54 protein-coding genes (2 of these 54 running past the window's edge) are annotated in these 55977 nt (G+C 66.2%); 16 read left to right on the forward strand and 38 right to left on the reverse strand.

Features of this window, described 5'->3' with window-relative positions:
* Positions 1-1104, reverse strand: partial view of an acyl-CoA carboxylase subunit beta gene (locus tag AC3FKH_RS19125; RefSeq protein ID WP_488677515.1) — the 5' portion only. It extends 516 nt beyond the left edge of the window; 1104 of the gene's 1620 nt are visible here — the first part of the coding sequence; it begins with the start codon at positions 1102-1104; the stop codon falls past the left edge of the window.
* Positions 1105-1239: 135 nt separating this feature from the next.
* Here AC3FKH_RS19125 and AC3FKH_RS19130 point away from each other — a divergent pair, with 135 nt between their 5' ends.
* The gene (locus tag AC3FKH_RS19130) at positions 1240-1995 is read left to right on the forward strand and encodes an IclR family transcriptional regulator (RefSeq protein ID WP_488677405.1); all 756 of its coding nucleotides are present in this window, start codon (positions 1240-1242) and stop codon (positions 1993-1995) included.
* A gap of 251 nt (positions 1996-2246) precedes the next feature.
* On the opposite strand, the gene AC3FKH_RS19135 is transcribed toward AC3FKH_RS19130, so the two are convergent.
* The 7 genes from AC3FKH_RS19135 to AC3FKH_RS19165 all read right to left on the reverse strand — a co-directional run bounded on the left by AC3FKH_RS19135 (position 2247) and on the right by AC3FKH_RS19165 (position 9867).
* Complete coding sequence (locus tag AC3FKH_RS19135) at positions 2247-3287, reverse strand: porin (RefSeq protein ID WP_488677406.1); 1041 nt, start codon at positions 3285-3287, stop codon at positions 2247-2249.
* Between the two features lie 205 nt (positions 3288-3492).
* Positions 3493-4884: an aldehyde dehydrogenase family protein gene (locus tag AC3FKH_RS19140; protein WP_488677407.1), complete on the reverse strand. Its 1392-nt coding sequence runs from the start codon at positions 4882-4884 to the stop codon at positions 3493-3495.
* A gap of 45 nt (positions 4885-4929) precedes the next feature.
* On the reverse strand, positions 4930-6243 hold the full coding sequence (locus tag AC3FKH_RS19145; RefSeq protein ID WP_488677408.1) for an MFS transporter: 1314 nt from the start codon (positions 6241-6243) through the stop codon (positions 4930-4932).
* Positions 6244-6352: 109 nt separating this feature from the next.
* A complete protein-coding gene (locus AC3FKH_RS19150) occupies positions 6353-7297 on the reverse strand; it encodes a Bug family tripartite tricarboxylate transporter substrate binding protein (protein WP_488677516.1) in 945 nt (314 codons plus the stop codon).
* A gap of 105 nt (positions 7298-7402) precedes the next feature.
* The gene (locus AC3FKH_RS19155) at positions 7403-8467 is read right to left on the reverse strand and encodes an isocitrate/isopropylmalate dehydrogenase family protein (protein ID WP_488677409.1); all 1065 of its coding nucleotides are present in this window, start codon (positions 8465-8467) and stop codon (positions 7403-7405) included.
* Between the two features lie 15 nt (positions 8468-8482).
* Positions 8483-8908: a cupin domain-containing protein gene (locus AC3FKH_RS19160; RefSeq protein ID WP_488677410.1), complete on the reverse strand. Its 426-nt coding sequence runs from the start codon at positions 8906-8908 to the stop codon at positions 8483-8485.
* Between the two features lie 41 nt (positions 8909-8949).
* Positions 8950-9867: an amidohydrolase family protein gene (locus tag AC3FKH_RS19165; protein ID WP_488677411.1), complete on the reverse strand. Its 918-nt coding sequence runs from the start codon at positions 9865-9867 to the stop codon at positions 8950-8952.
* Between the two features lie 421 nt (positions 9868-10288).
* Between AC3FKH_RS19165 and AC3FKH_RS19170 the strand changes: the two genes are divergently transcribed.
* Positions 10289-11170, forward strand: a complete 882-nt coding sequence (locus tag AC3FKH_RS19170; protein ID WP_488677412.1) for a GntR family transcriptional regulator — start codon at positions 10289-10291, stop codon at positions 11168-11170.
* Positions 11171-11365: 195 nt separating this feature from the next.
* On the opposite strand, the gene AC3FKH_RS19175 is transcribed toward AC3FKH_RS19170, so the two are convergent.
* The 11 genes from AC3FKH_RS19175 to AC3FKH_RS19225 form a co-directional block, all read right to left on the reverse strand.
* Entirely contained in the window at positions 11366-11686 is a 321-nt protein-coding gene (locus AC3FKH_RS19175) for a DUF202 domain-containing protein (protein ID WP_488677413.1), read from the reverse strand.
* Complete coding sequence (locus AC3FKH_RS19180) at positions 11683-12042, reverse strand: YidH family protein (RefSeq protein ID WP_488677414.1); 360 nt, start codon at positions 12040-12042, stop codon at positions 11683-11685. The genes AC3FKH_RS19175 and AC3FKH_RS19180 overlap by 4 nt, the downstream gene beginning before the upstream one ends.
* 30 nt (positions 12043-12072) lie before the next feature.
* On the reverse strand, positions 12073-12402 hold the full coding sequence (locus AC3FKH_RS19185) for a Rieske (2Fe-2S) protein (protein ID WP_488677517.1): 330 nt from the start codon (positions 12400-12402) through the stop codon (positions 12073-12075).
* Positions 12403-12418: 16 nt separating this feature from the next.
* Entirely contained in the window at positions 12419-12733 is a 315-nt protein-coding gene (locus AC3FKH_RS19190) for a YciI family protein (RefSeq protein WP_488677415.1), read from the reverse strand.
* Between the two features lie 5 nt (positions 12734-12738).
* Positions 12739-13623 (reverse strand): intradiol ring-cleavage dioxygenase, encoded by an 885-nt coding sequence (locus AC3FKH_RS19195; RefSeq protein WP_488677416.1) that lies wholly within the window; start codon positions 13621-13623, stop codon positions 12739-12741.
* A gap of 38 nt (positions 13624-13661) precedes the next feature.
* A complete protein-coding gene (locus AC3FKH_RS19200) occupies positions 13662-14729 on the reverse strand; it encodes a maleylacetate reductase (RefSeq protein WP_488677417.1) in 1068 nt (355 codons plus the stop codon).
* Between the two features lie 14 nt (positions 14730-14743).
* Positions 14744-16207, reverse strand: coding sequence for an aldehyde dehydrogenase family protein (locus tag AC3FKH_RS19205; RefSeq protein WP_488677418.1), 1464 nt, complete (start codon positions 16205-16207; stop codon positions 14744-14746).
* Between the two features lie 48 nt (positions 16208-16255).
* Entirely contained in the window at positions 16256-17281 is a 1026-nt protein-coding gene (locus AC3FKH_RS19210) for a hydroxyquinol 1,2-dioxygenase (RefSeq protein ID WP_488677419.1), read from the reverse strand.
* 62 nt (positions 17282-17343) lie between these two features.
* Positions 17344-17832, reverse strand: a complete 489-nt coding sequence (locus AC3FKH_RS19215; protein WP_488677420.1) for a cupin domain-containing protein — start codon at positions 17830-17832, stop codon at positions 17344-17346.
* A gap of 72 nt (positions 17833-17904) precedes the next feature.
* Positions 17905-18885 carry a Bug family tripartite tricarboxylate transporter substrate binding protein gene (locus AC3FKH_RS19220; RefSeq protein WP_488677421.1) on the reverse strand — a complete coding sequence of 327 codons (981 nt, stop codon included), beginning with the start codon at positions 18883-18885 and terminating at the stop codon, positions 17905-17907.
* A gap of 69 nt (positions 18886-18954) precedes the next feature.
* Entirely contained in the window at positions 18955-20532 is a 1578-nt protein-coding gene (locus AC3FKH_RS19225; RefSeq protein ID WP_488677422.1) for an alkaline phosphatase family protein, read from the reverse strand.
* Positions 20533-20700: 168 nt separating this feature from the next.
* Between AC3FKH_RS19225 and AC3FKH_RS19230 the strand changes: the two genes are divergently transcribed.
* The 6 genes from AC3FKH_RS19230 to AC3FKH_RS19255 all read left to right on the forward strand — a co-directional run bounded on the left by AC3FKH_RS19230 (position 20701) and on the right by AC3FKH_RS19255 (position 25805).
* The gene (locus AC3FKH_RS19230) at positions 20701-21513 is read left to right on the forward strand and encodes an IclR family transcriptional regulator domain-containing protein (RefSeq protein ID WP_488677423.1); all 813 of its coding nucleotides are present in this window, start codon (positions 20701-20703) and stop codon (positions 21511-21513) included.
* Positions 21514-21707: 194 nt separating this feature from the next.
* The gene (dctP, locus tag AC3FKH_RS19235) at positions 21708-22736 is read left to right on the forward strand and encodes a TRAP transporter substrate-binding protein DctP (RefSeq protein WP_488677424.1); all 1029 of its coding nucleotides are present in this window, start codon (positions 21708-21710) and stop codon (positions 22734-22736) included.
* Positions 22733-23293: a TRAP transporter small permease gene (locus AC3FKH_RS19240; RefSeq protein WP_488677425.1), complete on the forward strand. Its 561-nt coding sequence runs from the start codon at positions 22733-22735 to the stop codon at positions 23291-23293. The genes dctP and AC3FKH_RS19240 overlap by 4 nt, the downstream gene beginning before the upstream one ends.
* Entirely contained in the window at positions 23290-24582 is a 1293-nt protein-coding gene (locus AC3FKH_RS19245; RefSeq protein ID WP_488677426.1) for a TRAP transporter large permease, read from the forward strand. The genes AC3FKH_RS19240 and AC3FKH_RS19245 overlap by 4 nt, the downstream gene beginning before the upstream one ends.
* Positions 24583-24934: 352 nt before the next feature.
* Positions 24935-25240 carry a panthothenate synthetase gene (locus AC3FKH_RS19250; RefSeq protein ID WP_488677427.1) on the forward strand — a complete coding sequence of 102 codons (306 nt, stop codon included), beginning with the start codon at positions 24935-24937 and terminating at the stop codon, positions 25238-25240.
* Positions 25241-25292: 52 nt separating this feature from the next.
* The gene (locus AC3FKH_RS19255) at positions 25293-25805 is read left to right on the forward strand and encodes a lipocalin-like domain-containing protein (RefSeq protein WP_488677428.1); all 513 of its coding nucleotides are present in this window, start codon (positions 25293-25295) and stop codon (positions 25803-25805) included.
* A 143-nt stretch (positions 25806-25948) separates the two neighbouring features.
* Here AC3FKH_RS19255 and AC3FKH_RS19260 read toward each other — a convergent pair whose 3' ends face one another.
* From AC3FKH_RS19260 to AC3FKH_RS19325, 14 genes are all read right to left on the reverse strand, one after another.
* Entirely contained in the window at positions 25949-26290 is a 342-nt protein-coding gene (locus AC3FKH_RS19260; RefSeq protein WP_488677429.1) for a zinc ribbon domain-containing protein YjdM, read from the reverse strand.
* A 107-nt stretch (positions 26291-26397) separates the two neighbouring features.
* Positions 26398-27834 (reverse strand): MFS transporter, encoded by a 1437-nt coding sequence (locus AC3FKH_RS19265; protein ID WP_488677518.1) that lies wholly within the window; start codon positions 27832-27834, stop codon positions 26398-26400.
* A gap of 170 nt (positions 27835-28004) precedes the next feature.
* Positions 28005-28961, reverse strand: coding sequence for a PDR/VanB family oxidoreductase (locus AC3FKH_RS19270; RefSeq protein WP_488677430.1), 957 nt, complete (start codon positions 28959-28961; stop codon positions 28005-28007).
* 32 nt (positions 28962-28993) lie between these two features.
* Positions 28994-29962 carry a VOC family protein gene (locus tag AC3FKH_RS19275; RefSeq protein WP_488677431.1) on the reverse strand — a complete coding sequence of 323 codons (969 nt, stop codon included), beginning with the start codon at positions 29960-29962 and terminating at the stop codon, positions 28994-28996.
* 22 nt (positions 29963-29984) lie between these two features.
* Positions 29985-31460, reverse strand: coding sequence for an aldehyde dehydrogenase (locus AC3FKH_RS19280; RefSeq protein WP_488677432.1), 1476 nt, complete (start codon positions 31458-31460; stop codon positions 29985-29987).
* A 41-nt stretch (positions 31461-31501) separates the two neighbouring features.
* Positions 31502-32308, reverse strand: coding sequence for an aspartate dehydrogenase (locus AC3FKH_RS19285; RefSeq protein ID WP_488677433.1), 807 nt, complete (start codon positions 32306-32308; stop codon positions 31502-31504).
* A 12-nt stretch (positions 32309-32320) separates the two neighbouring features.
* On the reverse strand, positions 32321-34027 hold the full coding sequence (locus AC3FKH_RS19290) for a thiamine pyrophosphate-binding protein (protein ID WP_488677434.1): 1707 nt from the start codon (positions 34025-34027) through the stop codon (positions 32321-32323).
* Positions 34020-34823 (reverse strand): SDR family oxidoreductase, encoded by an 804-nt coding sequence (locus AC3FKH_RS19295; protein ID WP_488677435.1) that lies wholly within the window; start codon positions 34821-34823, stop codon positions 34020-34022. The genes AC3FKH_RS19290 and AC3FKH_RS19295 overlap by 8 nt, the downstream gene beginning before the upstream one ends.
* Positions 34824-34828: 5 nt before the next feature.
* Positions 34829-35683: an IclR family transcriptional regulator gene (locus tag AC3FKH_RS19300; RefSeq protein WP_483732851.1), complete on the reverse strand. Its 855-nt coding sequence runs from the start codon at positions 35681-35683 to the stop codon at positions 34829-34831.
* A 46-nt stretch (positions 35684-35729) separates the two neighbouring features.
* Positions 35730-36266: a cupin domain-containing protein gene (locus AC3FKH_RS19305; RefSeq protein WP_483712189.1), complete on the reverse strand. Its 537-nt coding sequence runs from the start codon at positions 36264-36266 to the stop codon at positions 35730-35732.
* 40 nt (positions 36267-36306) lie between these two features.
* Positions 36307-37077 (reverse strand): SDR family oxidoreductase, encoded by a 771-nt coding sequence (locus tag AC3FKH_RS19310; protein ID WP_488677436.1) that lies wholly within the window; start codon positions 37075-37077, stop codon positions 36307-36309.
* Entirely contained in the window at positions 37070-38134 is a 1065-nt protein-coding gene (locus tag AC3FKH_RS19315) for an aromatic ring-hydroxylating dioxygenase subunit alpha (RefSeq protein ID WP_488677437.1), read from the reverse strand. The genes AC3FKH_RS19310 and AC3FKH_RS19315 overlap by 8 nt, the downstream gene beginning before the upstream one ends.
* Positions 38135-38178: 44 nt before the next feature.
* On the reverse strand, positions 38179-38484 hold the full coding sequence (locus tag AC3FKH_RS19320; RefSeq protein WP_488677438.1) for a recombinase-like helix-turn-helix domain-containing protein: 306 nt from the start codon (positions 38482-38484) through the stop codon (positions 38179-38181).
* Between the two features lie 211 nt (positions 38485-38695).
* The gene (locus AC3FKH_RS19325) at positions 38696-39586 is read right to left on the reverse strand and encodes an alpha/beta fold hydrolase (RefSeq protein ID WP_488677439.1); all 891 of its coding nucleotides are present in this window, start codon (positions 39584-39586) and stop codon (positions 38696-38698) included.
* Positions 39587-40092: 506 nt separating this feature from the next.
* Between AC3FKH_RS19325 and AC3FKH_RS19330 the strand changes: the two genes are divergently transcribed.
* Positions 40093-41187: a porin gene (locus tag AC3FKH_RS19330; protein ID WP_488677440.1), complete on the forward strand. Its 1095-nt coding sequence runs from the start codon at positions 40093-40095 to the stop codon at positions 41185-41187.
* A 142-nt stretch (positions 41188-41329) separates the two neighbouring features.
* Positions 41330-42322, forward strand: coding sequence for a Bug family tripartite tricarboxylate transporter substrate binding protein (locus AC3FKH_RS19335; RefSeq protein ID WP_488677441.1), 993 nt, complete (start codon positions 41330-41332; stop codon positions 42320-42322).
* Positions 42323-42406: 84 nt separating this feature from the next.
* On the opposite strand, the gene AC3FKH_RS19340 is transcribed toward AC3FKH_RS19335, so the two are convergent.
* Entirely contained in the window at positions 42407-43987 is a 1581-nt protein-coding gene (locus AC3FKH_RS19340; RefSeq protein WP_488677442.1) for a fatty acid--CoA ligase, read from the reverse strand.
* 80 nt (positions 43988-44067) lie between these two features.
* On the reverse strand, positions 44068-44853 hold the full coding sequence (locus AC3FKH_RS19345) for an SDR family NAD(P)-dependent oxidoreductase (protein WP_483732860.1): 786 nt from the start codon (positions 44851-44853) through the stop codon (positions 44068-44070).
* Positions 44854-45125: 272 nt separating this feature from the next.
* Here AC3FKH_RS19345 and AC3FKH_RS19350 point away from each other — a divergent pair, with 272 nt between their 5' ends.
* Together AC3FKH_RS19350 and AC3FKH_RS19355 are read left to right on the forward strand one after the other, a co-directional pair.
* Entirely contained in the window at positions 45126-47423 is a 2298-nt protein-coding gene (locus tag AC3FKH_RS19350) for a mechanosensitive ion channel family protein (protein WP_488677443.1), read from the forward strand.
* Positions 47424-47816: 393 nt separating this feature from the next.
* On the forward strand, positions 47817-49010 hold the full coding sequence (locus tag AC3FKH_RS19355; protein WP_488677444.1) for a helix-turn-helix transcriptional regulator: 1194 nt from the start codon (positions 47817-47819) through the stop codon (positions 49008-49010).
* Positions 49011-49032: 22 nt separating this feature from the next.
* Here AC3FKH_RS19355 and AC3FKH_RS19360 read toward each other — a convergent pair whose 3' ends face one another.
* Positions 49033-49932: a LysR family transcriptional regulator gene (locus AC3FKH_RS19360; protein WP_488677445.1), complete on the reverse strand. Its 900-nt coding sequence runs from the start codon at positions 49930-49932 to the stop codon at positions 49033-49035.
* 103 nt (positions 49933-50035) lie between these two features.
* On the opposite strand from AC3FKH_RS19360, the gene AC3FKH_RS19365 reads away from it, so the two are divergent.
* The 4 genes from AC3FKH_RS19365 (at position 50036) to AC3FKH_RS19380 (ending at position 54027) form a co-directional block, all read left to right on the forward strand.
* Positions 50036-51292 (forward strand): CaiB/BaiF CoA transferase family protein, encoded by a 1257-nt coding sequence (locus AC3FKH_RS19365; RefSeq protein ID WP_488677446.1) that lies wholly within the window; start codon positions 50036-50038, stop codon positions 51290-51292.
* Positions 51289-51756, forward strand: a complete 468-nt coding sequence (locus AC3FKH_RS19370; protein WP_483712206.1) for a MaoC family dehydratase — start codon at positions 51289-51291, stop codon at positions 51754-51756. The genes AC3FKH_RS19365 and AC3FKH_RS19370 overlap by 4 nt, the downstream gene beginning before the upstream one ends.
* Before the next feature lie 75 nt (positions 51757-51831).
* Entirely contained in the window at positions 51832-52992 is a 1161-nt protein-coding gene (locus AC3FKH_RS19375; protein WP_488677447.1) for an acyl-CoA dehydrogenase family protein, read from the forward strand.
* A gap of 42 nt (positions 52993-53034) precedes the next feature.
* Positions 53035-54027, forward strand: coding sequence for an acyl-CoA dehydrogenase family protein (locus AC3FKH_RS19380; RefSeq protein WP_488677448.1), 993 nt, complete (start codon positions 53035-53037; stop codon positions 54025-54027).
* A gap of 64 nt (positions 54028-54091) precedes the next feature.
* Here AC3FKH_RS19380 and AC3FKH_RS19385 read toward each other — a convergent pair whose 3' ends face one another.
* Both AC3FKH_RS19385 and AC3FKH_RS19390 read right to left on the reverse strand, forming a co-directional pair.
* Positions 54092-55645: a SpoVR family protein gene (locus AC3FKH_RS19385; RefSeq protein WP_483732867.1), complete on the reverse strand. Its 1554-nt coding sequence runs from the start codon at positions 55643-55645 to the stop codon at positions 54092-54094.
* A 132-nt stretch (positions 55646-55777) separates the two neighbouring features.
* A protein-coding gene (locus AC3FKH_RS19390; protein ID WP_483712211.1) for a YeaH/YhbH family protein crosses the window boundary here: on the reverse strand, positions 55778-55977 show its end. It continues 1063 nt past the right edge of the window; 200 of the gene's 1263 nt are visible here — the last part of the coding sequence; the start codon falls outside the window, past its right edge; the stop codon is at positions 55778-55780.

The following is a 55977-nucleotide window of genomic DNA, read 5'->3' on the forward strand; positions in this document are numbered from 1 at the left end:
GCCTGACTGGTTGCAGGCCTGGATGAACTGGGCGGCCTTCGTCGCGCCGGCCGGATCAATGGGGCCGTTGTTAGTGATGAAGCCAACCACGTGGCCCTCGATGCGGGCGTGGCCGCAGACGGTAGCGGGGCCGTAGTCGGGCTTGAAGGGGAGCCAGGCGGAGTCATCCGCAAGGCGGGAGATGACTTCGCGCATGTCCACCGGGCGCTTGTGGTCGAGCGTCATCACGCCATCCAGTTCCGCCGTATTCAGTTTCGGCTGGCGGGCCGGCTGATGCGGCGCCACCTCGGCACGCGGCCAGTCGAGGCTGGCGACAATGTCGCGCGCGGTCGCGATCGCGTGTTCGTCGTCCTCGGCCACATATTCGGCCAGGCCGCTGACCGTGGCGTGCAGGTCGGCGCCGCCCAGTTCCTCATCGGTGGCGATTTCGCCCGTGGCCGCTTTCAGCAGCGGCGGGCCGGCGAGAAACGCGCGGGCACGCTTGCGGACCATCACCACGTAGTCGGACAGGCCTGGCATGTAGGCACCGCCCGCCGTGGAAGAGCCGTGGACCACGGTGATGATCGGCAGCCCGGCGGCCGACAGGCGGGCAAGGTTGTAGAAGATGGTGCCACCGCGCACGAACTTGTCGACGCGGTACTTGCGCAGATTGGCACCGGCCGACTCCACGAGGTGGATGAACGGCAGCCGGTTTTCCAGCGCGATCTCCTGGCAGCGCATCATCTTCATGTTACCGGCCTCGGTCATAGCGCCAGCGTCAATGCCGGAGTCCGTGGCGAGCACCATGCAGCGCACGCCGCAGACGAACCCGATGCCGGCCACTAGCGAGCCGCCAGGGATCGACGTGTCTGGGTCGGGGTCGTCCATGCCGTAGCCCGCCAGCGTGGCGAGCGGCAGGAAAGGCGCGCCGGGATCGAGCAGGCGGGCGACACGCTCACGCGGCAGCAGCGCGCCGCGCTTGTCGAAGCTGGCGCGGGCTCGGGCGGAGGCGTCGACGGCACGCTGCTCCAGTGCGCGCAGGCGGTCGATCAACGCCTGCATTCCGCTGCGCTGCGCGGCAAAGGCTTCCGAGGAGGGATCAATCCGGGTATTGAAGGGAATCATGGCGGGGCCCTCTGCGCTCATTGGCATGTATGTTTTGGTGAAGGCATTGCATATCAGCGCACCGCTGCCGACAACCGCAACCACGCAGATCGTGCATAATATGCACAGTCTTGGTGTTTCCCCTGCCCCATCCCCATGTCTACAACCTCGACCGACGCACGCGCGGTGCAGTCCGGCGTGCAGAGTCTGTCACGCGCCTTCGCACTGCTTCACCTGCTGGGCGAGCACCATGAACCCGGCCTGACCCTGCCCGAACTCGCCATGCTGGCCGGCATCGACCGCACCACGGCGCACCGGATGGTTCGGTTCCTGGAGTCCGCCGGCTACGCTGAGCGCGAACCAGCCGGCAAACGCTACCACCTCGGCACGGCGGCTATGGCCCTCGGCGTGCGCGCCATGAACCGGCCGCCGCCCAGCAGCCAACTCGTCACCCGCATGAAGGCCGTGGCCCGCCTGACCGGGGACGCCGTCTTCCTGATCGCGCGCTTGGGCGACCACGGCTACTGCCTGCACATGGAGGAGGACGCCAATCGCGCCAAGACCTTCCATTTGCTCACGGGCACCTCGCGCCTTCTCGGCCAAGGTACCGCCAGCATGGCACTGCTGGCACGGCTGGACAACGACAACATCCGTGCGCATTACGACCGCCACCGGAGGGAATACGAAACTAGCGGCCTCAGCCTGCTGACGCTGCTGCGCGGCGTGGAGCGCAGCCGCCGTCTCGGCTACGCGCTGGCTGGCGCCGCGGGCGTGGCGGGCGTGGGGTATGTGCTGCCGCTGGCGTTGGCGGGGGATGCAGCAGTCAGCGTGGTGTCCACCGCCTCGCGGATGCCCGTGTCGCGCCGGCACGAGATCGGGGCGCTGCTGCGCGCGACGTTCGAGGCGACGTGAGAAGGTCCGGGCCGGCGAACGTTCGCCCGCTGGCCAGTGCCGCTTCAAAGCATCGATGGTAGCGTCCGCCAACTTGTCGGCGGACGATTGGAGCGGCGATGCCGCCACAGCAGACCGGACCACTGGGTAGTTCGAACCCGGGATACGCGAGCCAGCTTAGGTTCAGCCGGGGAGCGGTCGCTTGCCGGCCACCCCGTAAGCTTCAGTGTCCGCTCTGGCATTGTCTGCGCTCGTTGCCGAGCGCGCCCCGGTCAGAATCGATGTCGTAGACCGACGCCACCCCCCACCTTGCTTCCCTTTACCCCCATGAAGCTTGGCAATGCATAGTTGCCGTTGATCCGATTGAAGTCCACTTCGGCATAGACGTCGGTCCGCTTGGACAAGCTATAGTCGGCGACACCCGTGACCATGATGCGGCTGCCGCCCGGATCCTTCTGATGATCGTAGTGTGAGGCAACCGACAGGGTCAGCGCCGAGGAAGCCTGGACGGCAAAGCCGCCAGTAAATACATCGTTTCGCTGTGCGCTCACATCAAACCGGTTGTTGAGGTACCCGAAGGTCAACTTGACGATGCCAAGCTGGTAGCCGCCGCCCAGTCCCCACACCTTGCGTGCTTCCGGCGTAGTGAGTGCGTTTGCCTGTTGCCAGAATGCCCCGACATCAACCGGGCCCTGCGTATAGCCCAGCGAAAGGCCATAGCTCGAACTGCGCTTGGTCTGCCCGGGAACCTCGCCGAAGGTGTAGTGGGCGCCTGCAGTGAACGCGCCCCACTGGCCGAAGTACTTGGCCATGTTGTCCTGACGCGGCCCGGTGTAGCTGTTGATGATGGTGACCGCGTCCAGGTTCGGATGGCCATTCGGCTGGAACCGACCGGATGCATCGTAGGCAGTCGTGAATTGGCGCCCGAATGTGAAGCGGCCAATCGTGGCGTGATTCAGTCCGATCCAGGCCTGGCGACCAAACAGACGGCCTTGGTTGTTCGTGCTCTGTTGCCCGTAGTTCGCCGTGCCGGTTGCCTGGGCCGAGACACCAGTGCTGGGGTCGAAGCCGCTTTCCAGGTTAAAGATGGCCTGCAGGCCGCCGCCCAAATCCTCCGTTCCCCGCATGCCCCACCGCGATCCGTTGAAGTAACCGTCGGTCAACTCAGCTAGATTCTTGTCACCGGCATTATTGTTGGAATAGCGAATCGTCGTGTCGATGACCCCGTACAACGTCACGTTTGAAGCCGTCTGCGCCTGGGACTGCGTGGCCGATGCCAGCAGCGCGATTCCCAGAAAGACCTTTCCCTTCATTCGACCTTCTCCTCCGTTTTTTTATAGGCTCGAAATGCACTGGCGCGGCGAATCCAGCCAAGCCGTATAGAAGCGCGCCGCGAGAATCCTGAGGACGAATGCCCCCCTGCCTGATCTGCTGGCATGTATGTGTGGCCCTGTGGAGCCAGCTTCAATTCGATCAAGCCGCGGCCCCGGACGAAGCCAGGGCACGTGTCAGGGACGCTCAGACAGACGTCACGGCCCAATAGGTGCGGACGTTGGTGAATTCGCGGATGCCCGCGGCGGCAAGCTCACGGCCGTAGCCCGACTTCTTCGTTCCGCCAAACGGCACGCGCGCATCGGATGCCGTGATCGCATTGATGAACGCGGCGCCGCTGGTGATGCCCTTGGCTACGGCCAGCGCGCGCTGGGTCGATCCGGACCACACGCTTAGCGACAGTCCGAACGGCGTGGCATTCGCCAGGCGGACGGCATCAGCGTCGTCCTTGGCCACCGCGATGGCAGCCAACGGGCCGAACGTCTCTTCATCGAAGGCAGCCATTCCGGGCTGCGTATTGCCGAGCACCGTGGGCGCGTAGAAGTTGCCTGGCCCCTCCACGGCCTGGCCACCTGCCAGCAGCACTGCTCCGGCTTCGACCGATCGGCGCACCTGCTGGTCCAGCGCGTCGCGCAGGTCGGGGCGAGCCAGCGGCCCCATCTGCGTGGCGGACTCGTTCGGATCGCCGACGACAAGTGCCTGCGTCGCCTGTACAAATCGCTCGGTGAATGCCTTGGCGATACCCTCCGAGACGATAAAGCGCTTGGCGCAGACACAGCTCTGTCCGGCGTTGTGGAAGCGCGCCTTGACGGCTGCGGCCACGGCCTTGTCGAGGTCGGCATCGTCCAGCACGATGAATGCATCGGAACCGCCCAGCTCCAGCACCGACTTCTTCGACGCCCGGCCCGCGGCCGCCCCGACGGCGGCACCAGCGCGGTTGGACCCCGTCAGCGTCACGGCCGCGATGCGGTCATCCTGGATCAGGCCATCGATCACCTGCGGCACTTGCGGTTCGGCGATGACCAGCGTGGTAATGAGATGCTTCGGTAGCCCGGCGTCAAGGAAGAGCTTTTCCAGCGCCAACGCACAACCCGTGACGTTGGGCGAATGCTTCAGCAGCACACCGTTGCCGGCCGTGATCGCCGGAATCGCGAAACGCATGACTTGCCACACTGGGAAGTTCCACGGCATCACGGCCAGTACCAGGCCGATCGGCTCGTAGCTGACCCACGCGTCCACCCCATCGATGCCGGCCTTCTCATCGGCAAGGATGCGCGCAGCGTTGTCCGCATAGTAGAGGGCAGTGACCGCGGATTTCTCCATTTCGCCGGCCGCCTCGGGTAGTGCCTTGCCCATCTCCGCTGTGATCAATTCCGCAAACGGCTTGGCCTGGCGACGCAGTTCTTCCGCGAGGCGGCGCACTGCCGCAACACGATCCGCCAGCGGTTGCTTGCCCCATGCCTTCGCGGCGGCATGGCCGGCGCTAACGGAAGCTTCAATTTGCTCTGCGGTCCAGGCTTCGTAGGTCTTCAGCACGGCACCCGTGCTGGGGTTGTAGGTCGTAATGGTTTGGGTCATGGCTATCCTTCGGAAGACCAGTCAATAAACGATATTGGTAGGTGTCTAGTCCTTGCGCACGAGCAAGGTGAGCGATGCGGTCAACGATGCCGAAACCATCAGGATGGCCGCCATCGCCCAGATGCCCGCGGAGAACTGGCCGGTCGACTCCTTCAGGTATCCCATCAGATAGGGGCCGGCGAATCCGCCCAGCGTGCCGATCGAGTTGATGAACGCCAGGCCGCCGGCCGCTGCAACGCCGGTCAGGAAGCGGGTCGGAATCGTCCAGAAGATCGCCCGAGCCGAACTGACGGCCACGACCGCGATGCTGAGCCCGGCCAATTCCCACGCAAAGGACTCAACGACCGTGGAGAGAGCCAGCCCGATGGCGCCGAGCACGCAAGCCAGGGCCAGATTCAGGATCGTCTTACCGCTGCGGTCCACGATGCGCGCCCAGATCAGCATGCCAACCACCGCCGCGATGTACGGGATGGTCGAGAGCAATCCCACGGCCATCGTGCTGTAGCCACGACCTTTCAGGATCAGCGGCAGCCATATGCCGATGCCATACGAACCCAGCACGAAGCCGAACTGGATGGCCGCCAGCAGCAGGACGCGGCCATCCTTCAAGGCGCCGAACAGCGCCTTCTTGGGCTTCTGACGCGGCTCTTCATCGAGCATCTGCAGAAGTTCGCTGCGCTCTTCCTCGGTCAGCCAATGTGCATCCTTCGGATGGTCACGCAGCATCATCAGCACGGCGATGCCGATGAACACTGCCGGCAGTCCTTGCACAATGAACATCCACTGCCATCCGTGCATGCCGAGCAGACCGTCAAGCTGCAGCAGAAGGCTCGACATGGGACCGCCAATCACCGACGACAGCGGCACGCCCAGCATGAAGAACGCCAGCACCCGTACGCGGTACTGCGCGGGGAACCAGCAAGCCAGGAAGAACGTCACGCCGGGGAAGAAGCCCGCTTCCGCCACGCCCAGTAGCAGGCGCAGGACATAGAAGCTCGTGGGGCCCTGTACCAGCGCCGTGGCAGTGGCCGCGATGCCCCATGTGATCATGATGCGCGCCAGCCAGCGGCGTGCGCCGTACTTGTAGAGTGCAAGATTGCTGGGAATCTCGCACAGGCAGTAACTTGCAAACAAGATGCCGGCGCCCCACCCGAACTGCGCCGGCGTGAGACCGATGTCCTGATTCATCGTCAACGCCGCAAATCCGACGCTGGTGCGGTCGATGTAGTTGAAGATGAACGCCAGCGTCAGCAGCGGCAGCAAGCGCCAGGCGTTCTTGCTCATCGCTCTGCGCCGCACTTCCTGCTTTGCGGCTTCGGGCGACGCGCCGGCGTCGATCGGCATCGGGTGGGAATACATAACGATCCTTCTGTTCAAGACAAATACCTGCCCCTGGCGGCCGGCATGTCCGCCATGGCGCAGCGCCTCGGGGCAATCGCTCCGGCGCGGCAGAGGGTTGAGGAATCGGCTAGTCGGCCGAGACGTTCGCCGTTTTCACGACGGCCGACCATCTGGCCGATTCGGCGCGCATGAAGCGGGCAAGATCATCGGGAGACCCACCCGCGGGTTCCGCGCCAAGCTGCGCCAGACGCTGCTTCGTCGCGGGCTCCTTGAGGATCTCGTTGACCTGCGCATTGAGGAACTGGATGGCCTGCTTCGGCGTGCCGGCAGGCGCAAGCAAGCCGTACCAGGCCGGCGCGTCAAAACCATTCAGGCCGGCCTCGGCAAAGGTTGGCACCTCAGGCAATTCGGGCAAGCGATGCGCGCCCGTGACGGCAATGGCACGCAGCTTGCCGCCCTTGTGCTGGGGCAGCGCGGATGCCGCGGTATCGAACATCATCTGCACCTGTCCGCCGATCAGGTCGGTAACGGCCGGGCCGCTGCCTTTGTAGGGCACGTGGATCATCTCGGCGTTTAACATGCTGCGGAACAGTTCACCGGCCAGATGCACTGACGTGCCCTTGCCACCCGATGCAAAGTTAACCTTGCCGGGATTGGCCTTGATGTATCGGATCACACCCTTGAGGTCCTTCTCCGGAAAATCCCTGGTCACGACCAGCACCGTCGGAGAGGTTGCGATCTGCACCACCGGCACAAAGTCCTTCTCCGTGTCGTAGCGCAGCTTCTTGTAGACGAACGGATTGATCGACAGCGCCACCTGGCCGAACAGTAATGTCTGGCCATCCGGCGTCGCGCGGGCTGCCGCCTCATTGCCGATGTTGGTGCCGGCACCGGGACGGTTGTCGATGATGAACTGCGCCTTTGTCTTTTCGGACAGTCGGGCGGCGATATAGCGCGACACGTTGTCACTGCCGCCCCCCGGTGCGAACGGCACGATGATGCTAACCGGCTTCGTCGGGTAGTTGCTATTGGCACTGGCACTGCCGATTAACGACACACTGGCGAGCGTCACCGCCAGCAAAGACTTGAATGCGTGCATGCTGTCTCCGGATGTTCTTCTTGGTGTAGGCAGGCGCGGTGGCAGTGTTGCGGCACCGCGCCTCCCACAAGGCTGGAATCAGGCCTTGGCGATGCGTTCGGCAACGGCCTTGCCGAACGCGGCGCAGCCCATCGTGCCACCCAGGTCCGCCGTGCGCGTGGCGGGATTCGCCAGCACCTTGTCCACAGCGGCATCAATAGCCTCAGCCGCGGCGACGAAGTTCGGCTTGTCACGGTGTTCACCGAGCCACTGCACGAGCATGGCCACGGACAGGATCATCGAAGTCGGGTTGGCCTTGTCCTGGCCCTGGATATCCGGCGCCGAACCATGCTGGGCCTGCGCACAGCACAGCGAATCGCCCGCCATGACGGAGCCGCCGAGGCCCAGGCTGCCCGACAGTTCGCTGGCCAGGTCCGACAGGATGTCGCCGTAGAAGTTCGTCGCCACGATCACGTCGAAGCGCGACGGGTCACGTACCAGGTACGCCGTGGATGCATCGACCAGCAGGTCGTCGAACTTCACCTCGGGGAATTCCGCGGCCACCTTGCGGACTTCCCGCAGGAACAGGCCGTCGGTCATGTGGAAGCTGTTGGCCTTATGGATCGCCGTCACATGCTTCTTGCGCTTCATCGCCAGTTCGAACGAACGGCGGGCGATGCGCTCCGAGCAATGCGCCGTGATCTTGCGCACAGAGATCGCCATGTCCTTCGACGGCATCATCTCGCCCCAGCCTTCATACATATTGCGGTCGGGATAAAAGCCCTCGGTCGCCTCACGCATGATGACGAGGTCCATGTTTTGCGCGCCCTTGCCAAGGAAATCGCGCGAACGCGACGGACGCACGTTGGCGTACAGGTCCAGGTCGCAGCGGAATGCCGCCGAGATGTTGCGGCCGCCCTTGTCTGGCGTCGGATAGTCCGCGTGGGATTGGGTGCCCAGGATCACGCCGTCGTACGAGGTAGCTTTGTCGAGCACCTCCTGGCGCAGCGTGGTGCCGTGCTTTTCGAGGCTGGTGAAGCCCACATCTTCATAGTCGTACTGCAGGCCCAGATCAAAGGCCTGATCGGCCTGCTTCAAAACGTCGATCGAGGCGGCAACGATTTCGGGGCCGATGCCGTCGCCCGGGAGAACAAGAATACGCATGATGGAAACTCTCAGTTAAGCCTTGGGGGTCTGGTGCTCGGCCGATACGGGGCGCGTTTCGCCGCTGTCGACCAATGTGCGTGTGGCGTCGATCGTGGCGTAGATCCACAGGATCTTCATCGGCGCCGTCTTCGACAGGTTGCGGAAGCGGTGCGGCACGTTGGGCGGAATGAATGTCGTGTCCAGCGGCTTGAGCCGGTATTCGAGCCCGTCGATATCGAGCATCGCCTCGCCTTCCACCAGCACCACGCTTTCCTGGCAGTTATGGCTGTGGAACGGGATTTCGACGCCGGCGGCAAACGACGTGTAGCCGGTAATGAAGCTGTCCGAGCCAATGGACTTGCCGACCAGCGGGGTCGTGCTGGCGCCACCGCCACGGTCAAAGTTGGGCAGTTGGTCGGGCTTGAGCAGCACGGCGCCCGATGGGGTCTTGATCGTCATGATGAAACTCCGGGGAGGATTGCTGAATCGTGGATGCGGGGTCACGCCGCCGCGTGGCCGAAGCCATAAAGCCGGGCCGGGTTGTCGACGAGGATGTGTTGGAGCAGCACGGGTGTGTTTGCCCAACCAGCAAGCTGGTTCAGTGCGCGTCCGGCATCCTCCTTGCGGAAAGGCTCGATCTGATCAAGGTTGCCGGTACGGTTGCCTGAACTCCCCGTATGCGGCCAGTCGGACGCCCACACCAGCCGGTCCGAACGCGCCTCGATCAATGCCCGTGCAAATTCGGTGACATCGTCGAAGTCTGGCGCGCTGCGCGATGCACGATACGGGGCCGACAGCTTGACGTAGGCGTTTCCGCGTTTCACCAGTTCGACCACGCTGGCGAACGCTGCCTTCTGCTCGTCCTTCTTGTGGGTCTTGATGCCTGCAAAGTGGTCGAGCACCACCGGCACCTTGAGCGCGGCGATATCCGCCGCCAGTTCGGCAATCACGTCGACATCCGCATAGACCTGCACCGCCCAGCCGACAGGGCCGACCAACTGCTCCGCGCGCTTCAACTGTGTCAGGGCAAAGTCGTGGTTGCGTTGGCCGCTGACTTCCAGGTTCAGGCGGATACCTCGCACACCCTTGGCGTGCATCGCCTGCAGCACTGCGGGTGTAGTCGCCTCCAGGTCGATCACGGCTACCCCGCGCGCCCGCTCGCCGAGCCGACCCAGAGCATCGAGCAGTGCAGCATTGTCAAAACCGTAGACGCTCGGCTGGACCAGCACGATGCGATCGATGCCGATGTGCTGCTCGAACGCGATCAAATCCTCCACGCGTGCCGGGCCGGGCGTGTACGAACGCCTGGCGGCGAACGGAAAGCGTGCGCCATCGAACACGTGGACATGGCAATCACAGCTTCCAGCGGGCAGCTTGAAAGCCGGGAAGGTGACGTTGCGAACGAGATCCGGGTTCACGGGGATTCCTTGTTTGGCCACACCAGTTGTATCGGCTGCCATGGCTTCAAAGAGGGAAAGTCCGCCGATGGCCGCAAGGCCAGCCTGAAGCACTTGTCTGCGATGCACTGTTGTCTCCTGTTGTTTTCGGACGCGCCGCCGCGCGGTGACGCGATGGATGGCATTTTATAAATTCAAAGAACCATGTAAAGGGTTTTTTTGCATCAACAAAGAACCGAAAGGCGCGAAAGGCGCCGGAAACCGTTGCAGCGCAAGCCTCTGCAGGATTTCACTATGGTTTACCCGACCACGTCGCAAATGCCTGTGGAACGTGAAGTGTCGTAGACGTTGCTCGACCAACGCCACACATTGGCACTTCTAGCACTCAAAAGACCTGACGCGGATGTGATAGCATTTGCCAACCGGTTTGGAACGCTTTCCCATGGCCCGCCAACTCGCCGACGTCCTCGCGGCAAATATTCACCAGTACATTTCCGCCGCCGGCATGGCGCCGGGCACCCGCCTGCCGGAGCGCACGCTGGCTGAGCAGTTCCGGGTATCGCGGTCGCCGGTACGCGAGGCGCTGCGCCGTCTCGCGACACAGTCTGTGGTCGTCGCCCACCCCGAGGGCGGGTATGCCGTAGCCGAAGGGGGCCCCGCCGTTGCAGCCAACGGCAATGATCCTGATGCCGCACAAGGCGACGATAGCGAAGCGATTTATTTCAGGATTGCGGAGGAACGTCTCAATGGCGGACTGCCCGCCCGTTTCACCGAGAACGAATTCATGCGCAGGTATGGCATCACTCGCGCTCAGTTGGGCGCGATCCTGCGACGCATGACACAGGAGGGTTGGGTCGAACGATTGCCCGGCCACGGATGGATGTTTTTGCCGGTACTGACTTCGGCGGAAACGTACAAGCAGGGCTACCGCTACCGCTTGCTCATCGAAGCCGCCGGCATCCTGGAGCCCACCTTCGTGCTCGATCGGGACGCTCTATTGCGCTGCCGTGCCGAACAGGAAGCGCTGGCCAACGGCGGAGTCCACACAGCGACGGCAGCAGCGTTGTTCGACGCCAACAGCCGCCTGCATGAGACGATCGCAGCCTGCTCAGGCAATGCCTTCATTCTCGAAGGCTTGCGCAGGCTGGACCGTTTGCGCCGACTGATGGAGTATCGCAAGGCCGTGGACCGCGACCAGGCCGAACGCCGCTGTCGCGAGCACCTGAATCTGATCGACATGCTGCTGGCCGGCCAACAGGAAGCGGCGGCGGATTTCATGCGCTTGCACCTGCGCAACGCGGTGCGCGAAAAATCCGATAGCTAGTGACAGCGATGGCGGGTTGCCAGCCATCGTGACGTGGGCCGCATAGCTTCGAGGTTCTTAGGCGCCGGCTTGCTGAGGGACAAACGAGATTGGATAGACTTGATGTCGACCGCAATTGGCGCTGCGATAAAACTTCGACCATCAAATCGATGTCCGCTTATGCGACCGAATGAGCCATAGGCTTTCTTTGGAAACCTACGCGCTCGACTCCAGCACAATGCTCAGCATCTCCGCCGCACAGGCGAAACAAACCGCTACCGCGAGCATGATCACCACTCCCGCATGAGGAGATGACGAGCGAGATGTTGCCTGCAGAAGGGCACGGCCTCTTTGCCAACCCAGGAAGAACAATGCCATGGCCGCTACGGAAACCAGAATGGAAACAGTCCAGGCCAGCGGTGACTGGGTTTCTGCGGCTGAGCGGACCAACAGGGCACCATTGACAAGCATCGTCAGCGCTGTACGGTGCCAAGCGAGCGCCGTACGTTCGGGTTGGACCCCTGGGTCGCGACTCATCGGACCTTTAGCAGGAGCCCGAGAGCCAGAACAAGCGCAACGCAAATGGCCGCGGTACTCAGCAATGGAATGCCGCTTGACGCCGGCAGTGGGCCAGAGTTCCGCATGGCAATCTCGTTGGCTTTCCAGCGGGTATATGCGCAGTATGCAATCACCGCCCCAAGAAATGACAGCACCAGCGCAACCCCTGCCAGCAAGGCCTTCGGTTCAACACGCTCGGCGAACTGGTCGAGCAGGACTCCCCCGGCAAGGATCGCAAGTGCGGTCCTGATCCAGGCAAGAAAGGTTCGTTCGTTTGCAAGCGAAAAACGGTAGTCAGGTTCGCTTCCCCCCTTCTGCCATTGCGGTCGGTTCATATTGTCTCTTCTGTCAGCAGTCTTGAAGTGTCATTCCCCGGGGGCACGCAGGCAAACCTCGCCCCGAATCACCTCCACCTCCACGGAGGACAGCCTCGAATCACGACACGGACCATCGATGCAGACGCCGTCGCTAAAGCGGAACAGCGCGGAATGATGGGCGCACATCATTACCTCGGCGTCGTACGTGCAGATCGTGCCCGGCTCGAAGTCCAGCGGAATGGAGAAATGGGGGCATCGGTTGATATACGCCCAGACCTGCTGCTCCCGCCGGACCACGATGATTCCCGGTTCGCGCTCGATCACGCGAGCGCCGCCGTCGGGCACGGCGTCGAGATGGCAAAGGACGTTGGTATCCATGACCTGGTCCATGGTCTCAACTCCCCCGCTCGGGGTTGCCCAGGCTCCAGTCCCAGGGGCGAATGTCCACACGCTCGAAAATGTCGGCGTGCATGTACGGATCGCCGCTGACAAAGCGGTGGACGTCGTCGATATCCCCGGCCTCGATGACCAGCAGTGTGCCGTTCATGGCGGCGGCCTGCGCGTCCAGCGTCGGGCCGCCCAGTCGCACATGCACGCCGTGCTCGGCGGCGGCATTGCGCAGATAGGCACGATGGGCGGGGCGCACGCGCTCGCGGACGGCGAGCATGCCTGGCTTGTCGGTGGCGAAGATGGCGTAGTAGCGGGACATGCTGCTTATCCTTGCGCAGTCGGATCGAGGACGAAGTCGTAGCGCGCCTCGCGGAACGGGCCGTCGAAGCCAAAGCGCTGCGCCAGCGGATGGTCGGCGGGGCGCTCCTCGTAGGCCACCTGCAGCGATGCCTTGACGCCGAACACTGCGTCCGAGTCGAGGTACGGGTCGCCCTGGTTGAAGAGGTGCGTGACCAGCTTGCGATGGCCAGGCGCATCGATCATGAAGTGCAGGTGCGCCGGCCGCCATGGATGCCGCCTGGTGGCGGCCAGCATGCGGCCGACCGGGCCGTCGCTCGGGATCGGGTAGCACACCGGCACGATGGTGCGGATGGCGTAGTAGCCGTCCTCGTCGGTGCGGTAGCGGCCGCGCAGGTTACCGGTGGGCTGGTCGGTGTCCTGGCCGGAGTACATGCCGTTCTCGGCGGTCTGCCAGACATCGAGCACGGCGTTGCGCAATGGCACGCCGGCAGACGACAGGACGCGTCCGTGGACCAGCGCCGGGATGCCGGGCGTGACGGCCATGTTCTCGCCCGTCGCGCGCTCCGGCATGCCCGCGATGTAGAACGGGCCGAAGACCGTGGTGTCGGTGGCACCGGTGGACTGGCGATGGTTGATGGCGTCGACCAGCATCGATACGCCCAGCGTGTCCGACAGCAGGATGAATTCCTGCCGCACGATGCCGTCACACATCTTGCCGGTATCGGTCAGGAACTGAATGGCGGCGAACCACTCTTCCTCGGTCGGCTCGACCTCGCGGACGTAGGCGTGCAGGTGACGCACCAGCCCCTGCATCAGTGCGCGCAGTCGCGGCTCGGGGGTGTCGGCGAAGCGGGCCACGACCTGCTCGGTGATGGCGGCTTCGGCGGCGGTGTGGGGGGTGGGTTCCATGGTCTTGTCCTTTTGCGCAGTACCTGCTGTGCCGGCCATCAGGTCGGGCCCTCTCCGCGCCATGCCGCGCCGAGCAGCGCCCGGATGGCGTCATGCTCGATGGACCGTGGGTTGTAGTAAGGGTTGGTGCAAGCGAGCGTGGCGGCCTCGTCCAGCCCATCCTCCGGCATGCCGACGGCCGACAGCGCCGTGGCGATGCCCAGTGTCCGGTTCAGCCCGAACAGGAGCGGCCCCGCGTCCTCTGCCCGCTCGCCGCCCAGCGCACGCGCCACCCGCGCCAGCGCCTGCGGCGCTGCGGCGTGGTTGTAGTGGGCGGTGTGCGGCAGCATGGCGGCGTGCGTCTGTGCGTGCGGCAGGTTGAAGGTGCCGCCCAGCGTGTGACAGAGCTTGTGATGGATCGCCATGCCGACCGCGCTCAGGCAGACTCCGGCCAGCCACGCGCCGTACAGGGCGCGGCCGCGGGCATCGATGTCGTCCGGATCTTGCACAACGGCCGGCAGCGAGCCTGCCAGCGCACGGATCGATTCCTCGGCCATCAGGCTGATGATGGGATTGGCGTCCTCGGCATACAGCGCCTCCACGGCGTGCGCCATCGCGTTCATGCCGGAGGCGGCGGATATGTCCGCCGGCAGGGTCAGCGTCAGTTGCGGGTCATAGACCACCGTGCGCGGCAGCACCCGTGGGTCGCGACCGGTCTTTTTCAGGCGGCCTTCGGTAAGGCCGTAGATCGGCGTGACTTCCGACCCGGCGTAGGTGGTCGGTACGGCGATGATCGGCTGGCCGGAAACCAGGGCGATGGCCTTGCCCAGGCCGATGGTCGAGCCACCGCCGACGGCCACGTAGCAGTCGGCCCCCAGGCGCTCGGCCTCGTCACGGGCCGCCTGCGCGACCTCCACCGGCACGTGCATCACGGCCTCGCTGTAGACGCCCGCCGAGCACTCGCCCAGCAGCGCCGCCACGCGCTCCCCCAGCGGGCGCTGCTCCGGCGTGGTGAGTACCAGCGCGCGACGCGCGCCCAGCCGCCTCACCTCATCGGGCAGCGCCGCCAGCCGGCCGGCCCCGAAGACCACGCGCGACGGCGTGGCCTGGTAGACAAAGGCATCCATCGCCCTGCCCTCCTTCAGCGCTTGAAGTGCGGCGGTATCGTTGCGTCCACATTGACCCACACCGACCGCGCTTCAGTGTAGTCATGCATGGCCTCGAAGCCCATTTCCCGACCGTAGCCGGACTGGCCCAGCCCGCCGAACGGGCTGCCGGGGTTCACCCGCTTGTAGCAGTTGATCCAGCACATGCCGGCCTGGATGCTGCTGGCCATCTTGTGGGCGCGGCTCAGGTCGCGCGTCCACAGGCCGCTGCCGAGGCCATACTCGGTGGCATTGGCAATGGCCAGCGCCTCCTCGTCGCTGCCAAAGCGCAGCACCGTGACGAAGGGACCGAACACTTCCTCCTGCGCCACGCGGTCGTGCGGCTTGGCCTCGACGATGGTCGGCTCGACGTAGTAGCCGTTCTCCAGCCCCGGCAGCACCGGCGCCCGGCCGCCGGTCAGCACCCGTCCGCCCTGCTCCAGCGCCAGGCCGGTATAGGACAGTACCTTGTCGCGATGCTGTGCCGACGTCAACGGCCCCATCTCGGTTTCGGGATCGAGCGGATTGCCCAGACGGATCGATGCCGCCAGCGTGCTGAAGCGTTCGAGGAATTCGTCGGCAATGCGTTCATGCAGCACCAGCCGCGAACCGGCGATGCACGCCTGTCCCTGGTTGTGGAAGATCGCCCAGGCGGCGCCGTTGATGGCCGCATCCAGGTTGGCATCCTCGAAGACGATGTTGGCGCCCTTGCCGCCCAGTTCGAGCTGTACGCGTTTCAGGTTGCCCTGCGACGCCTCCACGATGCGCCGGCCCGTGGCGGTCGAACCGGTGAAGGCAATCTTGCCGACGCCCGGATGCTCGGCCAGCCGCTGACCGGCGGTGTGGCCGTAGCCCGGCACCATGTTGACCACACCCGCGGGAAAGCCGACCTCGGCCATCAGCTCGGCAATCCGCAGCGACGACAGCGGCGTCAGCTCGGACGGCTTGATCACCACCGTGTTGCCGGCCGCCAGCGCCGGGCCCAGCTTCCAGCTCGTGAACATCAGCGGGAAGTTCCACGGCACGATCTGGCCGACGACGCCGATGGGGGCGCGCTGCACATAGTTGAGGAAGCCGGTCTCCACCGGGATGACCGAGCCCTGCAGCTTGTCGGCCATGCCACCAAAGTAGCGGAAGCACGCGGCGGTGCGCGGCACGTCCAGCGCGCGGGAATCGCGGATCGGGTGGCCGGTGTCGAGCGATTCGAGTTGCGCCAGTTCCTCGGTGTGGGCTTCAATGGCGTCGGCCAGCTTCAGCAGCAGGCGCCCGCGCTCGGCGGCGGCCATGCGGGACCAGGCGGGGAACGCCCGGCTGGCGGCCTCGACGGCCAGATCCACGTCAGCCGCCTCGGCGGCGGCGATGCGGGTGATGAGGCTGGCGTCGTGCGGATTCAGCACGTCGATGGTGCCGCCGCCCTGCGCGTCGACGAAACGGCCATTGATGAAGAGCTTGTTTTGCATGATGCGATATTCCATGAGTTCAGGAAGGGCGAGGCGCGGACCGGAGGGTCAGAACTCCACCGGATACGGCTTCAGTTCCCCGCTCTCGTAGCGCTTCGGCAGGTTGGGCGTGGCGTTCTCCCACACCAGCAGCATCGAGCGCTTGGTCGAGTAGCCCTGGTGGCGGATGTCGGCCGGCATCGCGCAGATGTCGCCGGCGCGCATGGTGATGCGGGCACGTGGCGAGCCGGTGTCCTTGTCGCCGATGTCCCAGACGATCTCGTCGGACAGTTGCAGGAACCACTCGACGCGGTCGTTGCCGTGGAAGACCGGCAGGATGAACTCCTCGGTGGTCGGGCAGAACAGGCTCTGGCCGCAGACCGACGTGACCGACGGGTTCCACGTCACGTCCGAGCGCGACAGGTACTTGAACAGGTTGAAGGCGTGGAGCTGGCCTTCAAAGCCAGGCTCTGCATGGATCCCGGGCTCGTCCTGCGCGACGTCGAGGAAGGCGCGGTTGACGGGCAGGTCGTCGCGCAGCGGCGAATCGTCCGGCAGTCCGGGCATGCGGCGCGTGGCGATGCGCGTGCGCTCGATGGCGGCGATGTTGTCGCCGTGCTTGTGGCCAAAGGCGGTGCCGGTTTCCTCGGGGGCGGCGAACGGATCGAAGCCTTCGTTGGTCCAGTCGTGCAGGATGGCCTTGAAGGTGGCCATGATGACCGGGGTGTCGAAGGTCTCGGTATAGTCGACGCCCGCGTCCTTCATCACGCCGTTGAAGGCGCCCGCATACACGTCGACCTTGCCGTAGTGATTGCGGGTGCCGAACACATGGTCGAAGTTGACCCAGCCGTAGAAGAAACCCCAGGCCACGTCGCGCATCATGGCGCGCAGGAAGGCGTCGGCCGCGATGGCGTGCGTGCGGAACTGGCCGTTGACGGGCCACTGGATGGTGGCGAAGTAGGCGTCGCGCGAGAAGCGGAAGGCGCCGAGGGCGAAATCGCGGTAGCCGGTAACGGGGTCGGGGGCGCCGGAGCGGACTTTATCGGCGGCGAAGGTGGCGATCTGGGGCTTGTCGGCGACGTCGAGCATGGCCATGGTGAGTCTCCTGAATGATTTGCGAAGAAGGTGGGATCGGTGCCGGGATCGGTGTCGAGGGATCAGTGCAGACAGATGTCCGCCCACTTCTGCACCGACAGCGCGCCGAGCCTGGACTGCACCAGCAGCACGCAAGGCCGTTGCGCCGTGAAGCGATAGGCGCAGCCAGCCGGCAGCAGGCTTTGATGGCCCTTGCCCAGCACGACGTGGCCCATCCTTCGACCCACCGGCTCGGTCAGCGCCGCGCCGTCCGCGGTGGCGGGGGCCGCGTCCAGCTTGACGAAGTCCACGCGCACCTCGCCGTCCATCGAGATCACGAACTCATCGTGCGAGCAGGCGAACCACGCCGACTGCCCTTCAGCACGCGCGACCTCCATCGCGTACTCCAGGTTCTTGCCGACAACCACGCGCTCGTACGACGCCGAGGCCGAGGCCACTTCAAAGATGTTGGAAAACACGTAGTGGCGGGCATCGCCCTGGGTCACTTCGATGCCACCCTTGTTGAAACTGTCGAGAGAACCGAAAACGGTTCGCGGCACGGATGCAGTCATGCTTGTCTCCTGATTTGGGCGGCGAGGCCGCCAGCGAGTTGCGGTTGGGGTTGTCGGTCGGGATGGCCGGAATCAGTCCAGGTACACGCCCACGCGGCGGATCACGGCCTGCCACTTGGCGGTGTCGGCCTCCACCTGCCGGGACAATGCGGCCGGCTGGTCGGGAGCGGGTTCGAGATCGTTGGCGATCAGCCTGGCACGGACCTCCGGCAACTTCAGGATGCGGCCGATCTCGTCGTTCATGCGGCGCACGATGGCCTCGGGCGTGCCCTTCGGCGCAAGCAGCAGTTCGCTGAAGTTCGCTTCGTAGCCGGTGACGCCTGCCTCGGCCATGGTCGGCACCTGCGGCGCCAGCACCGAGCGCGTGGAGCCCGATACGGCCAGTCCGACCAGCTTGCCGGCCTTGACCATCGGCGTGACTACGGGCGATGCCAGGTATCCGCATGGCACCTGGCCGGCCAGTACGTCCTGCATCGCAGGCGACGGTCCCTTGTACGGCACATGCATCATCCTGATGCCTGCCTGCGCGACGTACATCTCCATCGCCAGGTGTCCCGGCGCGCCTGCGCCACCAGAGGCATAGGTCAGCCCCTGGGGCGTCGCGCTGGCCTTCTTCGCCAGATCGGAAAGCGACCGGATACCGGCGGACGGGGCACAGACCAGCATCTGGTTGAAACGGGCCAGCGTAATCACCGGAGTCAGGTCGCCCGGCTTGAAGTTGAGCTTGCGGTAGATCGTCGGATTGACCGTCAGGATCGTGTCCGGGCCTTCCAGGAAGGTGTAGCCATCTGCGGGCGACTTCGCGACCACGTCGGCGCCGATATTGCCGCCGGCGCCCGGCCGGTTCTCCACCACCACCGGTTGCCTGAGCGACTGGCCGAGCTTGTCGGCAATCAGCCGCGATGCGATGTCTCCCGGCGAACCAGCGGGAAAGGCCACGACGATCCGGATGGGCCGGCCGGGCCAGCCGGCTTGCGCCGATGCCGGCGGCACGACTGCGAACAGACCGGCGAGTGGGCAGGCAAGGGCCAGCGCCAGGCTTTTGGGCTTCATATTGTCTCCTGATGTTTTCCGGTTTCATGGCGGCTCTGGGGCGGCCGCTCCCGGGTACTGCCAACGGCGCTACCAGCGGCCGATATGGATGCCGACCTCGTCCTCCTTGCGCGTCCATCCGGCCATGGCGGCGTGGCTGACCGTCGGATGGATGCGGCGGTTGCGCAGCCAGTCGAACAGGCGGGCCTGGAAGCGCTCGCGTACCTGCGCATAGGCAGGATCGGCGCCAAGGTCGACGAATTCGTCGGGGTCGTTGCGCAAGTCGAACAACTGCGGACGCAACCCTTCGAAGTGCACGAACTTCCAGTCGTGGTCGCGCACCATCGTCATGTGGCAGCCGTGCGCCGGACGGCCGACAGGCTCGCGCACGAAGTCGCGGAAGGCATAGTCATTCTCGGAGAACACCGCGTCGCGCCATTCGGCCGGCGCCTCGCCGCGCAGCAGCGGCGTGAGCGCACGGCCTTCGACGACATGGTCGGGAATGGGCAGGCCATAGGCGTCCAGAACGGTCGGCACCAGGTCGATGGCCTCCACCAGCCTCTCTTCCACATGACCGCGCGCGGCATTCTGGCGCGGGTCGTAGATGATCAGCGGCACCTTGGCCACGCTGTCGTGGAACAGCTCCTTCTCGCCGAGGTAGTGGTCGCCAAGGTAGTCGCCATGATCGCTGGAGAAGATGATCATGGTGTCGTCGAAGCGGCCGCTGCCCTCCAGGTAGTCGAACAGCACGCCGAGCTGGTCGTCGATCTGCTTGATCAAGCCCATGTAGGTGGGAATGACCGTATCGCGCACCTCGGCCCGCGAGAAATTGCGGCTCACCTCGCAGTTGCGGAAGCCCTGCAGCACGGGATGCGCGCAGTCGAGCCCGCCCTGCGGCTGCTTGACCGCCAGCACGTCGTCCGGACCATACATGGCGTGATAGGGCGCGGGGGCGACGTAGGGCCAGTGCGGCTTGATATACGACAGGTGCAGCATCCACGGCCGGTCGCTGCTCTGCTCGATGAAGTCGATGGCGCGGCGCGTCATGTACGGGGTTTCCGAGTCTTGCCCGCGCACCCGTGCCGGCAGCCGGGCGTGGCGCATGTTCCAGCCCGACAGGATTTCCCCGCTTTCCCCGGCGGCCGAGTTGGCATGGTCATGCCATGGGTTGGCACCGTCGTAGCCGCGCTCCCGCAGGTAGGCGGTGTACTGGTGGCTCTCGTCGGCAAAGCCCGGTGGCCAGATGCCGTCGTCCCGGTCAAAGGGTTCGAAGCCGCCTTCGGACGCGAGCACGCCCTCGGTACTGCGCGGATCGATACCCAGGCGACGAAGTCCTGCGCGGTCAGCCTCGACATGCGTTTTTCCCGCTACCGCGACGCGTACGCCGTGCGGCCGCAGGAAGTCGCCAAGGGTCATCTCGCCGACCGGCATCGGCACGAAGTTCCAGACGGCGCCATGACTCGTCACGTACCGTCCCGTGTAGTAGGACATGCGCGACGGACCGCATACGGGCCCCTGGACGAAGGCGTTGGTGAAGCGCACGCCGCGGCTCGCGAGACGGTCGATATTGGGCGTATGCAGCCGCGGATGACCGTAGCAGGAGAGGTAGTCCCAACGCAATTGATCACACATGATCCACAGGACATTGCGTACGTGTTGCGCTCCCATCTCGACGTCTCCTCTCTTGGCTTTCGTAGTGAAGCGGTCCTGCACGATTGCCGTTGCCGCCGCCATGGCCAGAACAATATTTCTTGCGAGTGGGCTTCTCAAGCGGCTTCTGCTAGAGTTTCACGCAGTGAAATCGGCGGGACGCAGATCCCGTTTGGGAGACAGGGAATGTGGGATCCGAAGGTCAAGACGATCACGGCGCTGGATCGCGGGCTCGCCGTGCTCGACGTGGTGCGCACGACCGGAGGCACCAGCCTGCAGGCGCTGCATGACGAAACGGGGCTGCCGAAGGCGACCTTGCTGCGCATCCTGGTAACGCTGGAGCGCCGCGCGCTGATCTGGCGGCGCATCGCCGACGGGCACTACTGCCCCGGCAGCCCGCCACAGGCCGGCCGCAGGCAATCCGACGTGGCCGATCGACTGGCACAGTTGGCCGCCCCGGAACTGGACCGCCTTCAGGCAGAAATCCTGTGGCCCTCCGATCTCGCGATGCGGCGCGGCAACGTCATGGTGCTCTGCGAAACGAACCGGGCCGAGTCGTACTTCATGATCCGGCGCGACAGCATCGGCTTCCAGGTCAACATGCTGCGCTCGGCGGTGGGACAGGCGTATCTGGCCTTCTGCCCACAGAAGGAGCGCGAGTCGATCCTGACGACCCTGCGCCGCAGCCGTCGGGACGGAGACGCGATCGCGCGCGATCCGGCCTACCTGGCGCGGTCGATCGAGCGCGCGCAGCAGCGCGGCTATGGCGTTCGTGAACAAGGCTTCGGCGGCGACTACGACAAGACGCGCAAAGAGGCCGATGATCGCCTGGAGGCGCTCGCCGTGCCCATCATGGCCGAGAAGGGGCGCGTGCACGGCTGCGTCAATATTGTCTGGATCCGTGGCGTACGCACGCTGGACCAGATGGTGGCCCAATGCCTGGAGCCGCTCCAGCGCACGGCCGGCGCCATCGCGCAGAAGATGTCGGCACGCCAGTAAGGCTGTCCCGGGACGCACTGTCCGGTACGCCCGCCAGTTTCACGGTGTGAAACCGGCGCGGAAACCTGCGACGTTCGCTGCGCCAGCCGCTATGTTTCAACCTGTCAGGGCTGCTTTCGCGGCCACGGCGACGGGCCGGCGCCCCCATTCCTTCTTGCCGGCCACGACACAAGAACCGAGAGACAGGAGACACCATGCCGAGATGGATCGCATGGATCGTGACGGCGCTGCTGCCGGCACTTTCATTGGCGCTGCCTGCCACGGCGCGCGCCACCACCACCCTGGTCGTCAGTGCCTTTCTGCCACCCCAGCACATCTTCAATGTCGCGGTGATGAAGCCGTGGGCGCAGGACGTGGAGCGGGTGACCGAAGGCCGGGTCAGGATCGTCTACCCGCCGACCAGCGTCGGATCCCCGCAGCAGCAATGGGACGTGGTCCGCAAGCGTATCGTCGACGGCGCCTACATCTTCAACGGCCTGATCCAGAACCGCGTCACCCTGCCCCAGCTTGCGCACCTGCCGCTCGGCTCGACCACAGCGGCCGGCATGTCGGTGGCCCTGTGGCGCACACATGAGAAGTTCTTCAGCCAGGCCGGCGAGTATCGCGACGTACACCTGCTGGCATTGGTGGTGTTTCCGGCGGGCGAACTCTACAGCCTCAAGCAGCCCATTACCTCGCGCCAGGGCATGCAGGGCATCAAGCTGTGGGCGCTGCCCGGGGTGGCGGCCAACCTGATGGACCACGCCGGTGCCGGTGTCGTGGCCACGCCGGCAGCGAAGATGAGCGAGCTGGTGGCGGGCGGCACGGTCGATGGCTTCGCCGGAATTCCCGACATGGACGCCACCCGCTTCAACGTGGCGCGCTATGCGCGGTCCGAAACGATCATCCCCGGCGGCATCACCGCCCCGAGCTTTTCCTTCTTCGTCAACAAGGCGGCGTGGGATTCGATCTCCGAAGCTGACCGCAAGGCGATCAGCGCCTTGTCGGGAGAAGTGTTCGCGCGGCGCATGCGCGTCATTGACCAGGCGAACGCCCAGGCACGTGCCGACGCCGTCGCCGGCGGACTGAAGCTTGTCACGCCACCTTCCGCATTCCTGGCCGAGCTGACCGAGCTCGCCAGGCCGATGGAGGCGCAGTGGCTCGCCGCCGCGGCCCGCCGCGACGTGGATGGCGAGGGTGCCCTTCGTTTCTATCGAGAGCAGGCGCTCAAGGAGGCCCAATGAAACTCCATGACTCCGCCGCGACCGCGACAGTCGCGGAAATGGGCTCGGCTGGCTCGGCGCCTCAGCTCGGCTGGGCAGCCCGCTGGCTGCAGCGCGCGCTGGGTGGCATCGTGGCCCTGGCGCTGTGCTTCATCATGATGCTGACGTTCGGCGACGTCTTCATGCGCTACTGGCTTGCCGCGCCGATCCGAGGCGCCGCCGAGATGGTGCGCTTCGCGATGGCCATCCTGATCTTCTCCGCGTTCCCCCTGGTCACGCTGAGCCGCCAGCACATCACCGTGAACATCCTGCAGGACAAGCTTGGCGAGCTGGCCACATGGCTGCAGCAGGCATTCGTCCTGCTGGTGAGCATCACGGCGGTGGCGATCATGTCGCTCCAACTGGCCGCCGACGGCGCGGACCTCGCCGAGAACCAGATCACCACCACCGTGCTCGAATGGCCGCTCTCGCCGCTGAGCTATTTCATGAGCGCACTGTCGGCGGTCACGCTGCTGGTCCTGCTCCTGCTGGCCCTGCAACATCTTCGGTCGTTTCCGCGTCACCGGGAGGCATCATGACGCTCGCACTGCTAGGCTTTCTCACCGTCCTGCTGTTCGCCTTCGCGGGTGTGCCGCTCGGCTTCTCCATGCTGAGCGTGGGGGTCGGGTTCTTCGCCCTGATACGTGGCCTCGAACCGGCACTGGCGATGGCTGGCATGACCATCGCCGACCTTGCGGCCAACGAGAACCTGTCGGTCCTGCCGATGTTCATCCTGATGGGCACCTTCATCTACAAGGCCGATCTGGCCGAAGAACTGTACGACGCGGCCAATGCGTGGATCGGCCACCTGCGTGGTGGCCTGGCGCACGCGACGGTCCTTGCGTGCGCGGGCTTCGCCTCCATGTCGGGCAGCTCGATCGCCACGGCCGCCACGATGACGAAGGTGGCAATGCCGCCGATGCGCCGGCACCGCTACGCGGACAGCCTGGCCGCGGGATGCGTCAGTTCCGGCGGCACGCTCGGCGCGCTGATCCCCCCGAGCTTTCCTCTGCTGATCTACGGCGTATTGACCGACCAGGATATCGGCAAGCTCTTCATCGCGGGGATCGGGCCTGGCCTGCTGCTCGGCACGCTCTTCCTGCTGTCGATCTGGTGGACGGTCCGGCGCGATCCGAGCAAGGGGCCGCCCGGAGACCGCGCGTCGTGGTCCACGCGCTTTCGCAAAGCGGGCAAGATCTGGGGCGTCCTGGTGCTGTTCCTGCTGGTGGTCGGAGGCCTGTACAGCGGCATCTTCACGGCAACCGAGGCCTCCAGCATCGGTGCAACGGGCGCGCTGGTGTTCGCCGGTATCCGCCGCAAGCTGACCTTCGCCACGCTGCTCGAATCCCTGGTGGAAGCCGGCAAGACCACGGCCATGATCTTCTCGATCGCGTTTGGCGGCATGGTCTTCGCCAACTTCATCACGCTTTCCGGATTGACGGGAACACTGGTCGACTGGATCCAGTCGATGCACCTGCCGCTGCTCGGCGTGATCGTGGTGATCACCGGCATCTACATCGTCCTCGGCTCGCTGATGGAGGCACTGGCCATGATGCTGCTGACCATCCCCGTGTTCGCCGCGATCGTGCAGCCGCTCGGCGCGAACATGATCTGGTTCGGGATCTATGTGGCGATGATGATGGAGATTGGCATGATCCATCCGCCGGTCGGCATGAATATCTTCATGGTCAGGACCATGCTTCCGGAGCTGTCGATCAGCACCATCTTCCGGGGAACCATCCCTTTCCTGGCCGCTAATGTGATTGCGCTGGTGCTCGTCATCCTCGTGCCCGGCATCGCTCTCGGGTTAGTGGGATTGATGCGTTAATCATCGCCGGAGCAAAGCCGCGCATCCTGTAATCCGGCGTTGCGGCAAGGCGATCGACGTCTGATGTCGCGACAAGGAGCGCCGCGGCCACTTTCTCCGTGTCAGCTTCCTGCGACTCGGGATCGAAGGGCGATAACGGGTCGGCCACGGCCCAACGCGGACCTGGCGGGATGGGCCGACAACTGGCTTTCCCGGTGGCCGGTGCTATCTTGTAGTATCGACGCCCCCGCCACTCACGGCATCGATCTTCCCACCCGCCGTGCTCAATGGGCCGCTGAGCCAGAGCCAGTTCGAGTGCCTGAGGCAAACGTCTGGCCGCGGCGCAGCCAACGATAAATGAGGAAGGTGAATCATGAAGATGCTACTCACAGTCGAATTCCCTCATGAGCCCTTCAACTCCCTCGTCAGAAGCGGGAAGGTGGGCGAGATCATCGGGCGTATCCTGGAAGCGATCAAACCGGAAGCGGTGTTCTTTACCGAGCAAGAGGGAATGCGCTGCGGTGTCTTCGTGATCAACGTCGAAAACCCATCCGACGTTCCTGCTTTTGCGGAGCCTTTCTTTCTCAACTTCCAGGCCAACTGCAAGTTCCGCATTGTGATGAGCCCGGAGGATCTGCAAAAGGCTGGTCTGGAAGCGCTAGGGAAAAAGTGGGCGTAATCAGCGATTAGCCATTTGCCGCTATAGCCCACTTTGCGACAGGGGCAGGTCCATGGAGCACACCCACATCCTTACCACCATTCCACGATTGGCGCTTCTGGGCCTCCTGCTTCAATCGGGCCTTGCATTGGGCCAAGCGTCACTGGATCAGCAACTGGCCGGCGCATGGACCTATGTCTCGGTCGACACGGTCCGCCCCGACGGGAGCCGCACGCCAATGTACGGGCCCAACCCCCAGGGTCTTGTGATCTTTGACGGCCATGGCCACTACGCGCTGGTGAATTCACGCAGCGACTTGCCCAAGTATGGCTCCAACGATCGAATGAAAGGCAGTGCGGAGGAGTATCGCGCCATGGGACAAGGTTCCATCGCCCACTTTGGCACGTACGTCATCAACGAAGCTGACAAGACCATCACCTTTCACATCGATGCGAGCACATTCCCGAACTGGAATGGGGTCGAGCAGCGCAGGCCCTTTGTTCTTTCGGGAGATCAACTCAGGTGGACCACGCCTGCCGCCTCCGGAGGCGGCTCCGGAGAGGTCGTGCTAAAGCGAGCCAAATAAACCTGGCATCTGCAGATGAGACAACCCGAAGACGCACCCCTCGCATTCCAGGCGGCCTGGATGCCAGGGTCTGTGACACGAGGCGTGAGCGCCATTTGTGCAACCGGGACGGCTGGGTAACCCACTGTTACCCGCCGATTTCGTCACACCTTCCGGACGAACTCCGACTTCAGGCTCATTGCGCCAAAGCCATCGATCTTGCAATCGATATCGTGGTCGCCGTCGACCAGCCGGATACCCTTTACCTTGGTGCCCATCTTGATCACACCGGCCGATCCCTTCAGCTTGAGATCCTTGATGACCGTGACGGTATCGCCATCCTGCAAGACATTGCCCGCTGAATCGCGATAAACCCTGACTTCCGCTTCGGTTGCCGTCGCTGCCTGCGCCGACCATTCATGCGCGCATTCCGGGCATATATACAGACTGCCGTCCTCATAAGTGAACTCGGAATGGCATTTCGGGCAGGCGGGCAACGCGCTCATGGGTAATTCGTATGGTCGTGGCGAAAGCCGGGAGTATACCGCCCTGCCCGACCGGGATCGCCCGGCACTATCAGGTCGAGCGGAGACCCGGCTCATCGCCCTGCAACTCAAACCTCCAGTTCTTCCAGCACCTGCCCCTTGGTCTCGATGCCAAGGAAGTGCACGGTAATCGCCGCCAGGAACGGCACCGCGGCCAGCGCAAGGAAGGCACTGCTGAGATCGCCGCTGCCGATGGTGCCGGCGATGAGCGAGGGCGCGAAGATGGCTGCCAGCTTCAGCCACGCACCGCCAAGCCCGCAGCCCATGGCGCGCACGCTGGTCGGGTACAGCTCCGGCGTATAGACGTACGCCGTGATGAAGCCGCAAGCGAGAAAGCCCATCGAGAACGCACAGAGGGTTGCCACGACATAGACCGACGAAGCATGGAATACACCGGCCAGCACCAGCGACAACGCGCACAGCAGGAACGAGACGTTGATCACAGGCTTGCGGCCAACCTTGTCGACAATCATCGCGCACACCAGCGAGCCGACCACACCCAGTACCGAAGCCCCCGCAGCAAGGTTCAACGCGAGTTGCAGCGGCGCGTGGTACACGGTCTTGTAGATGGTGGGCAGCCAGGTCGACAGCCCATACTGGATGAACCCGCAAGTTGCCCACAGCATCCACACCGCCAGCGTGCGGCCGATATAGGCCTTGCTGACCAGGTCGCGAACACGGCGGCGCGGATGGTGCGCCATGTTGTCAAAGGCACTGGTATCACCGGGCGGCGGCAGCGGTGTACGGGCACGCGCTTCGAACGCGCGCAGCGCGCTGTCGGCTTCGGCCATGCGGCCCTTCTCCGCCAGCCAGCGCGGCGATTCGGGAATCACGCGGCGCAGGATGAAGAACAGCACCAGCGGCACGCCGCCCAGGAAGTACATCACCTCCCATCCGTAATGCGGCACCAGCCAGGCGCCCACGCCGTTGGACACCATCAGGCCGATCGGGAACACCACCTCGTAGAGCAGCACGAAGCGGCCGCGGCCATGCGCGCGCGTGACTTCGTTGATGTAGGTGGCTGCCACGGGCAGTTCGCCGCCAAGGCCCAGCCCTTGTACGATGCGCAGCAACGCGAAGATCTCGAACGATGGCGCGAAGCCGCACGCAATGCTCATCAGGCCGATGATGCCTGCGCTCCAGCCGATCGAGCGCAACCGGCCGAAGCGTTCCGCCAGCGCGGGGAACACCAGCGCGCCGACGAGCTGGCCCACCGACGGCGCCGCGATCAGGAAGCCGATCTGGCCCGGCGTGAGCGACCACTTGGCGATCAGCAGCGGCAGCGTGGCGGCGATGGCGATGACATCGAAGCCGTCGAAGAACGTCGCCAGGCCGATCAGCAAACGCGCGCGGATATGCATGGCATTGCCCGGCATGCGCTCGATACGGGCGATGATGTTGCCTCGTGTGATCCCGCCTGTGTCGCCCACAGCGCTGGCGCTGCGGCTGTCGGCGATGCCGGCGGCCCCTTCGGCCGCGGTCACGATACTGGCGCTGGCCGCCATCTGCGCGCCGGGGGACGCGGTGTCTTGTCTCTGTATCAACACGGTGCTTCTCTTCTAATGCTTTCGGGGGCAGTCAGCCCTCGCGCCACGGCACGAAGGGCTTCGTTTGCGCTCGCAGGCGCACGGTGAAGCGCCAGCGAGACCCGCAGGCCCCGCCGTCGGATGCGGACCTACAGGTCCAGCACCAGCCGGCTGCCCTTGCAGCCGGACACGCAGACCATCATGGTCTTGTTGGACGCGCGCTCGCTGCTGCTGAGCACGCTGTCGCGGTGGTCGGGACAGCCTTCCAGCACGGCGGTCTCGCAAGACCCGCACACGCCTTCGCGGCAGCTGTGCTCGACATCGAGGCCGGCATCGAGCAGGGCATCGAGCAGCGACTTGCCCGACGGCACCTTGACCAGCGAACCCGTGCGCGACAGCTGGACCACGTATTCGCCTTCCTGCACCGCCTCGGTCGACGGATCGGCGGCAAAGCGCTCGATATGGACGTTCGGATAGCCATGCGCCTCGCACGCGGCTTCGAACGCATTGAGCATCGGGCCAGGGCCGCAGCAGTACAGATGCGTCTGCGCATCCTGCCCGGCCAGCATCGTCTTCAGGTCCGGCGGCGCGCCCGCTTCATCGTCGAAGTGGAAACGCACGGCGTCGCCATAGGCCGAAAGCGATTCGATGAAGGCCGCCTCGGCACGCGTGCGCGCGCAGTACACCAGCGTGAACGGACGGCCCAGTTCAGCCAGCCGGCGCGCCATGCAGACGATCGGCGTGACGCCGATGCCGCCGGCCACCAGCACCGTATGCGCGGCGCTTTCATCGAGTTCGAAGTTGTTGCGCGGCGCGCCGATGGTCAGCGTCGCGCCCACGCGCAGCTGCTCGTGCACAAAGCGCGAACCGCCGCGGCTGTTGCGATCGAGCAGCACGCCTACGGTGTAGCGGTCACGCACTTCCGGCGCGCCGCACAGCGAGTAGCTGCGCACCAGGCCATTGCCGAGGTGCAGGTCGATATGGGCGCCCGGACCGTATTCGGGCAACGCGGCCCCGTCGGGATCTTGCAGCTCGAGGCTGACAATGCCGCGCGCTTCGTAGCGCATGGCCTGGACTCGCATCGTCAGGGTCTTGTGGGCACTCATGTCTCTTCCTTCGTTTGCTCTAACGTTCGCGTTCAGCGCTTCTCGGTCAGGAACTTGCCTGCCGGGCCGCCAGCGTTCTTCTGGCGGCGCGTGTTGCCGTCGATGCCGCCTTCGATCGCCCACTCGGCAAACATGGTCGGTCCCGGCTCGAACGCGCGCGGCTCCCAGTGTTCGTCGAGCTGGTCTTCATCGGCGTAGTACTCGATCAGGCCGCCGGCCGGATTCTTGAAGTACCAGAAGTAGGCCGACGAGATTGGGTGGCGGCCCGGGCCGAGCTGCGTGTCCCAGCCCTTGCGCGACATATGCATGCCGCCGCCGAAGACTTCGTGCAGGTCTCGCACGGTGAACGCCACGTGGTTGATGCCGGCCTTCGGCTCCGGCAGTTGCAGCAGGAACAGGTCGTGGTGGCCGCCCTCGGCCGCGCAGCGCAGGAAGGCGCCGCGGTCGGGGTAGCGGTCGGACGGCACGAAGCCGAACTTCTCGACGTAGAAGCGCTCGGTGGCCTTCACGTCCTTCACGAAGAACACGACGTGGCCCACTTCGATGGGGATGGCGCGTTCGTAGATCGGGCTGCGCTGGTTCAGGCGCGGCTTGTCGTTCCACGTGTTCATCAGCGCGCATTCGACCTGCACGTCATGCTTGCGCGTGACCTGGAAGCGCACGGCCAGGCCGTTCGGATCGGTACAGCCGATGCGTGCGCCGTTATCCAGCGAAACGAAGGTCGGCTCGTTGCCGATGCGGTCGCGGATGCCGGCCAGCGAGGCTTCGTTATCCACGCCCCACACCACTTCGCGCAGCGTCGGGCCGGCCTCGATGGCAGGCGGCAGCGTGGCGTCGTCGATGCGGCGCACCAGTACGCGGCAGCCGTTGAGCGTTTCGAAATCCAGGCCCTGCGCGTCGTCGCGCTTGATGGTCAGGCCCCAGTCGCCGAAAAAGCCGCGGCACGCGTCAAAGTCATCCGCACCGTAGACGATCTCGTCGATTCCCAATACCTTGATCATGGTTCTCTCCTGCGTGCCGGGCTCAGTTGGCCCACGGCAGCGGTTGTTCGTTCAGGCCCCAGTACACACTCTTCTGCTCCATGTACTGCAGGATGCCCAGCCTTCCCTTCTCGCGCCCGAGGCCGCTGTCGCGCCAGCCGCCGAACGGCGCGGAGATGGAAAACTGCTTGTAGGTGTTGATCCACACATTGCCGGCTTGCACGGCACGTGCCACGCGCCAGGCGCGCTTGTAGTCGCGCGTCCAGATGCCGGCCGCCAGTGCGTAGACGCTGTCGTTGGCCTGCTCGATCAGGTCGTCCTCGTCATCGAACGGAATCGCCACCAGCACCGGCCCGAAGATTTCTTCCTGGGCGATGCGGGCCTGGTTGTCCAGGCCTTCGATGATGGTCGGCGTATAGAAGTAGCCATTGGGCAGTCCGGCCACCTCCGGGCGCAGGCCGCCAGTGCGAAGCTGGCCGCCGTCCTGCACGCCCATGGCGACATAGGATTCGATCGAATCACGGTGGCGGTCGGTGATCAGCGGACCCATCTGGGTGCGTTCATCGGCCGGGTCGCCCACGCGCAGATGCGCGGCGCCGGCAGCCAGGCGCTCGATGAAGGGCTCGTACTGCGAGCGCGCCACGAACAGGCGCGAACCGGCGATGCACGATTCGCCCGACGAGCTGAAGATGCCGTACAGCACACCGTTCACCGCGTGGTCCAGGTCGGCGTCGTCGAACACCATGGTCGGCGACTTGCCGCCCAGTTCCAGCGACACCGGCATCATCTTGTCGGCCGCGATATGCGCGATGTGCTTGCCGGTGGTGGTGCCGCCCGTGAACGACACGCGGCGCACCAGCGGATGCTTGGTGATGGCGTCACCGATGACCGAACCCTTGCCGGGCAGCACGCTGATCAGGCCCCTGGGCACGCCGGCTTCCTCGCAGATGCGAGCAAGTTCCAGCGCCATCAGCGGCGTCACTTCGGCGGGCTTGACCACCACGGCGTTGCCGGCAGCCAGTGCCGGCGCCATCTTCTGCGCTTCGCTGGCGATCGGCGAATTCCACGGCGTGATGGCGGCCACCACGCCCATGGGCTCGTACACGCTCATGGTCAGGCATTCGCCTCGCTGGGGGGTGATGGTCTCTTCCAGCGTTTCGCAAGCGGCGGCGAAGAACTGGAAGGTGCTGGCGGCGCTGGCGACGAGGGCGCGCGTTTCGCTGATGGGCTTGCCGTTGTCCAGGCGCTGGCGCTGCGCGAGCGGCTCGGATTGCGCACGGATCAGCTCGGCCACGCGGTACAGCACGGCGGCACGCTCGTGCGGCTTGCGCTTCGCCCAGCCGCTGGTCTCGAACGCGCGCTGCGCGCCCTGCACCGCTTCTTCGACATCCGCCAGGCTGGCGGCGTTGAGTTCGGCCACCACTTCACCGGTGGCCGGATAGCGCGTCGCGTAGCGGTCGCCGGTCCCCAGGCGCCATTCGCCTGCGATACAGATGGGGAGTACTTCTTGCGTCTTCATTGTCGTTGCCTGCTTGGTCTGTGGGGGCCGGCTGGTGCTGGTCAGATCGATACCGCGTGCGCCCGGTTGCCCAGCGCGCGCACCACGCTGAACACCGTCAGCGCCGAAGTCTTTGGATTGGCCGCGAGCGGCTTGCCGCGCATGGTCAGCTCGAAGCCGCCGAAGGCGCCGCGCGCTTCGATGTGATGCACGTTCTCCACCGCATCCGGGTCGGCCAGCAGCCGCACCGAGGTGCGGTCCAGCCCGAGGCCGGCCAGTGACACCGTCGCCGCCACGTTGGCGTTCTTCGGGTACAGGCGGGCCGCGTCGCGCGCGGTGCCTTCGAAGATCACCGTGGTCTCCGTCAGCGCATCAAGATCGAACAGCTCGGCGGCCGGCGTGCCGGTCCAGGCGCGCGCAGGCTTGCGGCCGGTGTAGACAACCTCGTCCAGGCCACCCACGCGTGCCGCGGCCAGCGCGTCGATCGCGCCGATCGCACCGGACAGCAGCTGCACCTGCGTGTTGCCTCGGCGCGCGGCAGCTTCCAGCCGCTCGACCAGCCCCGGCTCCGACAGCGCGCCGACCGACACCACCATGCACGGGATGCCACGCTCCAGCGCCGGGATGATGTGCTCTTCCAGCGCCTGGTGGCCCGCGCACTCGACCAGCAGGTCGGGGCGCTGCTCACCGTCGGCCAGCCGCGTCGCCACGCGGACGTTGGGCGCCAGCGCCGACAGCGCGTCGCGGGCTTCGGCCATCTGGCCTTCCGGCACGATCACCACGTCGAACGCAACATCCGGATCCGCCTTCAGCAGTTCCAGCACGCCGCGGCCGATCGCGCCGCATCCCACCATGGACACATGCAGCATGGACATCTCCCTTCAGGCGGTCGTGGCCGGCGCGGCGATCGGCGCCTGCTTGTTCACCGGCGGGCCGGCGAACACGGTCTTGAAGCTGCCGATCGACAGCATGTCGATCTCCAGCATGAACGGACCTGCCTCGGCCGTCGCTTCCTGCAGCGCGGCGCCAACTTCGTCCAGGCTGCTCACGCGGCGATGGCGCAGCGACAGCGACTGGCACAGCTGCGCATAGTCGGGCGTATGCAGGTCGACATAGTGGCGGCGGCCGCCGTACTGCGCGTCCTGGATATTCTTGATCACGCCATAGCCCTTGTCGTTCATCAGCACGATGACCATGTCGGCGCGCTCTTGCACCGCCGTGGCCAGCTCGCCGAGGTTCAGGATGAAGCCGCCATCGCCAGCCAGCGTGAAGGTCTTCTTGCCCGAAGCGGTTGCGGCTGCACCCACCGCTGCGCCGATACCCATCGCCAGACCCTGGCCGATGCCGCCGCCCAGCGCATGCACGCCGGCACGCGAGTCGAAAATCTGCAGGTGACGGTTGCCCCAGGTGCTGTTCGACACGGTCACGTCGCGCACCCAGTTGAAGTTGCGGCCCACGGCCTGCTGCAGCGCCTGCACCAGGGCCGAGTACGGGCCCAGACCGTCGATCAGCGCGTTCACCGCGGTGTCGTGGGCGCGGCGCAGGTCACCGGCGAAGGCCGGATCGATCTGCATGCGGCCCTCCAGGCGATCGGCCAGGGCGTCCAGCGCGAGCGCGGAGTCGCCGCTGACAAAGTAGTCGCTCTGGTAGCAGCGGCCTTCGGAGGCCGGATCGGCATCGATGCGCAGCAGCGGACGCGGCAGCTTCAGTTCGTACTTCAGCGTTTCATTGCCGCGCAGGCGCGAGCCGACCACCAGCATCGCGTCGCAGCTTTGATAGAACTGCTCCACCGGCTTGTGCAGGTTGTACGCGCCGAGCGAACGCGGATCGTCTTCCGCGACGATGCCGCGGCCTTGCGTGCTGGTGACCACGCCGAAGCCCAGGTCGAGCAGGCGCTTGACCTGCTTGCTGGCGTGGCGTGCGCCACCGCCCAGCCACAGCATCGGGCGCCTGGCCTTGGCCAGGCGCTCGGCCAGTGCGTCGAGCGCGTGCGCCGAGGGCTGGTGTTGCGGCACCGGCAGCGGCTTGAGGTCGGCCGGCATGTCGATCAGCGCGGCCTGGATGTCGATGGGGATCTCCACGCTGACCGGGCCGGTCGGCGCCGTCAGCGCGGTCTGCACGGCCAGCTTGATGGTGCTGATCGCGGTGTCGGCGCTGCGCACGCGGAAGGCGGCCTTCGACACGGCCTTCAGCATGGTGAGCTGGTCCGGTGCCTCGTGGATGTACGCAAGGCTCTGGTCCAGGTACGGCGTTTCGATCTGGCCGGTGATGTGCAGCATCGGCGTGCCAGCGGTCAGGGCTTCGACCATGGCGCCCGCGGCGTTGCCGGCGGCGGTGCCGGTACTGGTCAGGCACACGCCCAGGCCACCCGTGGTGCGGGCGCAGGCGTCGGCCATATTGGTGCCGCCCGCTTCGCCGCGTGCCGGCACGAAGCGGATGTTGCCGCGCTCGCCCATGGCGTCGAGGATCGGCATGTTGTGGATCGAGATCACGCCAAAGGCAGCCTTGACGCCGCACTGTTCGAGGAACGCCGTGATGGCGCAGCCCACGGTGACTTGCTGTTGTTCGTACTGGTGTTGATTAGGCATGACGGGAGTGTCCTCCGGAGATATCGATATGGCTGCCCGTGGTGTACGAAGACAACGGCGAGGCAAGGAACAGGATGGCGCGGGCTGCCTCGACGGGCAGGCCCAGGCGGCCGAGGGGAATATGTTTCTGCTGGGCCAGGCGCGCGGTCCACGCGGCCCAGTCCAGGTGCTTGTCTTCTTCGGGGCGCGCATCGAAGCGGCGGCGCCACTGGCCGGATTCAACCAGCCCGATCAGGATGCCGTTGACGCGCACGCCCTTGGGCGCGAATTCGGTGGCCATCGAGCGCACCAGGTTCAGCACGCCGGCACGCGCGGCCGACGTGGCGACCATGTGCGGCTCGGGCTGCTGCGCGAGCAGCGAGTTGACGCAGACCACGGCGCCCTGCCCCGATTGTTCGAGCTGTGGCAGGAACGCGCGGGTCGGGTGAATCACGGAGAAGAACTTGAGCTGCAGTTCTTCCATCCACGCCGCATCTTCCGTGTTCGCGAAGGTCGAGACGCGGCCCTGGCCGGCGTTGTTGACCAGCATGTCGGCGTTGCCGAGCGTGCTTTGCACGTTGGCGGCAAACGCTGCGACCTGTTCGGGCTTGAGCACGTCGCAGGTGGCGGCAAAGAGCCGGCAGCCGGGGAACGTCTCGCGCAGCTTCGCTTCGGCGCTGCGCAGGCGAGCTTCGTCGCGGCCGCACATGGCCACCGCGGCGCCCGCTTCGAGCAGCAGTTCGACGGTCGCCAGCCCGATGCCGGAGGACCCGCCTGTGACAACGGCAACCTTGCCGTCGAGTTCAATCATGGACATTGTCCTCACTCCCGATACAGATTCACGACCTTGCCGCCTGTGCCTTTCGGCGACGGCCGGTAGTCCAGCAGGCGCGACAGCTCGCCCGCGGTTTCCCTGACTTTTTCCACCATCGAGTCCAGCTGCGCCGGATCGATGTGCGCGGCCGGAATGGTCGCGCCCAGCGCCGCCACCACTTTGCGGGTGCGGTCGCGCACCGGCGCCGCGATGGTGGAGATGCTCGATTCGAAGAAGCCCTCGTGCAGCACATAGCCGCGCTCGCGGTCGTGCTGCACCAGTTCGTACAGCGCTTCCACGCTGGCCGGCGTGCGCTCGGAGAACGCTTCGAGCCGCGGCTCCGGGTAGAGCGCGCGCAGCTCGTCGAGCGACAGGTCTTCGAGCAGCACGCGGCCCAGCACCGTGGCATGCGCGGGCAGCCGCGTGCCGACATTCACCGTGCTGGCGAACGGGCGCGGCGATACCGCCTTGGCCACGTACACGATCGAGCGGCCGTCGCGCACCACCAGGTTGGACGGATAGCCGATCTCGTCGCGCAGGCGCTCCAGCAGCGGGCGGCCCAGTTCGGTCAGCTCCAGCGACGCCAGGTATTCGAAGCCCAGCCGCAGCACGGCCATGCCCAGGCGGAAGTCCCGGCCGCCCTCGGCGCGCTCGACAAAGCCGAGCATCTCGAGCGTGGTCAGCAGGCGGAACACCGTCGAGCGCGGCACCTGCAGGCGCCGCGCCAGCTCGGCCGCCGAGATCGCGCGGTCCTTGCTGTTGAACTCGCCGAGCAGGCGCAGGCCGCGCTCGAGGCCCGGGACGATGTACTTGTCCGGGAACTCGGCGGCGTTCTGCGTGGCGGCGGATTGCAGTGCGGTCATGGCCTGGGTACCTGTTTATGGCGCGGCGTGCGGGCGGGCGCGCGCATCAGCGCTTGATCTTCGACAGCGGGTGCTCGGGCGGGTACGTCGGCGTGATGGGCTTCTGGGCGCCCAGCATCACGCACATCAGCGCGTCTTCATCGCCGATGTTGATTTCCTCGCGGTACACGCCGGGCGGCACCGAGACCAGGTCGCGGTCGGTCAGGATGGTCTCGAAGCGCTCGCCATCCTTTTCCAGGACCAGCTTGATCTTGCCGCGCATGACGAAGAACACCTCTTCCACGTCGGTGTGGATGTGCATCGGGCCTTCATGGCCGGCCGGGATGATCATGGTCGAGAACGTGAAGTGCTCGGACGGCACGGTGTTGGTGTCGGCGGCCACGCCGGTGCCGCCGGTGCCCAGGTAGCGCATCTGCGCGCGGCGGTACTTCGGGTCGTAGTCGGCCTGGAACTTCAGCGCGTCCCAGTCGTACTTGCGCGTGGAGAAGCGCGCCACGCGGCTTTCCATCCACTGGTCGAACGAAGCGTCTTCCGGTTGTTCCCACGAACGCTTGATGTTTGCTGGTTGAGACAGGTCGCTCATCTGGATTCCTTCGGTTTCAGTTGATCGGTGGATCGGTGGATCAGTGCATGACAAAGCCGCCGTTGACCGCCAGCGTCTGGCCGGTCACGAAGCGGGCAAGATCGGACAGCGCGAACAGCACCGCGCCGCAGACATCGTCGGGCAGCTGTTCGCGCTGGATGGCGCGCTGCTCGCGATACAGGTCGTGCCGGTGCTGGGGCACGTATTCGGTGGCTTCCACCAGCGTCAGGCCCGGCGCCACCGCGTTGACGGTGATCTGGTCGCGGCCCAGTTCGCGCGCCAGCGAGCGGGTCATGCCGATGATGGCGCTCTTGCTCGCCACGTAGGCCAGCAGGTTGGGCGCGCCCCACAGCGGCGTGTCGGAGGCCAGGTTGATGACCGCGCCGCGGCCGCTGGCCTTCAGCGCCGGCAGGCAGGCGGTGGTCATCAGCCAGGTGCCGCGCACGTTGACGTTCATCACGCGGTCCCAGGTGGCGATGTCGATGGCGCTGGCGTCACGGCCGCCGGAATCGGTCACGGCGGCGTTGTTGACCAGGCCGTCCAGGCCGCCCAGGCCCTTGACGGCGGCGTCGGCGCAAGCCTGGATCGATGCCGGGTCGGACAGGTCCACCGGCACCGCCACCACCTTGAAGCCACGTGCGCGCAGCGCTTCGGCTTCCTGCTGCAGGCGTTCGGCCAGGATGTCGGCCATGGCCACCGTGGCACCGGCTTCGGCCAGCGACCTGGCGAAGGCCAGGCCCAGTCCGCGCGCCGCGCCGGTGACCAGCACCTTGCGCCCGGCCAGCAGCTTGCTGTTCTGCGTATCAGCCATGGCTGGCCACCCCCGCGGGTTTCAGCATGGCGACCGGCTCGTCGGCGATCTCCTGGTCGGCGCGGCGCTTCAGCAGGCGGCGCACACGCGTGATGCCGGCATCGTGCTGGTACAGCATTTCGTGGTCGCGCGCCTGCGGCGCCATCGACTCGAGCACCACGCGGTCCTGCTCGAGCACGTCCCAGTGCAGCTGCTCCAGGCGGTTGCGGTACAGGAAGCGCCAGACATCGCGCTGCCAGCCCTGCACGTGGCGGGTACGCCAGAAGAACACCATGCAGTGGTCCTCGTCGACCGGCGTGGCCATGCCGACGATGCCGAACGGGCCGCCAGGGCCGACCTTGTCGCGGTACGGAATCGCCAGGCGCAGCCACAGCGTGCCGGTCTCGCCGAATTCCACCCAGTCGAAGTTGACGCCGCGCTGGCCGACCTTCTCGAAGATCAGGCCGTGGTCGGTTTCGCGGATCTGCATCGTGGCCGACTTCTCGCCGCAGGCCATCGAGTGCGACACGGCGTGCAGGTAGGCGCCGTGCATCGGGTCCATGACGTTGTCGATGGCGTAGCGGTAGTTGCAGTCCCAGTGCGCCACGCACAGGAAGTTGCTGTGATCGTCGCTGACCAGCTCCTCGGGCAGGCGCAACACGTCGGGGCTGCCCTCGCCCTCTTGCGGGGCCTGGTCGCCGAACCACAGGAAGATCGCGCCGGCCTGTTCCTGCACCGGGTAGCTGCGCACGCAGGTGCGGCCTTCCAGCGGGCAGCTGTCCACGGCCGGCACGCTCTTGACCTGGCCGTCGCCGCCGACTTCCACGCCGTGGTACCAGCAGGCGACGCGGTCGCCCAGGTTCCAGCCCATCGACAGGCGGGCGCCACGGTGCGGGCAGCGGTCTTCCAGCGCGTGGACCTGGCCGGCGTTGTCGCGCCACAGCACGATGTTCTGGCTCAGGCGCGTGATGCCGATCGGGGCATGCGTCACGGCCCACGAGGCGGTGACCGGGTACCAGTAGTTGCGCAGGCCGCTGTTCAGGCGGGCTTCGGCGCGGGCTTGCTTGTTCGATTCCATCTTTGTCTCTCGGGCTCTGGGCTTGTCGGTCTGGCTGGCGGCGCTCAGGCGCCCAGCCGGCGCATTTCGGCCAGGAAGCGCTCTTCGGTCCAGGCCTGTCCGTCCAGGCACAGGAAGTTGGTGGCATTGAAGGCGCGCACGATGTCGGCGGGCGATTGCGCGCCGCCTTCGAACGCGGCTTCCAGCGCGTCGCCCAGTGCGTTCTCGTAGGCCGAAGGCGCGTCGGCGCGGGTCTGCCAGACGATGTTGGCTACCTTGCCCGGCTGCTCGATGCGGCCTTTGCCCGCGACGTTGTTCGGGGCCGGACGCTCCCAGGGAACCAGGTTGGGGTTGTACGAGAGGCTATCCATTGCGCTTTGCTCCATTTCTGCCTGCATGGGGACCGGTTTCATCACACTGCGACCCGTTTCAGGTCACGTTGCGTTTTGTTTTACTAATGAAACACTGGTTTAGATATTGAACACAGGTACGACTATAGACAACGATGATTCAAAAATAGACTGGGGTTAACCCGTGAAATGCGGAAAGTGCTGCCGGGGCGTCGCCCCGGCCAGGGAAGGATTAGCGGACAGCCGCTGGCAGCGCGCCGCGGATAAGGCGGGCCGTGGCGGAAGCCTGGTCGATGTAGCAGGCGTGCCCCGCATCGGGCACTGGTGCGAATGGCAGGCCGAAGCGCTCCGCCAGCATGCCGCAGGCCACGGGCGTGGTGACGATGTCCCGGCTGCCGCAGCCAATCTGCACGGGCACGGATGTCGGGCGCTTTGCCAGGTAGGCATCGATGTCGTCCCCGCACAGCATGGCCACCGCCTGCCGATAGCCATCCGGACGCAGGCGCCGCATGTTCCATCGCACCCAGGCCTGCGCGCTGTCGTCGGCGGTTTCGCTCAGCAGCCGCGCGGGTCCGCGCTCGGCCAGACCTTCCACGCCCAGTGACGCGAGCGCATCCAGCCGCTGCCGCGCGACTTCGCGCGCCTTGTCTTCCTTGCCTGGCCCGCCATAGCCCTGCGCCACGCTCAGCAGCAGCAATTGCGCGGGCAACCCGCCGTCATCCGCGCCGGCCAAATAGGCCGCCGCCATCAACGCGCCCAGCGAATGGCCGACGATCAGGTCGGGGCGCACGTTCAGCGCCCGCAGCCATTCCCGCAGGCGCGCCGCATAGTCCGAGGCCTTCGGCGCCGACTGCGCCAGCGGCGACGAATCGCCATAGCCCGGCGCATCCCACGCGAGCACGCGCGCGTGCGCGGCCAGCAGGCTGGCGCACGGCAGCCATGAGGCCGCCCCGGAACTGATGCCGTGCAGCAGCACGATCACCGGCCCCGCGCTGCCGCCGCTCCGATAGGCGACCTGCGCGCCATCACCGACCTGCGCGACGCGTTCCGCAAACCCGTTGTCTAGCGCGTCCAGCATGCCCTGAACCCGGGAGCATGAATCTTCACGGTCATTTTGTTCCATATATAAAACCATCGTTTGCAAATGAAACCTTATGACTATAGAAGCTGGTCTGCTGCATGAGGATCAGGGTTAACGACAGGTCCTGGATCTGACCCAATGTGGACGAGCCGGTCCGGTGCATGCGCTGCGACGGCGCTTTCGCCGGTGGTCATGGCCGGCTTCGGCCCGCGAAGGCTTTACTGGCGTGCCTTGCTGGATGACGGCCGGGATGTCGCCGCGGCTGCCGACAGCAGTACTGCGTGCGGACCCAACCCACGCGTGACACGCGCTCGTGTGCCGCCTTCGCCCTGGCGGTTGCGTCGCACACAGGCCTCAGTAGGGATAACCCTCCTCACTACCACGAAAAAGCCCGGCTATATTTCGTTCAACGTTTCTTAGGTTGTTTGATGTTTTATATATGAAACGTTAAAGCGGCTGAAAGCGCATCTTTAGAGATTTGCAGCATCCGCCCCAAGGACAGAACGAGCCAGAACGATTAGAAGACGGAACCAGGAAGGAAACGGTAGATGAAACTTGCACGAATCGCTGCAGCAGGCCTGCTTGCAGCCTCCCCCCTGCTGGCCTCGGCCCAGTCGGTCACGCTGTACGGCGTGGTCGATACCGGCGTCGAGTATGTCAACAATGTCGGCGCCAATGGCTATGGCCTGACGCGCGTGCCCAACAACACCGCGACCGTCCCCTCGCGGTGGGGCCTGCGTGGCAGCGAGGATCTCGGCGGCGGCCTGAAGAGCCTGTTCGTGCTGGAATCGGGCTTCGCGCCCGACACGGGCAGCGCCAACCAGGGCGGCCGCCTGTTCGGCCGCCAGGCGCTGGTGGGACTGTCGAACCAGTATGGCCAGCTTTCGTTCGGCCGCCAGTACACCATGCTGTTCTGGGCCACGCTCGACAGCGATATCCTGGGCCCCAACGTCTACGGCTCGGGTTCGCTGGACAGCTACCTGCCCAACACGCGCGCCGATAACTCGGTCTCGTACAAGGGCACCTTCGGCGGCGTGACGGTTGGCGCGACGTACAGCTTCGGCCGTGACGCGGTCAATGCCGGCCCGAGCCCGGGCGGTACCAACTGCGCCGGCGAAAACGCGGCCGACAAGAAGGCCTGCCGCGAGTGGTCCGCCATGATCCAGTACGCGACCAACTGGTGGGGCGTGCATACCGCGTATGACTCGCAACGCGGCGGTCCCGGCGCGTTCGCCGGCCTGACCAACAGCAACCTGACCGACGACCGCCTGTCGGTGGGCGGCTACATGATCCTGTCGCGCACCAAGCTCGGTGCCGGCTGGCTGCGCCGCGACAACGAAGGCAGCGCAACCCGCATCAGCGACCTGTACTACGCCGGCGCGTCCTACGACATCACGCCCGCGGTCAACCTGGCCGGCCAGGTCTACTACCTGAACTACCACGGCAGCGACAACAAGGCCTGGCTGTACGCGGTGCGCGGCACGTATTCGTTCAGCAAGCGCACCTCGGTGTATGCGACCGCCGGCTTTATCGACAACGGCGGCCAGCTGGCCTCGTCCGTCAGCGGCGGCTCGCCGGGCTCCAACCCGAAGCCGGGTGCCAACCAGTTCGGCACCATGCTGGGCATCAAGCACATCTTCTAAGCACCGCGTTGGCACGACACAGTCCGTGCGGCGACCGCGCTGGCCCCTGCGCCAGCACGCCGCGCGGCTGACCTGAAGCACTCACTTGCCATCGTCCGCGCGCATGCCCGATGCGCCGGACTCCAGTTTTCAGAGGTCCACCATGAAGTCTGCACGCCGGAAAGTCCTTGCCACCGCCATCGCTGCCGGCACCGCCGCCCTGTTCGCCGGCGGCACCGCCCTGGCCCAGGGCGCCTATCCCAACAAGCCGATCACCATCGTGGTCGCCTACCCCGCCGGCGGCGACGTCGACGTGCTGGCCCGCCTGTTCGCCGAGAAGCTGGCGCCGCGCCTGAAGCAATCGATCGTGGTCGAGAACCGCACCGGCGCGGCCGGCACCATCGGCAGCGCCTATGTGTCGCGTGCCAATCCGGACGGCTACACGCTGCTGCTGGCACCGAACACGGTTGCCATCGCGCCGCTGGTGCTCAAGCCCGGCACGGGCGCCAGCTACGACGTGCAGCGCGACTTCACGCCGATCTCGCAGATCGGCACGCAGTCGCTGTTCGTGGTGGTGAACAAGGGCACCGGCATCACCAAGGTCAGCGACCTGGTCGCGCGGGCCAAGGCAGGCAAGGTGGAAACCTATGCCACGCCGGGCAATGGCTCGCCGATGCACATCATGGGCGAGCTGTTCAACAAGTCCGCCGGCGTGAAGATCAACCAGGTGCCATACCGCGGCCTGGCCCCGGCCATCGTCGACGTGCTTGGCGGACAGGTGCCGGTGACCTTCGTCACCTATGGCGCGGTGGCCCAGTATGTCGGCAACGGCAGCCTCGTCCCGATCGCGGTGGCCGACCAGAAGCGTTCGCCGTTCGCCCCCAATGTCCCGACGCTGGCCGAGCAGGGCTACAAGGACGTGGAGATCGGCGCCTGGCAGGCGCTGCTGGGGCCGAAGGGCATGTCGCCGGAACTCGTGCGCACGCTCAACGGGCACATCAACGAGATCCTGAAGATGCCCGACGTCGTGGCGCGCATGGCCACCATCGCCGTCACCCCGAAGGGCGGCGAGCCTGCGGTGCTGCAGCAGTTGCTGACTGCCGACACGGCGCGCTATACGAAGATCGTCAAGGAGTTCAATATCCAGGCCGACTGACGCGCACCGCGATCGCGCGCGCAGAAAATCGAAGGGCCCGGTTCCTCGCGGAACCGGGCCCTTCTTGCTGGTGCAGGCCGATAGTCAGTTGACCTGCCGCCCCATGCCTTCCCAATACGGCTCGCGCAGCTTGCGGCGCAGCAGCTTGCCCGACGGGTTGCGCGGCAGGGCTTCGACGAAGTCGATGCTCTTCGGCACCTTGAAGCCGGCCAGCCGCTGCCGGGTCCAGCTGATGATGCTGTCGAGGTCCGCGCCCTGCCCCGGCTTGAGCACGATGATGGCCTTGACCGCCTCGCCCCACTTCTCGTCCGGCACGCCGATCACGGCCACGTCCGCCACGATCGGATGGCCGTAGATGGCGCTCTCCACCTCGGCGGGATACACGTTCTCGCCACCGCTGATGATCATGTCCTTCACGCGGTCGTGGATGTAGAGATAGCCCTCGGCGTCGAGGTAGCCGGCATCGCCGGTGCGCAGCCAGCCATCGGCATCGATCGTGCGTGCGGTTTCCTCGGGCTGCTTCCAGTAGCCGGACATATTGTGCGCGGAGCGGATCACCACCTCGCCCACTTCGCCCGGCGCCAGTTCGCGCCCTTCGTAGTCCACCACCTTCAGCGCCACGCCGGGCAGCGGCTTGCCGGCCGCGCGCATGCGCGGCACCTGCTCCGTGGTGTGGTCTTCCGGCGGCAGCGCCACGATCGTGCCCGTGGTTTCGGTCATGCCGTACTGCTGCACGAAGCCACAGCCGAAGACCTCGATGCCCTCGCGCAGCAACGCCGCCGGAATCGGCGCCGCGCCGTACAGCAGGTACTTCAGGCGCGAATAGTCCACCGCGCGCGCACGCGGGTCGCGCAGCACGATCTGCATCGCGGCCGGCACCATGAACAGCTTGCTGATGCGCTCCTGCTCGATGAAGTCGAGCACCGCGCGCGGATCGAACTCCCGCGCCACCACGCCCTTGGCGCCCGACAGCAGGTTGCGCAGGCCCCAGCCCGAGCCGCCGATATGCGCCACCGGCATCGCCACCAGCGAGATATCGTCCGCGGTCCAGTGCGACCAGGGAATCGATTCGCGCTCGCTGACCTCGGTGCCGATGGTCAGGTTGCGGTGGGTCAGCATGGCACCCTTGGGGCGCCCGGTCGTGCCCGAGGTATAGAGCTGCAGCACGACGTCATGGGCGTCGGGCTGGTGGTCCGGCAACGTGGCGGGCTGCGCGTCGCGCCAGTCCGCATAGACCGGCCAGTCCGGGTTGCCACCGGCCTCCATCGCGACCACCTGGCGCACCATCGGCAGCGCCGGCAGCAAACCCTGCACCATCGCCGCGGATTCCGGCCCCACCAGCAGCAGCACGGCGTCGCAGTGGCCGATGATGAATTCCACCTCGGGCGGTGCCAGCCGCCAGCTTGCCGGCGTCATGATCGCGCCCATCTTGGCGGCGCCGATCCAGGCTTCGAAGTAGTGGTCGCAATTCTTGCCGACGTAGCCGATATGGTCGCCGGCTCGCACGCCCGCCGCGAGCAATGCCTGCGCGACGCGGCTGGTGTTGCGCTCGAACTCGGCATAGGTGGTCTGGCGGCCTTCGAACGCGTAAGCGACCGCGTCAGGCCTGAGGCCGGCAAAGTGGCGCACGGCCTGAGGCAGCGTGGCCAGATAGCTGAAATCCATCGACGTCTCCCCCTTCTCTTGTAAAAACGGCCCGGCCAGGCCGGGCCGCAGCATTCCCCTGCGGAATCAGCGTGGCCGGATCAGCGCGGTGCCATGCGGATGGCGCCGTCCAGGCGCACAGATTCGCCGTTGAAATAGCCATTGCGGCACATCTCGACGGCAAGCGAGGCAAACTCCTCCGGCTGGCCCAGGCGCTTGGGGAACGGCACGGACGCGCCCAGCGCGGCCTTGACGTTCTCGGGGGCACCTTGCAGCAGCGGCGTATTGAAGATGCCCGGCAGGATGGTGTTGACGCGGATGCCTTCACCGGAGAGATCGCGCGCGATCGGCAGCGTCATCCCGACCACGCCGGCCTTCGATGCCGAATAGGAAGCCTGGCCGATCTGGCCGTCCTGCGCCGCCACCGATGCCGTGCTGATGATCACGCCGCGGTCGCCGCTGGCGGTGTGGTCCAGCGTCAGCATGCCGGCGGCCGAGCGCGCGATGCAGCGGAAGGTGCCAATCAGGTTGATCTGGACAATGCGCTCGAACGCATCGGTCGGGAAGAACTTGATCTGCGACGGGTCTTCCTTCGAGCGCGAAGCGGTCTTGATTGCATTGCCGGTGCCGGCGCAATTGACCAGGATGCGTTCCTGGCCGATGGCGGCGCGCGCCTTGGCGAAGCCGGCCTCGACTTCGGCTTCCGAGGTCACGTTGACCTGGCAGAACACGCCGCCCAGTTCACGCGCCAGCGCTTCGCCCTTCTCGACATTGAGGTCGAACAGCGCCACGCGCACGCCCTGCGCCGCCAGCGCACGGGCCGTCGCCGCGCCCAGGCCCGAGGCGCCGCCGGTCACGATGGCCGATACCGATGCATTGAGTTCCATTACCGTGTTCCTTCCGTCTGGTTTTTGCCGGGTCATTGCCGCACGCGCGACAGGCCCGATACGGGTGTCAAAGCCGGCGCCGGGGAGCGTCGGAGCGGGTTCGAGATTCGTGGATCGGGCCCTGACACGCATCGTCGGAAGCGACGAATGCACCGATACGCCACTTTCATGGCTTTTCGCAGCATCGCAACACCGCCTCCGGGACCCGGCTTCGCGGACCGGGATGGGACCAATGCGCTACAGTGTCGCGCATGGAAGGCTTGACCGATCCCATGCGCCCTCATCTCCCCGACCTCCGCTGGCACCTGCGCCGGCATGCCTGGCTGCTGCTCGCCGCGCTGCTGCTTTCGCCGCTGTTTCACCGGCCCGCCAGTGCGGCGCCGGCAAACCCCCTCGTTGCCGCGATCCAGCAGAGCGATGCCAGGGCCGCGCCGGCCAGCGTCCCGTTGGCCCAATCGCTCGACCAGGTCATTGGCACCCTGCAGGACGACACGCAACGCAAGGCCCTGCTGGAACAATTGCGATCATTGCGCAGCGGGCTGGACGCCGCGGCGTCGGCGCCCGTCGCGCCGGCCTCGTCACCGGGCCTGATCGGCGCCGTGGCGCAGGCGCTCGATGAATTCGATACGCAGCTGCGCAAGGACCACGGCCCCTGGCACTACTGGCGCTGGCGCTCGCAGTTCGCGGCCGAGGAATGGCGGGCGTCCGTGACGCACAACGGCACGCGCGCCGGGCTCGACTCGCTGCGCGAGTTCGCCGTGGTGATCGGTGGCTGGGCGCTGTGCGGATGGGTCCTGTGGGAGATCGGCCACCGCATCCGGCTGCGGCGCAGGAAGCATGCCGACGGCAAGGTCACGCTGGTGCGCAAGCCGCGCAGCGGGCTGCCCGACGTGCCGTCGTGGATCGATGTCGGCATCTATATGTTGCGGCGCATCGGGCCGTGGGTCGCGGCATTCGGGCTCACGGTGCTGCTCGCCTACCGCAATTTCTCGCAATCGCCGGCGAGCGTGGCCGCCGTGATGGTGGCCCATGCCATCGTCGCCGGAGCCATCGCGGCCGCGGTCTGCCAGGTCATCTTCGCGCTGTTCCGCACCGCGCACCGCCGGCTGGCGGTGCACCAGCTGCTGACGCGCTCGCCATTGCTGCTGTTCTGCACCGGCGCCCTGGCCGCACTCGGCAACAGCGCCACCGACAGCCGCATTACGGCCGTGCTCGGCGCTAACCTGTGCGCCTTGCTGTCGACGGCGGCCAATGTCGCCGCGGCAATCCTGATCGGCGTGTTCGCGCTGCGCTTCCGGCGCCAGGTCGGCCAGCTGATCGCGCAGCGGCCGCTCGAATTCCGGCAGTCGCATCCGGCCCTGACGGACCTGCTGCGCCTCGCCGGCCAGGCCTGGCACCTGCCGGTGCTGGCAGTGGTGGTGGCCTCGGTGATCGGCACCGTGCTGGCCACCGGCCATGCCGACGTCTTCCTGCGCCGCACGGTGGCCTCGGTGGCGCTGCTGGTGTTCGCGCTGCTGCTGACGCTGGTTGCCGGCCGCTCGCCCAAGGCCAGCGTGCGCGCGCCACGCATCCGCGACCGGCGGCGCTCGGCCTACCTGGAACGCTTCGGGCGCTTTGCCATGGCGCTGGTACGCGTGGTGATCTGGGTCACCGTGATCGAGCTGGGCGCGCGCATCTGGGGCACATCGGTGCTGCACCTGGCGCAAGCGTCGCCGGCGGGCCGGCATATCGCGGAGTCCATGCTGAGCGTCACGGCCACGGTCCTGCTGGCGTGGCTGGTCTGGCTGCTGATCGACACGGCCATTACCCAGGCGCTGTCTCCCGCCTATGGGCGCGCCGCGCAGCCGAGCATGCGGGCCAAGACCATCCTGCCGCTGGTGCGCAACGCGTCGCTGGTCACGCTGCTGGTGATCGCGATGATCGTGGTCCTTGCCAACCTGGGGGTCAATGTCACGCCGCTGCTCGCGGGTGCCGGCGTGGTGGGGCTGGCGATCGGCTTCGGCGCGCAGAGCCTGGTGCAGGACCTGATCACCGGGCTCTTTATCGTGATCGAGGATTCGATCGCCATTGGCGACTCGATCGAGCTGCCCGACCATGCCGGCGTGGTCGAAGGCATGACCATCCGGACCGTCAAGCTGCGCGATGGCAAGGGCGCCCTGCATACGCTGCCATACAGCCAGATCAAGGCGGTCAAGAACCTGTCGCGCGGCTACGGCTACGCCGTGTTCAGTATCGGCATCGCCTACCAGAGCGACCTGGACCGGGCCCTCGACCTGATCCGCGCCACCGGCGCCCAGGTCGCGCGCGATCCGCGCTATGCGCACAAGCTGCTGTCCGGCCTGGAGATCCTGGGCCTGGATCGCTTCGACCCGAGCGGCCCGGTGGTGATGGCCCAGGTCAAGACCCGCCCGCTGATGCAGGCCGAGATCACGCGCGCGTTCAACGCGCTGCTGAAGCGGCAATTCGATGCCAATGGCATCGGCATGGCCTCCCCAAGCCTGACCATCCAGCTCGCAGGGGGGGCTGCCGGGGCCGCAAGTGTCGAAGCCATCATGCCGACATCGAAATGAGATGCATGCGTCATGCAAGACAGGTGCGCTTGTCGCTTTTGCGAAACGCCCGTCCCTTTTGCGCGTCAAAAATCCCTCACGAATCCGATCTCGCGCATTAACATCCCTGCGTTATGCAGGCGTCGACATATGCCGATCGTCCGGTGGTTCCCGCTTCGCGGGGCCATAGCCCCCCGAAGCGGGGGATAAAACCGGCACGATTGTTTGGCATCATGGCCGGCACTCGGGCACGGTCATGCCTGAGGGGCATCCTGCACACGGGGCCGCAAGCCAGGGCACCGTTGCCACAGGGCGCGACAGACGCCCGGGCAGGCACTGGCACCAAGGGAACACAAAAGAGCAGCCATTAGAAAATGGCGTCAGTCAAGGCGTTTGCCACCGGGGGAACTGAATATGGGCGAACACCCGAGTCTCGACGATGACTTTCATCGTCTGGTCGACTCTATCTACGAGTCTGCAATGGACGTGGCGGCAATGCCCGCTGCCCTGGACCTTTTTTCCCGCTACACAGCCACAGGCAGCCCGCGCTACCTGATCTGGGACAAGCTTGCCGGCCACGCCCGGCTCGGCGTGACTCCGCACGGTTGTTTCACCAGTGGCATCAACCTGCCTGAAGACATCGTTGTGCCATCGGCAAGCGTCGGCCATCCGGCTACCGCCGAAGCCGCACTCGCATCCGCCGGGGCCGGCGCCGGCGCCGCACTGGCAATGGGGGACGGCGAGGAGACCGACGTGGCCGTCGCCGGCGACGGCAGCGGACTCGAGCAGGGCTTCCGGCTCATCGACACCAGCGAGATCTGCGTGCTCATGAGCGGCACCACCTCGGAGCACAGCCACCTGCATGGCAGCGTGCGCGAACGCCGCCTGGCCCATGTCATGCCGCACTGGGTCCGCGCGGCGCGCATGCAGCAGCGCAACTTCGAACTGAGCGGACTGGCCTCGCTCGGGCTGGCCGGACTCGACACGCTCGATTTCGGCGTCATGGTGCTGCAGGCGGACATGCGCGTGCGCTACGCCAACAGCTGGGCCGAATCGCTGGTGCAGGCCGACAGCAACCTTGCGCTGGAACGCGGCGTGCTGCGTGCGCGCGATGCCGCGCTGCAGGACGTGCTGCAGCGGCTGCTCGACGGCGCCGTGCGGGGCCGCAGTGCCGACGCCGCCGCGGGCTCATGGATGCACATCACCTCCGGCGGGCAACCGGTACCGATCATCGTGGTGCCGCTGGTCTCGCGCCAGCCAGTGGAAGGCCCGTGGCAGCTGCCCGCGGCGATGATGCTGCTCGGCAACTCGGAATCGCGCTCGGTGCTCGATGCCGCGGTCTTGACGTCGCTGTTCGGGCTGTCGCGCAAGGAAAGCATCATTGCCATCCGGCTCGCGGCCGGCGAAACGCTCAATGAAATCGCCGAGCGGGAGTTCCTGTCGCCCCATACCGTGCGCGTGCATATCCGCGATACGCTGCGCAAGACCGGCACGCACCGGCAGTCCGAGCTGGTGCGGCTGCTGCATTTGCTGCCTGGCGTGAACCTGATGCGGACGGCAGCTTGTCCGGTGGCGCGGCCCAGGGGGAGGCAGGTCAAGAACGGGTGAGTGCCCGTGCCCGGGGCTGACCTCAGCCCTCCCCCTCCACCGCCGCCAACGCCGCGGCAAGAAACCTCTGCACCTGCCGGTCCGCGTCATCCGCCCGCGCGGCCAGCGCAATGCCAATGCGCCCCGCCGGCCGCGGACTCGAGATCGGCAGGAACTTCACCCTGCGGTTCGCATAGCGCGTTGTCACGCTGGGCACCAGCGCCACCCCCAGGCCGCTTTCCACCAGGCTGACGATGGTCTGCACCTGCACCGCTTCCTGCGTGACGCGCGGCACGAAGCCGGCCTGCTGGCACAGCATCATGGCGACCGCATGCAGGTTGGGCACAGCCGCGGCCGGATGCATGATGAACGGCTCGGCGGCCAGTGCCTTCAGCGGAATGGATGTCTGGCTGGCATGCGGGCTGTCCGCCGGCACCGCGGCGACGAACACATCGGTTTCCAGCGGCGTGAGGGTGTAGCCGCCGCTGCTCAAGATCGGAAACCGCACCAGCCCGGCGTCGAGCCGATGGTTTTCGAGCTGGTCCAGGATGGCCGCCGTGGTGGATTCCTGCAGCACCAGCTCGATCCCCGGATGCGCGGCGCGGAATGCGGGAATCAGCTTCGGCAGCAACGCATAGGTGGCGGAGCCGATGAAACCGATGCGCAAGGCGCCCCGCTCGCCCTGCGCGGCCGCCATGGCCGCCGCACGTGCCTGGCTGGCGTGGAACAGCGCGCGGCGCGCGTCCTGCAGCGCCGCCTCGCCCGCCTGCGTCAGCCGGACCCCGCGCGGGGTGCGCACGAACAGCGCGGCGCCGAGCTGCTCCTCCAGCTTGCGGATCGAAATCGACAGCGGCGGCTGCGCCATGTGCAGGCGCTCGGCGGCCCGGTGGAAGTTGCCCGTCTCGGCCAGGGCAACAAACTGCTGGAGCTGGCGCAGATCCATGTCGATATCCTGTGAATATCAATTTCTAAAAAAGTAATATTAGACCAGATACCTGCCGCTGATCTACGCTGTGCCCCACAGAACCAGATCCGGAGACAGACGCATGCTGCCCTTAGCCGGCATCCGCGTGATCGACCTTTCCACGGTCGTGATGGGCCCTTATGCCAGCCAGTGGCTGGCCGACTTTGGCGCCGAGGTCATCAAGGTCGAACCGCCCGAGGGCGATTCCACGCGCCGCACCGGCCCCGCCGCCGAAGCCGGCATGGCCGCGATTTTCCTGGGCGTGAACCGCAGCAAGAAGAGCGTCGTGCTGGACCTGAAGCAGCCGGCGGCGCAGGCGGCGCTGGAACGCCTGCTGTCCGGCGCCGACGTGCTGATGCACAGCATGCGCCCGCAAAAGCTGGCCGCGCTGGGCCTGTCGCCGGACGACGTGAGGGCGCGCCACCCGCAACTGGTCTACGTCAGCCTGCTCGGATTCGCAGAGGATGGCCCGTACGGCGGCCGCCCGGCCTACGACGACATCATCCAGGGCCTGTCCGGCAATGCCGCGCTGATGGCGGCGCAGACCGGCAGCAGCCGCTATTTCCCGACCATCGCGGCGGACAAGACCAGCGGCCTGGTCGCGGCGCTGTCGGTGTGCGCGGCGCTGGCCGGCCGCGCGCGCGGCAACGGCAACGGCAATGGCAATGGCAGCGGCCACGGCGCCATGGTCGAGGTGCCGATGTTCGAATCCATGGTGGCCTTCAACCTGGTGGAGCACTTCTACGGCCGGCATTTCGAACCGCCGCGCGGCGGCACCGGCTACCCGCGCGTGCTGGCGCCGCTGCGCCGGCCCTACCAGAGCGCCGACGGCCATGTCTGCATGATGCCGTACACCGATGCCCACTGGCGCGACTTCTTCCGCGCCGCCGGCCGCCCCGAACTGGCCGCGGATGCGCGCTTCACCGATATCTCGGCGCGCACCGCGCACATCGAAACGCTGTACGAAATCACCGGTGAAATCGTGCGCGGACATAGCACCGCGCACTGGCTGGAAGTCTGCGAAGCGCTGCAGATTCCCGTGGCCCGGGTCAACGAACTCGACGACCTGCCCGACGATCCGCACCTGCGCGCGACGGGCTTTTTCGAACCGGTCGAAGATCCCGCCATGGGCGCCTTGCGCTTTCCGGGAGCACCGGTACGCTTTGATGGGGCACGCGCACCGATCGGCGTGCCGCCACGCCTCGGCGAGCACACCGCGCAGCTGCTTGCGCGGGCCGGGATGACGCAGCAGGACATCGACGGGCTTAGCGCCACGGGTGCCGCGTACTGCGCCCCGCAGCCGCCGGCCCCGCCTGACAACGCCAAGGAGACCACATGATGCAAAGCCACCTGCCCCGCCTGGGCCAGGGCTTCTACTGGCAGGACCTGAAGGAAGGCCAGGCCTTCCGCACCTTCCGCCGCACCGTGACCGAGACCGACCTCGTGAACTTCATCTCGGTCACCGGCATGGTCGAGGCGATCTTTATCGAGGACGGCTACGACGCCGGCGCGATCCGCGGCCGGCCGGTCCCGGGCGCGCTGACCTACACGCTGATCGAAGGCTTCATCCTGCAAACCATGATCCAGGGCACCGGCCTGGCGATGCTGGAACTCACGCAGCAGATCCTTGCCCCGGTGGTGGTCGGCGACACGGTATGGGCCACCGTCACGGTGACGGGCATCCGGCCGACATCGCGCGGCAACCGCGCGGTGGTGGACTCGGCCATCGAGGTCTTCAACCAGCGCAACGAGAAAGTCATGACGTACACGGCGCGCCGGCTGCTGGCCGGACACCCGGACTGAAACCGCCGCGCGCTACGCTCGACTGACCCTGGGCTTCGTCCCAGCCCCACGCCCTCACGCAACTGGATATTCAACGTGACCGCATTGCTTTCCACCTTCCAGCTCACCAGCCTGCCGCCGCACGCCACGGCGTTCCGCGAGCAGGTCCGGGCCTTCCTGGCCGAACACATGCCGGCGCTGCCGCCTGAAGTGCGGGCACGCTCGTGGATGGGCTTCGACGCCGCCTTCAGCCGCGCGCTGGCCGCGCGCGGCTGGGTCGGCATCACGCTGCCGGCGACCTGCGGCGGCGCCGGGCTGGACCCGTTTTCGCGCTTTGTGCTGGTGGAAGAACTGCTGGCCGCCGGCGCGCCCGTGTCCGCCCACTGGATCGCCGACCGCCAGAGCGGCCCGCTGATCCTGCGCTATGGCACGGAAGCGCAGAAGGCCAGGTACCTGCCCGCCATCTGCCGCGGCGACGCCTTCTTCTGCATCGGCATGAGCGAACCGAACTCGGGCTCCGACCTGGCCAGCGTGGCCACGCGCGCGGTGCGGCAGCCGGACGGCAGCTGGCGCCTGAACGGGCGCAAGATCTGGACGACCAACGCCAACCACTGCCACTACATGCTGGCGCTGGTGCGCACCTCGGGCACGCCGCAGGACCGGCAGGCCGGGCTGTCGCAGGTCATCGTCGATCTCTCCGCGCCCGGCGTCACCGTGCGCCCGATCCAGGACCTGACCGGCGATGCGCATTTCTCGGAGGTGAGCTTCGAGGACGTGGCGCTCGCACCGGACGCCCTGATCGGCCAGGAAGGCAGCGGCTGGGAACAGGTGAACGCCGAGCTGGCATTCGAGCGCAGCGGCCCCGAGCGGCTCTATTCGAGCGTGGTGCTGCTCGACACCTGGCTGGCGGCGCTGCGGCGCCTGCCCGAAGCGCGGCGCGACACCGTCACCGCCGGCCGGCTGGTCGGCCACCTGGCGGTGCTGCGCGCCATGTCGCTGGCCGTGACGGCACGCCTGGCCGCGGGGGAAAGCCCGGTGGTCGAAGCCGCGCTGGTGAAGGACCTGGGCACGACCTTCGAACAATCGATCCCGGCGCTCGTCGAAGCCGCGCTGGGCGACGAACCGGCGCTGGCCGCCGATGGCGCGCTGTACCGCACGCTGGCCTATGTCACGCAGATCGCCCCGTCCTATTCGCTGCGCGGCGGCACCCGCGAAATCCTGCGCGGCATGATTGCGCGCGGCCTGGGGCTGCGCTGATGCGCCGAAGCCCCGCACGCGTCCAACACTGAACCCATCGCCATGCATAACACCTATTCCGACGCGCTCGACGACTTGCTGCGCGATCAATGCCAGCCCGCGACCGTGCGCGCCATCGAACAAGGCGCCGACCCGGCGCCGCTCTGGCAGGCGCTGCTCGACAGCGGCTTTGCCGACTGCCTGCTGCCCGAATCGGCGGGCGGTGCCGGCCTGTCCCTGTCCGACCTGGCGCCCGTGCTGTACGTGCTGGGCCGCCACGCCATGCCCTTGCCGCTCGCGCAGACGCTGTTTGCGCGAGCGTTGCTGCAGGCCCACGGCGTGACCGTGCCCGCCGAGCCGATCGCGCTGGCCAGCCTCGACGATGGCAGCCTCGCCACGCTGGTGGCCGATGCGCGTCACGCAGGCTGGTTCCTGGCGCAGTCCGGTACCCGCTGCGTGCTGCTGCCGGCCGCCGCTGCCGGTGCCGAGCCGACTGGCGCTCACGCCGACCAGACCATGCGGCTGCCGCGCTTCGACGGCAAGGCAGGGACGGCCTTCGCGCTGCCCGCCGGCACCCTGCGCACCATCGGCGCCTGCCTGCATGCCGCGCAGATGGCCGGCGCGCTGTCCCAGGTCATGGACATGACGCTGCAGTACGCCAACGACCGCCTGCAGTTCGGGCGCGCGATCGGCAAGTTCCAGGCCATCCAGCACCAGATCAGCGAGATGGCCGAGCACGTCGCCGCCTCGCGCCTGGCCGCGCAGATCGCCTGCGACAGCACCGGCAGCCACCCTGACCCGGTACGCGCCGCCATCGGCAAGCTGCGCGCCAGCGACGCGGTCACGCCGGTCGCGGCCATCGCCCACGCCGTGCATGGCGCCATCGGCATTACCGAGGAATTCGACCTGCAGCTGTACACGCGGCGCCTGCATGCGTGGCGCGTGGCGGACGGATCGGAGCGGTGGTGGAGCCGCGTGCTGGGCGAACGGGTCTGCGCCGAACCATCGCGCGGCGCGGTGGAGTTGGCGCGCGAGTGGTACGAGGCGACGGCCTGAGGCACGCCAGGAAATGAAACGGCGGCCCGGTCCGGGGCCGCCGCATCGCAGTGAAAGCGCCGCCTCAGGCGGCCAGGCTCAGTCCGCCTCCTGGCACCTTCTTGTGACGCCGTTCCGGCTTGCACTCGTACTTGAGTTCGCGCCGCCCGTCCTCATACGCCACTTCGAGCCGCACATTGAAGCCCCACAGGCGCGTCACGTGGCGGATCACTTCGTCGAAGTTGTGCGACAGCGGCCGGCGGTCGCTCTGCTGGTGGCGCAACGTGAGCGAGCGGTCGCCGCCCACATCGACATTGGTGACCTGGATATTGGGCTCCATGCCGGACAGGTCGTACTGCGACGCCAGCAGCTGCCGGATCATGCGGTAGCCTTCGTCGTTATGGATGGCCGTCACGCGCAGCTTGTTCTCGCGGTCATCGTCCAGCACCGAGAACAGCTTCAGTTCGCGGATCACGCGCGGCGACAGGAACTGCAGCAGGAAGCTCTCGTCCTTGAAGTTGCGCATGGCGAAGTCCAGTGTCGTGCGCCAATCCGATCCGGCGATCTCCGGTGCCCAGCGGCGGTCTTCCTCGTCCGGGTGCTCGCACATGCGGCGCAGGTCCTGGAACATCAGGAAGCCCAGCGTGTACGGGTTCAGGCCGCTGTAATACGGGCTGTTGTACGGCGGCTGGTAGATCACGTTGGTGTGGGCCTGCAGCAACTCCAGCATGAAGGCGTCATTGACCAGCTTCTCCTCGTAGAGCTGGTGGATGATGGTGTAGTGCCAGAACGTGGCCCAGCCTTCGTTCATCACCTTGGTCTGTCGCTGCGGATAGAAGTACTGCGCGATCTTGCGCACGATGCGCACGATCTCGCGCTGCCACGGCGCCAGCCTGGGCGCATTCTTCTCGATGAAGTACAGCAGGTTCTCCTGCGGCTCGGGCGGGAACGAGGATTCCGGTTCCGCCGCATCTTCATCCGCCGCGAGCGCGTGGGGACGATGCCTGGGCAGCGTGCGCCACAGGTCATTGACCTGCATCTGCAGGTAGTTTGCGCGCTCGGTCTGACGCGCCTGCTCTTCGTTGATCGACAGTTTCTTGGGCCGCTTGTAGCGGTCCACGCCGTAGTTCTGCAGCGCGTGGCAGGAATCGAGCAGCATCTCCACTTCCTGCTCGCCATAGCGCTGCTCGCACTCCAGCACGTAGTTCTTGGCGAACAACAGGTAGTCGATGATGGCGTCCGCATTGGTCCAGGTGCGGAACAGGTAATTACCCTTGAAGAAGGAATTGTGCCCATAGCAGGCATGCGCGATGGTGAGCGCCTGCATCGGCAGCGTGTTCTCCTCCATCAGGTAGGCAATGCAAGGGTTGGAGTTGATGACGATCTCATAGGCCAGGCCCATGTGGCCGCGCTGGTAACTGCGCTCCGAGGCCAGGAAATGCTTGCCATATGACCAGTGGCTGTACCCCACTGGCAGCCCTGCCGACGCATAGGCATCCAGCATCTGCTCGGCCGTGATGATCTCGATCTGGTTGGGATAGGAGTCCAGTCCGAACTCGCCGGCAATGCGCGCGATTTCGCGGTCATACCGGTTGATCAGCTCGAAGGTCCAGTCCGAACCCGTGGAGAGATAAGCCATCTTCACCTCCGTCTGGCACAGCCGTCCGCGCCGGCAGCGCCTGCCGGGACGGCGCCGCCGCGCCGCGTTGCAAAGGTCCTGCCGGCCCGCCCGAACCGGCAGGCCGCCAACGTACCGCCAACGTACCGCCCGTCAGGCCGCGCGCTTCTGGAACAGGTCGTGCAGCACGGGGTAGATCTCGTCCGCGCTGATAATCCGCTGCATCGCGAAGTGCTCGAACTGGCTCTTGACCGTCAGGTACTCTTCCCAGAGGTTCTGCGGTTCTTCGGACGCCACTTCCACGTAGGCAAAATATTGCACCAGCGGCAGGATCGCCTCGCGCAGCAGCCGGC

Source organism: Cupriavidus sp. 21MJTG02-4, from assembly GCF_057798975.1.

What these genes read in the sequence shown, in the direction of transcription:
- AC3FKH_RS19310 (WP_488677436.1), bottom strand. Translation starts at nt 37,077, where the DNA reads ATGGCTGATACGCAGAACAGCAAGCTGCTGGCCGGGCGCAAGGTGCTG.
- AC3FKH_RS19170 (WP_488677412.1), top strand. Translation starts at nt 10,289, where the DNA reads ATGGCCCGCCAACTCGCCGACGTCCTCGCGGCAAATATTCACCAGTAC.
- AC3FKH_RS19195 (WP_488677416.1), bottom strand. Translation starts at nt 13,623, where the DNA reads ATGGAACCCACCCCCCACACCGCCGCCGAAGCCGCCATCACCGAGCAG.
- AC3FKH_RS19360 (WP_488677445.1), bottom strand. Translation starts at nt 49,932, where the DNA reads ATGGATCTGCGCCAGCTCCAGCAGTTTGTTGCCCTGGCCGAGACGGGC.
- AC3FKH_RS19315 (WP_488677437.1), bottom strand. Translation starts at nt 38,134, where the DNA reads ATGGAATCGAACAAGCAAGCCCGCGCCGAAGCCCGCCTGAACAGCGGC.
- AC3FKH_RS19190 (WP_488677415.1), bottom strand. Translation starts at nt 12,733, where the DNA reads ATGTCCCGCTACTACGCCATCTTCGCCACCGACAAGCCAGGCATGCTC.
- AC3FKH_RS19250 (WP_488677427.1), top strand. Translation starts at nt 24,935, where the DNA reads ATGAAGATGCTACTCACAGTCGAATTCCCTCATGAGCCCTTCAACTCC.
- AC3FKH_RS19380 (WP_488677448.1), top strand. Translation starts at nt 53,035, where the DNA reads ATGCATAACACCTATTCCGACGCGCTCGACGACTTGCTGCGCGATCAA.
- AC3FKH_RS19335 (WP_488677441.1), top strand. Translation starts at nt 41,330, where the DNA reads ATGAAGTCTGCACGCCGGAAAGTCCTTGCCACCGCCATCGCTGCCGGC.
- AC3FKH_RS19295 (WP_488677435.1), bottom strand. Translation starts at nt 34,823, where the DNA reads ATGTCCATGATTGAACTCGACGGCAAGGTTGCCGTTGTCACAGGCGGG.
- AC3FKH_RS19230 (WP_488677423.1), top strand. Translation starts at nt 20,701, where the DNA reads ATGTGGGATCCGAAGGTCAAGACGATCACGGCGCTGGATCGCGGGCTC.
- AC3FKH_RS19255 (WP_488677428.1), top strand. Translation starts at nt 25,293, where the DNA reads ATGGAGCACACCCACATCCTTACCACCATTCCACGATTGGCGCTTCTG.
- AC3FKH_RS19275 (WP_488677431.1), bottom strand. Translation starts at nt 29,962, where the DNA reads ATGATCAAGGTATTGGGAATCGACGAGATCGTCTACGGTGCGGATGAC.
- AC3FKH_RS19145 (WP_488677408.1), bottom strand. Translation starts at nt 6,243, where the DNA reads ATGTATTCCCACCCGATGCCGATCGACGCCGGCGCGTCGCCCGAAGCC.
- AC3FKH_RS19285 (WP_488677433.1), bottom strand. Translation starts at nt 32,308, where the DNA reads ATGCTGCATGTGTCCATGGTGGGATGCGGCGCGATCGGCCGCGGCGTG.
- AC3FKH_RS19175 (WP_488677413.1), bottom strand. Translation starts at nt 11,686, where the DNA reads ATGAGTCGCGACCCAGGGGTCCAACCCGAACGTACGGCGCTCGCTTGG.
- AC3FKH_RS19325 (WP_488677439.1), bottom strand. Translation starts at nt 39,586, where the DNA reads ATGGAACAAAATGACCGTGAAGATTCATGCTCCCGGGTTCAGGGCATG.
- AC3FKH_RS19355 (WP_488677444.1), top strand. Translation starts at nt 47,817, where the DNA reads ATGGGCGAACACCCGAGTCTCGACGATGACTTTCATCGTCTGGTCGAC.
- AC3FKH_RS19210 (WP_488677419.1), bottom strand. Translation starts at nt 17,281, where the DNA reads ATGGCCATGCTCGACGTCGCCGACAAGCCCCAGATCGCCACCTTCGCC.
- AC3FKH_RS19180 (WP_488677414.1), bottom strand. Translation starts at nt 12,042, where the DNA reads ATGAACCGACCGCAATGGCAGAAGGGGGGAAGCGAACCTGACTACCGT.
- AC3FKH_RS19300 (WP_483732851.1), bottom strand. Translation starts at nt 35,683, where the DNA reads ATGACCGCACTGCAATCCGCCGCCACGCAGAACGCCGCCGAGTTCCCG.
- AC3FKH_RS19270 (WP_488677430.1), bottom strand. Translation starts at nt 28,961, where the DNA reads ATGAGTGCCCACAAGACCCTGACGATGCGAGTCCAGGCCATGCGCTAC.
- AC3FKH_RS19245 (WP_488677426.1), top strand. Translation starts at nt 23,290, where the DNA reads ATGACGCTCGCACTGCTAGGCTTTCTCACCGTCCTGCTGTTCGCCTTC.
- AC3FKH_RS19385 (WP_483732867.1), bottom strand. Translation starts at nt 55,645, where the DNA reads ATGGCTTATCTCTCCACGGGTTCGGACTGGACCTTCGAGCTGATCAAC.
- AC3FKH_RS19345 (WP_483732860.1), bottom strand. Translation starts at nt 44,853, where the DNA reads ATGGAACTCAATGCATCGGTATCGGCCATCGTGACCGGCGGCGCCTCG.
- AC3FKH_RS19215 (WP_488677420.1), bottom strand. Translation starts at nt 17,832, where the DNA reads ATGACTGCATCCGTGCCGCGAACCGTTTTCGGTTCTCTCGACAGTTTC.
- AC3FKH_RS19265 (WP_488677518.1), bottom strand. Translation starts at nt 27,834, where the DNA reads ATGGCGGCCAGCGCCAGTATCGTGACCGCGGCCGAAGGGGCCGCCGGC.
- AC3FKH_RS19240 (WP_488677425.1), top strand. Translation starts at nt 22,733, where the DNA reads ATGAAACTCCATGACTCCGCCGCGACCGCGACAGTCGCGGAAATGGGC.
- AC3FKH_RS19185 (WP_488677517.1), bottom strand. Translation starts at nt 12,402, where the DNA reads ATGGATACCAACGTCCTTTGCCATCTCGACGCCGTGCCCGACGGCGGC.
- AC3FKH_RS19130 (WP_488677405.1), top strand. Translation starts at nt 1,240, where the DNA reads ATGTCTACAACCTCGACCGACGCACGCGCGGTGCAGTCCGGCGTGCAG.
- AC3FKH_RS19260 (WP_488677429.1), bottom strand. Translation starts at nt 26,290, where the DNA reads ATGAGCGCGTTGCCCGCCTGCCCGAAATGCCATTCCGAGTTCACTTAT.
- AC3FKH_RS19140 (WP_488677407.1), bottom strand. Translation starts at nt 4,884, where the DNA reads ATGACCCAAACCATTACGACCTACAACCCCAGCACGGGTGCCGTGCTG.
- AC3FKH_RS19305 (WP_483712189.1), bottom strand. Translation starts at nt 36,266, where the DNA reads ATGAGCGACCTGTCTCAACCAGCAAACATCAAGCGTTCGTGGGAACAA.
- AC3FKH_RS19290 (WP_488677434.1), bottom strand. Translation starts at nt 34,027, where the DNA reads ATGCCTAATCAACACCAGTACGAACAACAGCAAGTCACCGTGGGCTGC.
- AC3FKH_RS19205 (WP_488677418.1), bottom strand. Translation starts at nt 16,207, where the DNA reads ATGCAAAACAAGCTCTTCATCAATGGCCGTTTCGTCGACGCGCAGGGC.
- AC3FKH_RS19370 (WP_483712206.1), top strand. Translation starts at nt 51,289, where the DNA reads ATGATGCAAAGCCACCTGCCCCGCCTGGGCCAGGGCTTCTACTGGCAG.
- AC3FKH_RS19155 (WP_488677409.1), bottom strand. Translation starts at nt 8,467, where the DNA reads ATGCGTATTCTTGTTCTCCCGGGCGACGGCATCGGCCCCGAAATCGTT.
- AC3FKH_RS19340 (WP_488677442.1), bottom strand. Translation starts at nt 43,987, where the DNA reads ATGGATTTCAGCTATCTGGCCACGCTGCCTCAGGCCGTGCGCCACTTT.
- AC3FKH_RS19320 (WP_488677438.1), bottom strand. Translation starts at nt 38,484, where the DNA reads ATGGATAGCCTCTCGTACAACCCCAACCTGGTTCCCTGGGAGCGTCCG.
- AC3FKH_RS19280 (WP_488677432.1), bottom strand. Translation starts at nt 31,460, where the DNA reads ATGAAGACGCAAGAAGTACTCCCCATCTGTATCGCAGGCGAATGGCGC.
- AC3FKH_RS19330 (WP_488677440.1), top strand. Translation starts at nt 40,093, where the DNA reads ATGAAACTTGCACGAATCGCTGCAGCAGGCCTGCTTGCAGCCTCCCCC.
- AC3FKH_RS19220 (WP_488677421.1), bottom strand. Translation starts at nt 18,885, where the DNA reads ATGAAGCCCAAAAGCCTGGCGCTGGCCCTTGCCTGCCCACTCGCCGGT.
- AC3FKH_RS19160 (WP_488677410.1), bottom strand. Translation starts at nt 8,908, where the DNA reads ATGACGATCAAGACCCCATCGGGCGCCGTGCTGCTCAAGCCCGACCAA.
- dctP (WP_488677424.1), top strand. Translation starts at nt 21,708, where the DNA reads ATGCCGAGATGGATCGCATGGATCGTGACGGCGCTGCTGCCGGCACTT.
- AC3FKH_RS19135 (WP_488677406.1), bottom strand. Translation starts at nt 3,287, where the DNA reads ATGAAGGGAAAGGTCTTTCTGGGAATCGCGCTGCTGGCATCGGCCACG.
- AC3FKH_RS19365 (WP_488677446.1), top strand. Translation starts at nt 50,036, where the DNA reads ATGCTGCCCTTAGCCGGCATCCGCGTGATCGACCTTTCCACGGTCGTG.
- AC3FKH_RS19350 (WP_488677443.1), top strand. Translation starts at nt 45,126, where the DNA reads ATGCGCCCTCATCTCCCCGACCTCCGCTGGCACCTGCGCCGGCATGCC.
- AC3FKH_RS19200 (WP_488677417.1), bottom strand. Translation starts at nt 14,729, where the DNA reads ATGGATGCCTTTGTCTACCAGGCCACGCCGTCGCGCGTGGTCTTCGGG.
- AC3FKH_RS19225 (WP_488677422.1), bottom strand. Translation starts at nt 20,532, where the DNA reads ATGGGAGCGCAACACGTACGCAATGTCCTGTGGATCATGTGTGATCAA.